The organism is Arthrobacter sp. cf158, assembly GCF_900106835.1.
Lineage (GTDB): Bacteria > Actinomycetota > Actinomycetes > Actinomycetales > Micrococcaceae > Arthrobacter.
Map to the genome: position 1 here is coordinate 1 of NZ_FNNR01000009.1, position 55,093 is coordinate 55,093.

The 55,093-nt window shown below is 64.2% G+C and carries 60 protein-coding genes (1 of these 60 cut by a window edge); 22 read left to right on the forward strand and 38 right to left on the reverse strand.

What is annotated here, in order from left to right:
• The 6 genes from BLW08_RS17300 to BLW08_RS17335 all read right to left on the reverse strand — a co-directional run.
• On the reverse strand, positions 1-1,737 hold a 1,737-nt coding region (locus BLW08_RS17300; protein ID WP_091326963.1), incomplete at its 3' end, for a DUF222 domain-containing protein.
• A gap of 553 nt (positions 1,738-2,290) precedes the next feature.
• Positions 2,291-3,160 carry a class II glutamine amidotransferase gene (locus tag BLW08_RS17310; RefSeq protein ID WP_091326656.1) on the reverse strand — a complete coding sequence of 290 codons (870 nt, stop codon included), beginning with the start codon at positions 3,158-3,160 and terminating at the stop codon, positions 2,291-2,293.
• Between the two features lie 22 nt (positions 3,161-3,182).
• Positions 3,183-4,583, reverse strand: a complete 1,401-nt coding sequence (locus BLW08_RS17315) for a glutamate decarboxylase (protein ID WP_091326658.1) — start codon at positions 4,581-4,583, stop codon at positions 3,183-3,185.
• A gap of 211 nt (positions 4,584-4,794) precedes the next feature.
• The gene (locus BLW08_RS17320; protein ID WP_090824110.1) at positions 4,795-5,142 is read right to left on the reverse strand and encodes a hypothetical protein; all 348 of its coding nucleotides are present in this window, start codon (positions 5,140-5,142) and stop codon (positions 4,795-4,797) included.
• A 429-nt stretch (positions 5,143-5,571) separates the two neighbouring features.
• Positions 5,572-7,434, reverse strand: a complete 1,863-nt coding sequence (locus BLW08_RS17330; protein ID WP_090824114.1) for a glycoside hydrolase family 15 protein — start codon at positions 7,432-7,434, stop codon at positions 5,572-5,574.
• Between the two features lie 55 nt (positions 7,435-7,489).
• Positions 7,490-8,152, reverse strand: coding sequence for a TetR/AcrR family transcriptional regulator (locus BLW08_RS17335; protein WP_091326660.1), 663 nt, complete (start codon positions 8,150-8,152; stop codon positions 7,490-7,492).
• Positions 8,153-8,269: 117 nt separating this feature from the next.
• Here BLW08_RS17335 and BLW08_RS17340 point away from each other — a divergent pair, with 117 nt between their 5' ends.
• Positions 8,270-9,319: an NAD(P)-dependent alcohol dehydrogenase gene (locus BLW08_RS17340; RefSeq protein WP_091326661.1), complete on the forward strand. Its 1,050-nt coding sequence runs from the start codon at positions 8,270-8,272 to the stop codon at positions 9,317-9,319.
• Positions 9,320-9,432: 113 nt separating this feature from the next.
• Here BLW08_RS17340 and BLW08_RS17345 read toward each other — a convergent pair whose 3' ends face one another.
• Positions 9,433-10,359, reverse strand: a complete 927-nt coding sequence (locus tag BLW08_RS17345) for an EamA family transporter (RefSeq protein WP_091326663.1) — start codon at positions 10,357-10,359, stop codon at positions 9,433-9,435.
• Positions 10,356-10,976, reverse strand: coding sequence for a helix-turn-helix domain-containing protein (locus BLW08_RS17350; RefSeq protein ID WP_091326665.1), 621 nt, complete (start codon positions 10,974-10,976; stop codon positions 10,356-10,358). Before BLW08_RS17350 ends, BLW08_RS17345 begins: the two co-directional genes overlap by 4 nt.
• A 110-nt stretch (positions 10,977-11,086) precedes the next feature.
• On the opposite strand from BLW08_RS17350, the gene BLW08_RS17355 reads away from it, so the two are divergent.
• Both BLW08_RS17355 and BLW08_RS17360 read left to right on the forward strand, forming a co-directional pair.
• Positions 11,087-11,983, forward strand: a complete 897-nt coding sequence (locus BLW08_RS17355; protein ID WP_091326666.1) for an SDR family oxidoreductase — start codon at positions 11,087-11,089, stop codon at positions 11,981-11,983.
• 97 nt (positions 11,984-12,080) lie between these two features.
• On the forward strand, positions 12,081-12,311 hold the full coding sequence (locus BLW08_RS17360) for a DUF6458 family protein (protein WP_090824126.1): 231 nt from the start codon (positions 12,081-12,083) through the stop codon (positions 12,309-12,311).
• Between the two features lie 79 nt (positions 12,312-12,390).
• Here the strand turns inward: BLW08_RS17360 and BLW08_RS17365 are convergent, their stop codons facing one another.
• The gene (locus tag BLW08_RS17365; RefSeq protein WP_091326668.1) at positions 12,391-13,293 is read right to left on the reverse strand and encodes a carbon-nitrogen hydrolase family protein; all 903 of its coding nucleotides are present in this window, start codon (positions 13,291-13,293) and stop codon (positions 12,391-12,393) included.
• Positions 13,294-14,856, reverse strand: coding sequence for an APC family permease (locus BLW08_RS17370; RefSeq protein ID WP_091326670.1), 1,563 nt, complete (start codon positions 14,854-14,856; stop codon positions 13,294-13,296).
• Positions 14,857-14,969: 113 nt separating this feature from the next.
• Between BLW08_RS17370 and BLW08_RS17375 the strand changes: the two genes are divergently transcribed.
• Entirely contained in the window at positions 14,970-15,614 is a 645-nt protein-coding gene (locus tag BLW08_RS17375; protein WP_091326673.1) for a TetR family transcriptional regulator, read from the forward strand.
• Positions 15,615-15,631: 17 nt separating this feature from the next.
• Positions 15,632-15,916: a hypothetical protein gene (locus BLW08_RS17380; protein WP_091326676.1), complete on the forward strand. Its 285-nt coding sequence runs from the start codon at positions 15,632-15,634 to the stop codon at positions 15,914-15,916.
• 4 nt (positions 15,917-15,920) lie between these two features.
• Here BLW08_RS17380 and BLW08_RS17385 read toward each other — a convergent pair whose 3' ends face one another.
• The 5 genes from BLW08_RS17385 to BLW08_RS17405 form a co-directional block, all read right to left on the reverse strand.
• Positions 15,921-16,514, reverse strand: a complete 594-nt coding sequence (locus tag BLW08_RS17385; RefSeq protein WP_091326679.1) for a histidine phosphatase family protein — start codon at positions 16,512-16,514, stop codon at positions 15,921-15,923.
• 100 nt (positions 16,515-16,614) lie between these two features.
• Complete coding sequence (locus tag BLW08_RS17390; RefSeq protein WP_091326682.1) at positions 16,615-17,520, reverse strand: alpha/beta fold hydrolase; 906 nt, start codon at positions 17,518-17,520, stop codon at positions 16,615-16,617.
• Positions 17,521-17,624: 104 nt separating this feature from the next.
• Positions 17,625-19,235, reverse strand: coding sequence for an amidohydrolase (locus BLW08_RS17395; RefSeq protein WP_091326685.1), 1,611 nt, complete (start codon positions 19,233-19,235; stop codon positions 17,625-17,627).
• Positions 19,232-20,455 carry a serine hydrolase domain-containing protein gene (locus BLW08_RS17400; protein WP_091326687.1) on the reverse strand — a complete coding sequence of 408 codons (1,224 nt, stop codon included), beginning with the start codon at positions 20,453-20,455 and terminating at the stop codon, positions 19,232-19,234. The genes BLW08_RS17395 and BLW08_RS17400 overlap by 4 nt, the downstream gene beginning before the upstream one ends.
• Positions 20,452-21,909, reverse strand: coding sequence for a purine-cytosine permease family protein (locus tag BLW08_RS17405; RefSeq protein WP_091326688.1), 1,458 nt, complete (start codon positions 21,907-21,909; stop codon positions 20,452-20,454). Before BLW08_RS17405 ends, BLW08_RS17400 begins: the two co-directional genes overlap by 4 nt.
• A 112-nt stretch (positions 21,910-22,021) precedes the next feature.
• On the opposite strand from BLW08_RS17405, the gene BLW08_RS17410 reads away from it, so the two are divergent.
• Both BLW08_RS17410 and BLW08_RS17415 read left to right on the forward strand, forming a co-directional pair.
• Complete coding sequence (locus BLW08_RS17410) at positions 22,022-22,663, forward strand: TetR/AcrR family transcriptional regulator (protein ID WP_090824145.1); 642 nt, start codon at positions 22,022-22,024, stop codon at positions 22,661-22,663.
• A gap of 226 nt (positions 22,664-22,889) precedes the next feature.
• Positions 22,890-24,221, forward strand: coding sequence for a serine/threonine-protein kinase (locus BLW08_RS17415; protein WP_091326691.1), 1,332 nt, complete (start codon positions 22,890-22,892; stop codon positions 24,219-24,221).
• A gap of 87 nt (positions 24,222-24,308) precedes the next feature.
• Here BLW08_RS17415 and BLW08_RS17420 read toward each other — a convergent pair whose 3' ends face one another.
• On the reverse strand, positions 24,309-25,538 hold the full coding sequence (locus BLW08_RS17420; protein WP_091326693.1) for a GAF domain-containing sensor histidine kinase: 1,230 nt from the start codon (positions 25,536-25,538) through the stop codon (positions 24,309-24,311).
• Positions 25,539-25,616: 78 nt separating this feature from the next.
• On the opposite strand from BLW08_RS17420, the gene BLW08_RS17425 reads away from it, so the two are divergent.
• Positions 25,617-27,032, forward strand: coding sequence for an MFS transporter (locus BLW08_RS17425; RefSeq protein ID WP_091326696.1), 1,416 nt, complete (start codon positions 25,617-25,619; stop codon positions 27,030-27,032).
• A gap of 118 nt (positions 27,033-27,150) precedes the next feature.
• Positions 27,151-27,546: a DUF7793 family protein gene (locus BLW08_RS17430; protein WP_139244928.1), complete on the forward strand. Its 396-nt coding sequence runs from the start codon at positions 27,151-27,153 to the stop codon at positions 27,544-27,546.
• 57 nt (positions 27,547-27,603) lie between these two features.
• On the opposite strand, the gene BLW08_RS17435 is transcribed toward BLW08_RS17430, so the two are convergent.
• From BLW08_RS17435 to BLW08_RS17500, 14 genes are all read right to left on the reverse strand, one after another.
• A complete protein-coding gene (locus BLW08_RS17435) occupies positions 27,604-28,608 on the reverse strand; it encodes a hydroxyacid dehydrogenase (RefSeq protein WP_091326699.1) in 1,005 nt (334 codons plus the stop codon).
• Positions 28,605-29,519, reverse strand: coding sequence for a carbohydrate ABC transporter permease (locus BLW08_RS17440; RefSeq protein WP_091326700.1), 915 nt, complete (start codon positions 29,517-29,519; stop codon positions 28,605-28,607). The genes BLW08_RS17435 and BLW08_RS17440 overlap by 4 nt, the downstream gene beginning before the upstream one ends.
• Entirely contained in the window at positions 29,516-30,472 is a 957-nt protein-coding gene (locus tag BLW08_RS17445) for a carbohydrate ABC transporter permease (RefSeq protein WP_091326703.1), read from the reverse strand. The genes BLW08_RS17440 and BLW08_RS17445 overlap by 4 nt, the downstream gene beginning before the upstream one ends.
• 61 nt (positions 30,473-30,533) lie before the next feature.
• Positions 30,534-31,847 (reverse strand): ABC transporter substrate-binding protein, encoded by a 1,314-nt coding sequence (locus BLW08_RS17450; RefSeq protein ID WP_091326706.1) that lies wholly within the window; start codon positions 31,845-31,847, stop codon positions 30,534-30,536.
• A 112-nt stretch (positions 31,848-31,959) separates the two neighbouring features.
• Positions 31,960-33,060, reverse strand: a complete 1,101-nt coding sequence (locus BLW08_RS17455) for a substrate-binding domain-containing protein (protein ID WP_090824161.1) — start codon at positions 33,058-33,060, stop codon at positions 31,960-31,962.
• 84 nt (positions 33,061-33,144) lie between these two features.
• On the reverse strand, positions 33,145-33,513 hold the full coding sequence (locus BLW08_RS17460) for a hypothetical protein (protein WP_091326708.1): 369 nt from the start codon (positions 33,511-33,513) through the stop codon (positions 33,145-33,147).
• Positions 33,510-34,118 carry an Asp23/Gls24 family envelope stress response protein gene (locus BLW08_RS17465; protein WP_091326711.1) on the reverse strand — a complete coding sequence of 203 codons (609 nt, stop codon included), beginning with the start codon at positions 34,116-34,118 and terminating at the stop codon, positions 33,510-33,512. Before BLW08_RS17465 ends, BLW08_RS17460 begins: the two co-directional genes overlap by 4 nt.
• Complete coding sequence (locus BLW08_RS17470) at positions 34,115-34,699, reverse strand: RNA polymerase sigma factor (RefSeq protein WP_090824165.1); 585 nt, start codon at positions 34,697-34,699, stop codon at positions 34,115-34,117. Before BLW08_RS17470 ends, BLW08_RS17465 begins: the two co-directional genes overlap by 4 nt.
• Positions 34,700-34,811: 112 nt before the next feature.
• The gene (locus BLW08_RS17475) at positions 34,812-35,042 is read right to left on the reverse strand and encodes a CsbD family protein (protein WP_091326714.1); all 231 of its coding nucleotides are present in this window, start codon (positions 35,040-35,042) and stop codon (positions 34,812-34,814) included.
• Between the two features lie 96 nt (positions 35,043-35,138).
• On the reverse strand, positions 35,139-35,744 hold the full coding sequence (locus tag BLW08_RS17480) for a hypothetical protein (protein WP_091326717.1): 606 nt from the start codon (positions 35,742-35,744) through the stop codon (positions 35,139-35,141).
• Complete coding sequence (locus tag BLW08_RS17485) at positions 35,741-36,322, reverse strand: hypothetical protein (protein WP_091326718.1); 582 nt, start codon at positions 36,320-36,322, stop codon at positions 35,741-35,743. The genes BLW08_RS17480 and BLW08_RS17485 overlap by 4 nt, the downstream gene beginning before the upstream one ends.
• Positions 36,319-36,699, reverse strand: a complete 381-nt coding sequence (locus tag BLW08_RS17490; protein WP_091326721.1) for a hypothetical protein — start codon at positions 36,697-36,699, stop codon at positions 36,319-36,321. The genes BLW08_RS17485 and BLW08_RS17490 overlap by 4 nt, the downstream gene beginning before the upstream one ends.
• Entirely contained in the window at positions 36,696-36,887 is a 192-nt protein-coding gene (locus tag BLW08_RS17495) for a DUF2273 domain-containing protein (RefSeq protein WP_024818603.1), read from the reverse strand. Before BLW08_RS17495 ends, BLW08_RS17490 begins: the two co-directional genes overlap by 4 nt.
• Positions 36,884-37,390 (reverse strand): Asp23/Gls24 family envelope stress response protein, encoded by a 507-nt coding sequence (locus BLW08_RS17500; RefSeq protein ID WP_091326722.1) that lies wholly within the window; start codon positions 37,388-37,390, stop codon positions 36,884-36,886. The genes BLW08_RS17495 and BLW08_RS17500 overlap by 4 nt, the downstream gene beginning before the upstream one ends.
• A gap of 196 nt (positions 37,391-37,586) precedes the next feature.
• On the opposite strand from BLW08_RS17500, the gene BLW08_RS17505 reads away from it, so the two are divergent.
• From BLW08_RS17505 to BLW08_RS17515, 3 genes are all read left to right on the forward strand, one after another.
• On the forward strand, positions 37,587-39,482 hold the full coding sequence (locus BLW08_RS17505; protein ID WP_091326725.1) for a DUF2264 domain-containing protein: 1,896 nt from the start codon (positions 37,587-37,589) through the stop codon (positions 39,480-39,482).
• A gap of 121 nt (positions 39,483-39,603) precedes the next feature.
• The gene (locus tag BLW08_RS17510) at positions 39,604-39,807 is read left to right on the forward strand and encodes a hypothetical protein (protein ID WP_090824181.1); all 204 of its coding nucleotides are present in this window, start codon (positions 39,604-39,606) and stop codon (positions 39,805-39,807) included.
• 110 nt (positions 39,808-39,917) lie between these two features.
• Positions 39,918-40,721: a DUF1206 domain-containing protein gene (locus tag BLW08_RS17515; protein WP_091326966.1), complete on the forward strand. Its 804-nt coding sequence runs from the start codon at positions 39,918-39,920 to the stop codon at positions 40,719-40,721.
• Here the strand turns inward: BLW08_RS17515 and BLW08_RS17520 are convergent.
• From BLW08_RS17520 to BLW08_RS17535, 4 genes are all read right to left on the reverse strand, one after another.
• Positions 40,711-41,580 carry an AraC family transcriptional regulator gene (locus BLW08_RS17520; RefSeq protein ID WP_090824183.1) on the reverse strand — a complete coding sequence of 290 codons (870 nt, stop codon included), beginning with the start codon at positions 41,578-41,580 and terminating at the stop codon, positions 40,711-40,713. The two genes, BLW08_RS17515 and BLW08_RS17520, sit on opposite strands and share 11 nt — an antisense overlap.
• A gap of 176 nt (positions 41,581-41,756) precedes the next feature.
• Positions 41,757-42,017, reverse strand: coding sequence for a hypothetical protein (locus tag BLW08_RS17525; protein ID WP_090824185.1), 261 nt, complete (start codon positions 42,015-42,017; stop codon positions 41,757-41,759).
• Positions 42,010-42,279, reverse strand: coding sequence for a GlsB/YeaQ/YmgE family stress response membrane protein (locus tag BLW08_RS17530; protein ID WP_090824187.1), 270 nt, complete (start codon positions 42,277-42,279; stop codon positions 42,010-42,012). Before BLW08_RS17530 ends, BLW08_RS17525 begins: the two co-directional genes overlap by 8 nt.
• Before the next feature lie 305 nt (positions 42,280-42,584).
• Positions 42,585-42,782, reverse strand: coding sequence for a CsbD family protein (locus tag BLW08_RS17535; protein WP_090824189.1), 198 nt, complete (start codon positions 42,780-42,782; stop codon positions 42,585-42,587).
• A 184-nt stretch (positions 42,783-42,966) separates the two neighbouring features.
• On the opposite strand from BLW08_RS17535, the gene BLW08_RS17540 reads away from it, so the two are divergent.
• A complete protein-coding gene (locus BLW08_RS17540) occupies positions 42,967-43,389 on the forward strand; it encodes a YtxH domain-containing protein (protein ID WP_090824191.1) in 423 nt (140 codons plus the stop codon).
• A 12-nt stretch (positions 43,390-43,401) separates the two neighbouring features.
• Here BLW08_RS17540 and BLW08_RS17545 read toward each other — a convergent pair whose 3' ends face one another.
• On the reverse strand, positions 43,402-44,106 hold the full coding sequence (locus BLW08_RS17545) for an alpha/beta fold hydrolase (protein WP_090824193.1): 705 nt from the start codon (positions 44,104-44,106) through the stop codon (positions 43,402-43,404).
• 127 nt (positions 44,107-44,233) lie between these two features.
• A complete protein-coding gene (locus BLW08_RS17550) occupies positions 44,234-44,803 on the reverse strand; it encodes a YdeI/OmpD-associated family protein (protein ID WP_091326728.1) in 570 nt (189 codons plus the stop codon).
• 201 nt (positions 44,804-45,004) lie between these two features.
• Here BLW08_RS17550 and BLW08_RS17555 point away from each other — a divergent pair, with 201 nt between their 5' ends.
• The 7 genes from BLW08_RS17555 to BLW08_RS17585 are packed head-to-tail and all read left to right on the forward strand — an operon-like array spanning position 45,005 to position 51,958.
• The gene (locus BLW08_RS17555; RefSeq protein ID WP_091326731.1) at positions 45,005-46,516 is read left to right on the forward strand and encodes a fumarylacetoacetate hydrolase family protein; all 1,512 of its coding nucleotides are present in this window, start codon (positions 45,005-45,007) and stop codon (positions 46,514-46,516) included.
• Between the two features lie 40 nt (positions 46,517-46,556).
• Positions 46,557-47,216 (forward strand): GntR family transcriptional regulator, encoded by a 660-nt coding sequence (locus tag BLW08_RS17560; protein ID WP_175538758.1) that lies wholly within the window; start codon positions 46,557-46,559, stop codon positions 47,214-47,216.
• Positions 47,217-47,247: 31 nt separating this feature from the next.
• Positions 47,248-48,759: a 5-carboxymethyl-2-hydroxymuconate semialdehyde dehydrogenase gene (hpaE, locus tag BLW08_RS17565; RefSeq protein WP_062072561.1), complete on the forward strand. Its 1,512-nt coding sequence runs from the start codon at positions 47,248-47,250 to the stop codon at positions 48,757-48,759.
• A gap of 37 nt (positions 48,760-48,796) precedes the next feature.
• Entirely contained in the window at positions 48,797-49,891 is a 1,095-nt protein-coding gene (gene hpaD / locus BLW08_RS17570; protein WP_062072563.1) for a 3,4-dihydroxyphenylacetate 2,3-dioxygenase, read from the forward strand.
• A gap of 3 nt (positions 49,892-49,894) precedes the next feature.
• On the forward strand, positions 49,895-50,680 hold the full coding sequence (gene hpaH / locus BLW08_RS17575; protein ID WP_091326735.1) for a 2-oxo-hept-4-ene-1,7-dioate hydratase: 786 nt from the start codon (positions 49,895-49,897) through the stop codon (positions 50,678-50,680).
• Positions 50,665-51,468, forward strand: a complete 804-nt coding sequence (locus BLW08_RS17580) for an aldolase/citrate lyase family protein (protein WP_091326737.1) — start codon at positions 50,665-50,667, stop codon at positions 51,466-51,468. Before hpaH ends, BLW08_RS17580 begins: the two co-directional genes overlap by 16 nt.
• Positions 51,469-51,520: 52 nt before the next feature.
• Complete coding sequence (locus BLW08_RS17585; RefSeq protein WP_090824204.1) at positions 51,521-51,958, forward strand: cupin domain-containing protein; 438 nt, start codon at positions 51,521-51,523, stop codon at positions 51,956-51,958.
• 12 nt (positions 51,959-51,970) lie between these two features.
• Here the strand turns inward: BLW08_RS17585 and BLW08_RS17590 are convergent, their stop codons facing one another.
• Positions 51,971-52,327, reverse strand: a complete 357-nt coding sequence (locus tag BLW08_RS17590; protein ID WP_091326740.1) for a nuclear transport factor 2 family protein — start codon at positions 52,325-52,327, stop codon at positions 51,971-51,973.
• 53 nt (positions 52,328-52,380) lie between these two features.
• Complete coding sequence (locus tag BLW08_RS24180) at positions 52,381-52,923, reverse strand: hypothetical protein (RefSeq protein ID WP_254779942.1); 543 nt, start codon at positions 52,921-52,923, stop codon at positions 52,381-52,383.
• Between the two features lie 308 nt (positions 52,924-53,231).
• Between BLW08_RS24180 and BLW08_RS17600 the strand changes: the two genes are divergently transcribed.
• Together BLW08_RS17600 and BLW08_RS17605 are read left to right on the forward strand one after the other, a co-directional pair.
• A complete protein-coding gene (locus BLW08_RS17600) occupies positions 53,232-54,440 on the forward strand; it encodes an aspartate transaminase (RefSeq protein ID WP_091326743.1) in 1,209 nt (402 codons plus the stop codon).
• A 13-nt stretch (positions 54,441-54,453) separates the two neighbouring features.
• Positions 54,454-55,093 carry the 5' portion of a 4-carboxy-4-hydroxy-2-oxoadipate aldolase/oxaloacetate decarboxylase gene (locus BLW08_RS17605; protein WP_091326745.1) on the forward strand. Its footprint extends 35 nt past the window's final position, so 640 of the gene's 675 nt are visible here — the first part of the coding sequence; the start codon lies at positions 54,454-54,456; its stop codon lies beyond the right edge, outside the window.

A 55,093-nucleotide genomic window follows, 5' to 3' on the forward strand; every position in this document is an offset into this window, starting at 1 on the left:
TCCGATGTCCAGGACGCGGCCTTGGCTGCCGAGCAGGACGGGGATGATGTCGGCGTCGCAGGCGATTTTGCGGATGGTGTTGGGGTGTAGCGGGCCGGTGAAGGTCGCTGTTCCGGAGCTGAGCGGGTTCGGGCCCGTGCCGGTGTGGCCGGTGTGGTTGGGCTTGTTGTGGTGGGTGAGTTGTTCGAAGAGGTGGCGGTGGTCGATGGTGACGGTGAGTTGGGGTCGGAGTCCGCCGTTGGAGGGTAGTTTCCCGGTGCTCATCGCGAGGGCGCAGGCGCCGACGAGGCCGTTGAGGAGTTTCTGGGCGCGGGTGCGTCGGTCCAGGTCCGGTCCGGTGGGGCCGTGGGCTGCTGCATGCGTGCCCGTTCCTGTGGGGGTGGTTCCGGTGGGGGTTCCGTCGTCCGGGGTGTGACCGGGTTCTGTGGTGTCGCTGGGTTCGGTGGTGTGACTGGGTTCTGGTGTGGTGAGGCGGGGGTTGGTGGCGGTGTTCATGGCGGTGGTGAGGGTTTCGATTTGTTCGTCGGTGGCGAAGATTTCGAGGTGGTGGAGTCCGTGGCGGCGTCGGCGGCGCAGGAACGCGCCTTGGAGTTGGCGGAGGGCTTCTTCTGAGGGTTCCGGGCCGTCTTGGTCGATTCTGTCGGACCAGGCTTTGGCCATTTTGGCGACGAAGTCGGGGTCGGTTTCCTTCGCGGTGGTGGTAAGGGCTTGTTCCATCAGGGTGATGGTGTCGTCGTCGGTGAGGTGGCGGGTTTTGTCCAACGCGGCACTGATGATGGTCGCGGAGCGGGACGGGAGCAGGGCTGAGGAGTGGGCGTCGGCGAGGATCTCGCGGCGGGCGGGGATGTGCTGGCCGGTCATTCCTGTCTGGGGTAGGACGTCGTTGGCGAGGGCGAGCCGGCGGCGGGCTTCGCTGATGCTGATCCTTAGCCGGGCGCGCAGGAATTCGGCGGCGTTCCGGTACCCGTCGTCCAAGGGACTGGCCGGGCTCCCGGCCTTCGCGGCACCGGCACTACCCGCCACCCAGGCGGCTGCGCCCGGTGTGGCTGCACTGTGTGTACCCGTGGCTGCGCCCGGTTGGGCTGCGCTGTATGTACCCATGGCTGCGCCCGGCTGGGCTGCGCCCAACGCCACAGAGTCGACCGGGTTGTCCGCACCCACGGCCGGTTCAGCCCATCCAGTCCGCCACTCCGGCGCTGCAGATGACGACCCTCTCTGCGCGTTCTGCGCCTCGTTCCGGGTCCGTTCGACGGCTTGGGCCGCCACCACCTGCAAGTACTCCAGAACCCGGGCAACCTCCTCGACTTTGCCGGCAAAATCCGCAGCCTCTAAGAAACCAAATGACCGGGCCTCCGGAGCGGCGGATTCGCGGAGCGATGCCAAGGAATTGGCAGCCCGGGCAAGCGGGCCGACGGTGCCTGGAGCAGACTGCGTGCCCGATTCGATCAGACCGGCCATGCGCTTGATGTCGGCCGCCGGAATCACCCGCATGCCAAAACCATCGCCATCCGGGCCGACGTAAGTACGTGCACTCACCTTTGAGGACCCGTTGATGGTGTCCAGACCCCACATCAGCCCTGTTCCCGGCCGCTCGCCCGAAAAGGCGGACATCGTTACGGGGCCGTTGAACGCGGCTCGGAGCGGGGCGGGCATGTCCGCAGATCGTCTGGACAGGCCACGCGTCAGCACGCCGGGCGTCCCTGCCCGCCGTGCCAAAACCTGCCCGTTGCTTCCCATGAATCAACCTTGTCACCAGGGTCTGACATTATTAGCCGCGGCCAGTGCCCACCGCAGAAATGCTTTTGTGGGTGGTCACTGGACACTCTGGAGCTGCCCGGATCCCGCCCGCTTCCTGCTCCGCCGCCACGGCTGCAGAGTATGAACGACGGCGACCTCAGCCGTCGTGGGTGCGCGGGTCGAGGTGCCTGGAATCCATGTCTCCGAGGGAGGCGCGTCTCGTATCGGGTGACCTGTTGCACGATGGCGACCTGTTGAACGATGGCGACCTGTTGAACGACGGCGACGTGCCGTCGTCGTGGGTGCGCGGGTCGAGCTGCCGGGACCTCACGTTACCGAGGGAGGCGCGTCTCGTATCGGGTGACCTGTTGCACGATGGCGACTTTTTGAACGACGGCGACGTGCCGTCGTCGTGGGTGCGCGGGTCGAGCTGCCGGGAATCCATGCCTCCGGGGGAGGCCGGTCTTGTGCGTCGGGTGACCTGTTGAACGACGGCGACGTGTCGTCGTCGTCGGCATATTGGTCCCACTGGGGCGTGCCGCGCGAAGGGTGGTTACGGTTTCTGTGACGCTGCGGCGGCGGGCTCCAGGTCGGCCAGGGCGAGGGGATGTGCGGGGGCGTCAGGGAAGGGCACTGTGGAGGTCACGGCAAGCTCGGCGTCCACATGGACCAGCTGGCCTGCACCCAGAGGCCGCCAGCCCGGGTTGTGGTCCATGGGTTCGGTGGCAAAGAGGACATGCGGGGAACGGGCCAGCTCAGTACTGCGGGTATGGATTCTTTTGCTCCGGGCATCCAGCGGTGCGGGTGGATCAGGCGGGGAAGCGGGGTCCCGTTCCAGCATGAACAACGGGTGGGTGGCTGGGTACCTGAGGGCCCACATGTCCGTTGCCGTGGACAGGATGAAGTTCAGGCTGAAGACGGGGAGCTCGCGGGCAATCCAGGCGATGGCTTGGACGATGCCCGCGCCGACGTCCCCAGTTGCGCGGCGGGTCTCGGCGGTGATGAGCGCAAAGAGCCGCTCGCTGTCGGACTGACCCAGCACCAGGTCCATCACTCCGAGTTCGGTGAGGCGTTGATCGATCTGCTCGAGCCCGTGGAACACTCCGTTATGCGCAAACAAGCGTCCGTCCTGCTCGAACGGATGTGTGTTGACCATGGTGAGGGCGCCGGTGCTGGCGTACCGCACATGGGCCAGGAACGTGGTGCTTCTCAGGTCGCGCGCTTCACGGGCGAAGGCGTGATCCTCCCAGGCGGCCAGCGGCTGTTTGGCCACGTGCGCCTTGCCTGCCGCATCGAAGGTCCCAATGCCGGCCCCGTCCGGCTCCCGGCGGCTCTGGACGGAGAGGCTGTCAGGGGCATTCAACAGCCAGAACGTGGCGCGCACCGGCCGGGGACCGGCATGCAATCCGAAGAGACGGCACATCCGGGGGCCTCCTTTCCGAACGTCAGTGGTGGAATCCTTCGGCCTGCTGATCCACAGGCATGGGTGCTGTGAGGCTATCGAGGTAGTCGACTTCCTTCTTGAGGTCGGCCAGGAAACTTGAGGCGAGGTCGCGCGTAAAGCCGTTGCGGACAACGATCCTTTGGACCGTGACTTCACTGAGCCCGTCGGGCAGTGGATACGACGGAACCAGCCAGCCGTTCATCCGCAGGCGCTCTGACAGGTGGTGGAGGTTCCAGTGTTCCGTGTGGCCATCAGTGAGTTGCCACGCAAACACCGGGATATCCGAGCCGTCGCTCCACAGGGTGAACGCGTCCATGGCTCCGATCTCGTTGGAAAGGTACAGCGCCACGTCGCGTGACGTTGCCTGGACGGACCGGTAGCCGGCGAAGCCAAGGCGAAGGAAGAGGTAGTACTGCAGAAGCACCTGGGCGCCGGGCCGGGAAAAGTTCAGGGCGAAGGTGGGCATGTCCCCGCCCAGGTAGCTGACATGGAAGATCAGGTCCTCGGGGAGTGCCGCCGCATCCCGCCACACCACCCATCCGAGGCCGGGATACACCAGCCCGTATTTATGGCCGGAGGTGTTGATCGACGCGACACGGGGGAGCCGGAAATCCCACACTGTTCCGGGTTGCAGGAACGGGGCTACCATCGCTCCGGAAGCACCGTCCACATGGATGGGAATGTCCAGGCCGCGGCGTGCCTGGATATCGTCCAACGCCTCGGAGATCAGTTCCACGGGTTCGTACCTGCCGGTGTAGGTCACACCCAGGATGGCCACGACGCCGATGGTGTTCTCATCCACGTACTGATCCAGGTCATGGCCGTCCAGCGTGGGGTGCTCGGCTGAAACCGGCACAAAGCGGGGCTCCACGTCCCAGTAGTTGCAGAACTTTTCCCAGCACACCTGCACTGCGGAGCTGAGGACCAGGTTGGGTTTATCCGTGGATTTGGCGGCGGCCTTCCGTGCATGTTGCCAGCGGCGTTTCAAGGCCAACCCGCCCAGCATGCAGGCCTCGGAGGATCCGATGGTGGAGGTGCCGATGCTCTTCTCAGGATCCGGCGCGTTCCACAAATCCGCCAACATCCGCCAACACCGGGTTTCGATGAGCGCCGTTTGGGGGTACTCATCCTTGTCGATCATGTTCTTGTCGAACGTTTCGGCGTAGAGCTTCGACGCTTCAGGCTCCATCCACGTCCCCACGAACGTGGCCAGGTTCAGCCGTGAGTTCCCGTCCAGCATCGCCTCGTCGTGGACCACCTGGTAAGCGGTGGACGGCAGGGACTCGCCTTCGGGGATGGTGAAGCGGGGAAAGATGGTGGATTCTCCCGGCCGGCTGAACAGCGGATTCAGTTCCACGGCGGTGTTGGCTTCATGCTTTGACGTTCGGTGGGATCTGCTCAAGGGGCTGGCTCCTTCGAATCGCCCGCTGGCAGCGGGGGCACGACCTGTCTGGGCCTCACGCTACCCGCCGGGGCAAGCGGACCCAAGCTTCCCGCCGAGCCGGCGGACCCAAGCTTCCCGAGCCGGCGAACGCAAGCTTCCCGCCGGGGCGGCGAACGCAAAGCGCCCGACGGCGGTACTCGCCGTCGGGTGGTTCCTCCGTTTTGCGTGCCTACTTGGGATACGCCTGATCCGGTATTTCCATTTGGAAGCCGCACTCGTCGCAGTGCAGCACCCTGGTGTTGAGGTAGATCTCGAGCTCGGGATCGACCACCCGGTCCGTGATCCCCACGGCAAAGTGGTTCCGCTTCCCCGCCCCGGTGTGCATGGGTGCTCCGCAGTGCAGGAAGTGTTCGCCAGACTGGAGGAGGCCGGGGTGCTTGGCGGAGGTGTTCAGGACATTGGCCACGTCCGCCACGGTTGCTGCATGACTGCGGGAGGAGCCGCATTTCCGGCAGTTGTAGCCCACGTTGATGAGCCCGGCGGAGAGGTCGGAGTGGGCGTCGATGGTATCGACCATGAGGTGCTGGCCGGTTCCGCAGTGTTCACAGCGGGGTTGGGGCGCCGAAGAAGACGCCACGGAAGAGGGGGGAAAAATGGGGTGTGCTGGCTGAGCAGACATTGGTAACCCTGAGGTGATGGAGAGTGGATACCTTGGTCACAAGTATGGTTTCTCCACTCATGAGACTAAGCGTGCCGGCACCCGTGTGGCAAGCGGTGGGTATCCGGACGCGACAACTGCGCCTATCGCAAAAGGGCCGGCGATGGGACGATTCTCATATGGGCGAACAAGAGAACTACCAGCCCGCTGCGCCCTCAAGCGCTGCGTCAGAAGACAGGGGAGACCCCACAACCCAGCAGATGCGGACCATCGGACAGCGCCGGCGTGAGGCCGAACGCAAGCTCGACCTGCACCTGGAGGAGGCACGCCACAGGGACGGAGCGTCTGCTAGCGAAAGCGAGGGTCATTCCGAAGCGTAGAGCTGCTCGCATGCCAAGGGTGCTTGGGATGATCCAGGGGTGTGTCGCTGCTGTGGGCCGCTCCGTGATGCAGTTGCAGGGCGCTGTGAATGAGTGGGAAGTGGCTGAACGCCTGCGGGGTGTTGCCAAGCTGCCGGTGGGTTCTTGGATCCCACTCCTCGCTGAGCAGGCCAACATCGTTGCGCAGGGTGAGCAGCCGCTCAAAAAGTGCGGTTGCTTCGGCTGACCGGCCGATTCCCAGCAGGGCGTCCACCAGCCAGAAGGAGCATGCAAGGAAGACGCCTTCGTCGCCGGGGAGTCCGTCATGGCCGGACTGGGTCCGGTACCGCATGACCATGCCGTCCTCCGTCAGTCCCCGCTGGATGGCATCCACCGTCCCGGCCACGCGTGGATGCCGGTGTGGAAGGAAGCCGACACGGGGAACCAGGAGCAGGCTCGCGTCCAGTTCCTTGCTGCCGTAGGCCTGGACAAAGCTGTTGAGATCCTCGTCGAACCCTTTGGTCATGACGTCGTTGTGGATTTCGCTGCGGAGGGCAGCCCACCTGTCAGCGGGGCCCGGCAGCCCGGAGGTCCGGATGCCTTTGACCATGCGATCAGCAGCCACCCACGCCATTACTTTGGAGTGGGTGAAGTGCTGCCTTGGCCCGCGGACTTCCCACAGCCCATTGTCCGGCTGGTCCCAGGCTCCCTCGAGGTACTCCATCAACGCGACCTGGAGGTCCCAGGAATTGTCCACGGCACCATCCGGTGCTGCCGCCCTGGTGAGCGAGAGTCCGTCCAGGACTTCGCCCCACACATCCAGTTGCAGCTGCGGCGCAGCGGCATTGCCGGTCCGGACCGGTTGTGAGCCTTCGTAACCGGACAACCAGGGGATCTCTGCCTCCGGAAGCCTCCTGGCGCCGTCGAGCCCGTACACAATCTGGAGCTCGGACGGGTCTCCGGCGATAGCCCGCAACAGCCAATCCCGCCACGCCGCGGCCTCTTCCGTGTAGCCGGCGGCGAGGAGGGACTGCAGTGTCAGTGTGGCGTCGCGCAGCCAGCAGTACCGGTAATCCCAGTTGCGCGGTCCGCCGATTTGTTCGGGCAACGACGTGGTGGCTGCGGCCACAATGCCGCCGGTGGGCGCGTACGTCAGTGCTTTGAGGGTGATCAGGGACCTCTCTACAGGCTCCTTGTACTTGCCGGTGATCTCGCTGCGGGCAATCCATTCCAACCAGAACGACTCCGTGGCTTCAAGTGCCCGCAGGGGATCGATCCTTCGCGGTTCAGGCTCGTGGCTTGGAGCCCACCGCAGGACGAACGGGACTTTTTGGCCGGCGCGGACAGTGAAATCGCTGAAGGTTTTCTTGTCGCGGCCTTCCAAGGGGGCGTGCGTGGTGAGATACGCCGAGTCGGGTCCGGCCACGGCGCTGATGCCGTGGCTGCTGTGCCGGACCCAGGGCACCACGCTGCCGTAGTCGAAGCGGAGCACCAACTCCATGTGCATGTCCACTGAGCCGGAGAGTCCTTCGACGATTCGGACAAGGTCCACGGCCTCATCACGGACGGGCATGAAGTCGGTGACGCGGACGGATCCGCCGTCCACTTCCCACTCCGTCTGGAGGACCAGGGTGTCCTCGCGGTAGTAGCGGCGTGTGCAGTCGGCTTGGGCGGCAGCGGCGCCGGCAGGGGCCAGAAGCCAGCGGCCGGCGTCGGGGGTGTGCAGGAGTGCCGCGAAGCAGGATGGAGAGTCGAAACGCGGCAGGCACATCCAGTCGATCGAGCCACTGCGCCCCACCAGTGCTGCCGTGTTTAGATCCCCGATGATCGCGTAGTCCTCAATCCTGGCCATGGATCAGATCCTAGCCGCCGCCCCTGGGCAAACGGCTGAGGGCAAACGGCTGACGTCAATCGGCTGAGGCCAGTCGGCTGAGGCCGTCCAGGATGAGGTTCAGGCCGAACGCGAATTCGTCGCCGAAGTCGTAGCCGGGTTTGAGGACATGTTCGACGGCGATCTCCACCATGTGCGGATACTCGCCGGTGGAGAACCGCTCCATGATGGGGTTGGTGATCTCTGCGGCGGTGTCGCGCCCTTCGAACGGCAGCGCTGCCTCCTGGAGCGCGAATCCGTAAATGTAACTGTCCAGCAGGGCATACGCGTGGGCTGTCAGCTGCACGGAGAATCCGGCGGCCCGGAGTGTGGCGAGCGTTGCTTCGTGGTGGCGGAGGGTGGCCGGGCCGGGGGCGGACCTGCTTTCCAGCAGTCCAACCGCCCAGGGGTGTCGCTTGAGTGCCGAACGAACCGCATGTGCCCTTCGCTGCATCTCCTCCCGCCAGTCTCCATCGGGTAACGGCAACTCGATCTCACTGAAGACCATGTCCACGATGCCGTCCAGGATCTCGTCCTTATTGGCCACGTAGTAGTACAGCGACATGGGCTTGGTTCCCATGCTCTGGGCGAGCGTGCGGATGGTCAGGGCCGCGATTCCGGACTCATCGGCGAGCGCTACGGCGCACTGAAGCACTCTTTCCCGGCTCAGTGGGAGGCGTTGGGATGCTGCGGCAGGCACTGGATCTCCTTGGAATCGGGGGTTGCCCCTAGCGGATTAGTACAGTGTACGGTAACGTCGTTGGTACAGCGTACGAAAAAATCCAGGCAGCAACCGCACTCAATGAAAGGACCGGCCATGATCAATGGTCAGCAAGCCACGGAAGGCGGAGTTCCGGCATCCCAGCCCGCTTCCGGAACCATGCGGGCGATCGTGCAGGAGGCGTACGGTCCGGCCGATGTCCTCCACCAAGCCCGGATTCCCCTCCCCGCCATTGCAGAGGACCAGGTGCTGGTCAGGGTCCGCGCCGCAGGGCTGGATCGCGGCACCTGGCACGTCACCACCGGACGGCCCTATGCCTTGCGCCTGGCCTACGGATTCCGTGCCCCGAAGAACCCGGTCCCCGGAATGGACCTCGCCGGAACGGTGGAGGCCGTTGGGGCAAAGGTGACAAGGTTTGCCGTGGGTGACCAAGTGTTCGGGACCGGAAAGGGCACCTTTGCCGAGTATGCCGCCGCCCGCGAAGACCAGCTTGCCCACAAGCCGGCGAACATCAGCTTCGAACAGGCCGCGGCGGTGCCCGTTTCTGCGTGCACTGCCCTGATCGCAGTGCGGGCCGGCGGCCTGGACGCCCGTCGCGGCATCCCGCAACGGAGGCTCAAGGTCCTTGTCACCGGCGCCTCCGGCGGTGTGGGCGGCTATGCAGTGCAGTGCGCCAAGGCGGCCGGAGCTGAGGTGACGGGTGTGTCCAGCCCGGCCAAGCTGGATCTGGTGCGCGCCCTTGGCGCCGATCATGTGGTGGACTACACGGCTCAGGACTGCGCGGATGGTACCGAAAAGTACGACGTGATCATCGACATCGCAGGCAACCCCTCCGTCTCCCGCCTCCGCCGTGCCCTCACGCCCAGGGGGACGGCGGTCATCACCGGCGGCGAGGAAGGTGGCTCCTGGACGGGAGGCCTGGACCGCCAGTTCCGGGCCCTTGCGCTCTCGCCGTTCATCCGCCAGAAGCTCACCATGATCGTGGGCACTCAAAGCGCGGCGGATCTTGGGTACCTCGCCGGGCTCTTGGAGGCGGGAACCATCTCGCCAGCCATCGATCGCACCTTTCCGCTGGCCAAGGCGCCGGAAGCCATGCGCTATTTCGACGCCGGCAAGGCCCGCGGCAAGGTGGTTATCACCATCTGAGCGACACACGCCGCAAGCCGCGCCCCGCCGCAAGCGACACCCCGCAAGGCGCAGGCACTGCAAGCGGCACCCACCGCAAGCAACGCACGACGGCGACCTGCCGCCGTCGTGCGTCAGGCCTCCTTGGTGGGGCTGGTGCTGGACGCAACCTCCGGCGCGGGTCCCAGTGTGGTGGGTTCGGCGAGCGGTGGCGCGTTCCTGGTTCCGCCACGCTGGGATGCAGCGCCCGCGAATACTACGAGGGCGATTCCGAGGAACTGGACAAGGGATGGTTGCTGATGCAGCACCAGCAGCCCCAGCAGGACACCGAATGCCGGTTCCAGGGACATCAGCGTGCCGAAGGCTGTGGAGGTCATGCGACGCAAGGCCTTCAGCTCCAGCACGAACGGCAGGACCGGCATCAGCACAGCTACCCCCAGAGCGCCCGAAAGAATGCGAAGGTCCAGATGCCCCACGGCCTGCGGAATTCCGACGACGGCAGCCGTCACCGCGGCAATGGGGACAGTCAGTGAGAGGGCTCCAATTCCCGTGAAGCGATCACCGATTTTCTGGGTCAGCAAAATGTAGGCACCCCACCCGGCTGCCGCAATAGCCGCGAACATGACGCCCAACAGGTCCACTTGGCCGTGCCAGGGCTCCGTCAGGAGGACCACGCCCAGCAGTGCCAGCAGGGGCCAGGCCAAGGCGCGCCGGTTATGGCTGCGGACCGCCGCCACGGTCAGCGGGCCCAGGAATTCGATGGCCACCGTGGTTCCGAGCGGAATGCGTTCCACGGCGCCGAGGAACATGATGGTCATCAGTCCGGTGGCAACGCCGAGGCCCAGCAGAGGCAGGACGTCGTGCCTTCGCACCGAACGCAAAGGTGGGCGGGCAATGGCCAGGAAGATGATCGCTCCCATGCTGAGCCGCAACCACGCCGTCCCGGCCGGGCCAACCTCGGCGATCAGGCCTACGGACAAGGCGGAGCTCAACTGGACGGAGATCATGGCGGCAACAGCGAGTCCCCACGGAGGAACCGGGCCACGGTTTGCCGTGCTCATGAGTCCTGTCCCGCGGTGGTGGCGGTGTCCTGGCGATGACCGGAGCCTACGCCGGGTTCAAAGACTGCCAGGATGAACCGGGCTGGCCCGGTACCAAGGTTGGCATAGGAGTGGGGAATGTCGCCCGGGAAGGTCATGGCGTCACCTGCTTCCAAGGTGATCACCTGCTCGCCGGCCTCCACGGTGACCGCGCCTTCCTGAACCTGCAGGAGTTCCTTGGTGCCGGCGGCGTGGGCTTCGCTGCCGTGGTGGTCGCCGGGTCCCAACGTCCAGTCCCACAGTTCCACCACGTCAGGAGATTCGGTGCCGGCCACCAGGAGTCCGCGGCCACCTTGATCGCTGCTCCACAGCTCGGCGCCTTCCCCGCTGCGGGTGACTTTGATGGGTTTCGGGCGGGGAGGCTCCACCAGTGCGGGCAGCCCAACGCCCAGGGCATCGCTGATCCGGAGCAGCGTCCCAACGCTGGGGTTTGCCGCGCCCTGCTCCACGTTGACGATCATCCGGCGGCTGACGCCGGCTGCCTCGGCCAACTGGTCGAGTGTCCAGCCGCGGTGCTGGCGTTCTTGCTTTACCCGCGCGCCAATGGCCAGGGAGAGGGTGGAGGTGCTTTCATCCATGAGTGCAGCATACTGCACTTTGAGTGCACTAGGCGCCCCGGGTGGAGGTCTAGCCGTGGGAACGGGCTCGTGCTACCACTGACTTTAGGAACAACCCCTAAGGAGAAACTGTGGCCGAAGATCTGCCTGTCCTTGTTGTGGGTGCCACGGGTTTCCTGGGCAGCCAAGTTGTGGATGAACTGCTCAAGCGCGGCAAGAGTGTCCGCGCGCTGGTTCGGCCACAATCCAACGCCGCCAAGCTTGAAGCCAAAGGCGTCCGGATTGCACGTGGCGACATGCTGGATGCTGCATCGCTGATTGCGGCCATGACCGGGGTTTCGGCGGTGGTTTCAACCGCGGCCGGGTACACGCGCAACGACAAGAATGCCCACGCGATCGATACCTACGGCAACAGCAACCTCGCCGTGGCCGCCAAGTATGCCGCCGTACCCCGGTTTGTGCTGATCAGCATTGTCACCAGCGACCAGACTCCGCAGATCCCGCATTTTTGGAACAAGAAACTCGCGGAGGACAGATTGGAGGAACTGGGCGTCCCGTTTGTGGCGCTCCGACCGGGCGCCTTCTTCGACCAGGCCGTGGGCATGGGTGGCGATCCGTTCAAGAAGGGCCGCTTCGTGTGGCTCGGCTCCAAGGATGCGAGGCTCACGTTCGTCCTGGCCAGCGACGTCGCCTCCTATCTGGCGCAGGCGGTGGATGCGGACATTGTTGAGGGTGAGCGGATCGATATTGGGTGGACCCGCCCAGTGACCATGCAGGAAGCCGCGGAGCTGGCGGAGCGCCATGCGGGCAAGCCGATCAAGGTGATGGCTGTTCCTTCCGGTGCCATCGCAGGACTGGGCAAGGTCACCTCCAGGATCATGCCGTTGGTCAGCGACATGGCCAGCATGGTGGCGTGGTTCGAGACGGGCAAGTACGTTGCCGACGTCACGCGCCAGGAGCAGGTGTTCGGGCCCCCGCCCACGCCTGAAGAAGCAATCGCCCAGGTGGCGGCCCGCTACGGCCACTAAGGAAGTCAACCCATTTATCCGATTTCATAAGTATCCTGATGGTACAGATTCGGCTGGAGCTACTGACCCTGCGCCGAACAGACTCGAGGAGCACGTTATGAGAATAGGTTCTTCCATTGCCCTGATTGCCGTCGGAGCTATTCTGGCCTTCGCGCTGGCCCCGGGACTTATCCCCTTCCTGGACCAGGTCCTGGTGGGTTACATCCTGATGGTGGTGGGCGTCGTCGGCCTCATCATTTCCATCGCGATGTCCAACAGGACCCGCCGCACGGTGGTAGAGCGGCGCACCGCCCCGGAAACCATTGTTGAGCGGCGCCCCGAGGTCTAGCAGCCGCAATTAACAAAAGAAGCGCACGACGGCGGGCTGCCGCCGTCGTGCGCTTTTCTTTCGTTAAGGGCGGTGCCGCTTATGCGGAGGCAATTCCGCTGCGATGGCCCGCGGTGCTGGAATCACTCCACTCCGGTGACTGGAAGTGGGCGCCACCGAACATCGGGAAGGGTAACAGGCCCTCCTGGTCCCGGAGTTGGGCCCAAGGGCGGTTGATGCCGTGGGTTCCGTAGCGGCGCAGCTGGGTGACCCGGTCCAGATCCAGCACGGCGAAGAGCACCTCTTCCCCGCCCTGTGCGTGCTGCATGATGGTGCCCTCGGGGTCCACGATCACGCTTTCGCCCACGCCGGCTGGGGCAGCACCGTTCACATTCACCACATACACCTGGTTGGCAAAGGCATTGGCCTGGGACATGACGATCTCCATGGCCCTGTCGCGGGTGGTGGTGAGCGTGGGTTGGATAATGACTTCGGCTCCCAGCCATGCCAACTGCCTGGCAACCTCGGGGAAGCTGCCGTCGAAGCAGATGGCCAGGCCAATGCGTCCGCAGCCGGGGATATCGAACGTGACGAACGAATCCCCGGGGGTGGTGGTTTCGAAAGGACGCCACGGGAAGAGCTTCCTGTAGCGGGCCACAATCTCGCCTTGCGGTGAGACTGCGATGGCCGTGTTGTAGGTGTTGCCGTTGTCTGTTTCCAGCAATGAGCCGGGCACGAGCCACACGTTCAACCTGCGGGCCAGGGCGGAAATCCGGTCGGTGAGCGGGCTGGGGATGGGCGCGGCAGAGCGTGTTTCCCCTTCCGGGTCCGGTATCAGGAACTCGCCGGGTGCGGACAGCAGCAGTTCCGGAACCACGATGACGTCAACGTCGGGCCCGAGCTTCTTGGCCGACTCGGCTTGGGCCTCGAACCGTGCCCAGGTTGCTTCAAGATCGCCGGGGACGGGGTTGGTCTGGATTGCTGCGATGGACAGGATGCGCATTTATGCCTCGGTTTCGTTGCTGAGAATTGCTGGAAGATGGTGGCGGGTGGTGACGTTTCCCCGGGGAATGGCTTCGCCGGAGAAGAAGCGGCGGAGCCTGGGCTTCAGGATCGCGGTGACCATCAGCCCAAGGGCCAGGGCGCCGACGCCAATCCAGAACACGGAGCCGATGCCCAACCAGGAAAGGCCGGCGTAGTCAGGGGAGAGCATGTCCACGGCGCTGTACGCGAACGCTCCGATCATCAGGAGTGCGCCGAGGCCGGGAAGGATGCCCTTCAGGACCAGGGTTGATGCGGAACCGCGCATCTGCGGTGCGAAGTACACCACCGAGGCCAGGGCGGTGGCTGCGTAGTAGGCCGCGATCATCAGTCCTACGGACAGGATGGCCAGCCCGATGAAGTCGGCGCTGACGGCCGTCAGTCCCAGGGTTATTGCCATGGTGATAACCGCCCACCAGGCAATGGACGTGGTGGGAGTTCCGCGTTTGGGGTGCATGGTGGTGGTGGCCCGGTGAAGGGCGCCGTATGTACCCATGCTGAGCCAGGTCCGTGGGGTGCTGACGGCCACGGTCATCAGGGCTGCCAGTGCGGAGAGGCCCACTGCCAGCATGATGACCTGACCAAACACCTCGCCGGTCGCTTGGGGGCCCAGGACGGAGAGGACGTCCGAGACGGTGTCCGGATTGGTGATCCCTGCGGTTCCGGCGAATCCGACGGCCGCTGTGGCTGTGACGACATAGAAGAACAGCAGGATGACCGTTGTGATGACCACAGCCTTCCCGGGGGTTCCTTTGCGGTCTGTGGTTTCCTCATTGACGGCTATCAGGGCATCCCAGCCCCAGTAGATGAACAGGCAAAGGATGACGCCTGACACGAGTCCGGACATGTCGCCCGACGCGAAGGGATTGAACCAGTCCAGGCTTGGTTGTTCTGCGCCACCTTCTGCCGTTCCTGCAGAGGTGCCAGTGGCCATCGCGGTGAACGCCGCCACGCAGAAGCCTCCCAGAGCCACCAACTGCAAGGCAATCAGCGCGTACTGGACCCAGGCTGACAGCTCGATGCCCCTCGCTGCGATCCACGCACTGAGGACAATCAGCCCGCACGCTATCGCGGCCACGGCGATTGGCTCTGCTGCGATCCACGCCAAGCCCAGGAAGTTGAGCAGATAAGTGGTGGCCACTTGGGCCAGTGCAGCGCTGGCTATGAACGTTGCCATCTGGGGGACCCAGCCGCCGAGGAACCAGCCGGCTGCCGGCCCGAAAACGCGGGTGATCCAGACGAAAACACCGCCGCAGTCCGGCATTTCCTTGTTGAGGTCCCGGAAAGCCAGGGCGGTGAACAGGATCGGAACGAATCCCAGGAGAAAGGCCGCCGGAGTGCTTGCGCCAACAGCCAGGACCACAAAGCCCAGCGTGACGGCCAAGCTGTAGGCGGGGGCGACGGCGGCCAGGCCCAGGGCAACGGTGGGTCCGATTCCGATGGAACCGGCCTTGAGGCCTTTGGAGGTTGGGTCCTTGGGTGTTGGATCTTTGGCGAGCATGGGCGGGGATGGGGGTTGTGACATGGAGACTCCTCGTTGAATCAGTAATTTGAATCACATTCAAATTTGAATGCCATTCAATACCCGTCTAGAGTCAATGTCAACAGAAATCTTCAGGAGTTCACGGGGGAGCCGCAGTGGTCAGGGTCGACAAGAAGGAAATCCGGCGCCAGGAAATTGTGGCCGCCGCCCAGGCTGTGGCCGCACGCGACGGCGCTGAGGGAGCCACCCTCCGGGCCATCGCCGCAGAGGCAGGCATGGCCGCCAACGCTGTGCTCTACTACTTCGGCAGCCATGCAGAGATCATCGCCGCAGCCGTGCACGCATCTTCGAACAGGTTCCTGGAAAAGCTCGCCGAGGCTGTTGAACCAGACATGGGTCCCACAGCACGGCTCGCCGCGGTGATCAGCGCCGGAACCACCGCCGGACTGGACGACGACGTCTCCCGCATTCTCTACGAGTACTGGCCCCACATGCTGCGTGACGCCGGGCAGCGCCGGATCCAGGAGGAACTTACCCACGCCCAGGAACGCGTGTACCGGGAAATCATCGACGCCGGAACACTCTCCGGCGAGTTTTCGCCCGTTCTGGACCCCGCCAAGATTGCCCGAACCCTGGTTGCGCAGGAGGACGGGCTGGTGATGGATGTGCTGGCCGGCAGTGCCGCCAGCGGGTACGTGCTGGATTTGATGGGCAGCCTGGCGGCCACACTCCTGGGTATCAAAGAGCAGACCTTGCTGGAGCTGATCAGCGCCCGGAACGAGTCATCACCGGTCTGCTGACGGCGTAGGCTGCTGCCATGGAGAAGTCATTCGACATTGAACTGGTTAATCAGAACGAGTACTTGGTGCGCTGGGCATCCGAAGGGCAGACCGGCGAATCCCTGGTCCACACCAACCCCGAATTTCTTGCCGAGGTTGGGCTGGGCGGCATCGACGAGCAACGCATCGTGGAGGAAACCACCACCTACTTGGCGGAACACCAGCCCGTCATCGACTTCCCGCAGACGGTGGATCTTGAAGAGATTGCCGCAGCCTACGGCGACTACGCGGAGCAGCTGAAGGCGCGCCTGGACGCCAAGTAGCTGGCTAAACCCCGGCGTCGGCGGTGACGCGCTCGCCGTTGAAGTACTCAAGCTGCCAACCGTCCGAAGCGTCGTGGTGGGCCAAGTTGAGGGCCGCGTTCTGGACGCTGTCCAGGGTGCGTCCGATTGCGCGGTTGAGTGTCAGGCGAATCAGCGTGCCGTGCGCGACCACCAGTACGCGCTTGCCAGCGAACTCCTGGGCGAGCTCTTCGAGCGCGCCCAGGCCGCGGCTGGCGGCGTCGTCATCGCTCTCGCCTCCGCGGAACCCACCCGGAATGCGGAGTGCTTCCAACTCGGGGCCGGCCTGCAACCCCTCGGCCGGTCCAAAGCTGCGTTCGGTGAGCGCGGGGACCAACCGGGACACCGTGAGGCCCAGCCCTTCCGCGATGATCTGGGCCGTCTCCGCTGCACGGCCCAGCGGCGAGGACACCACAGCATCCCACTGGCGGTCCGCGAGCACGGCGACGGCGTCGCGCGCCTGGCCGCGACCGACGTCGTTCAGCGGAATATCCGTGGACCCCTGCAACCGGCGCTCCGCGTTCCAATCGGTTTGGCCATGGCGGACGAGGGCAAAGGTTGTAAGGGTCATGCCTTCCATTCTGCCCTGAGGCCGTGCCGGACCGCAGTTCCGTGCGTCACGTAGGACCCTTGCGTTACGCAGCCACACCGCCCGACGGCGGGAGGTCGCCGTCGGGCGTTCAGCGTTGCCGCAGGTCGGTCAACAATCGCTGGACGGTGTCAGGCTGCTCCACTGTTGCGAAATGCCCGCACCGCGGCACCGTGACCGTGCGGACATGCGGGCAAAGCGCCGCCAGCTGCTCAAGGTCGGACTGCGGTGTGAAAACGTCCTGGTCGCCGCGGATCGCCAGCACCGGGCAGCAAATGCTGCGCCACTGGCCGGCGTTGTACAGTGCGGCAGCCCGCGCGGCGGCGCCGAAGCTTGCGGGGCGGGCCTCTTGCGCCAGCCTGCGGATCACCCTCTCCGGTATGGCCGCCGGGTTCGCGAACAGCGGCCCCAGGAGCAGCCGCATGATGGGCGTTTTCCCTACTCCACGGATCAGTGCCGTTCCGGCGCTTCCGAACCGTGCCGTGGAGCGCATGAGCAGCAGTATGAACACGAAAAACGGGAGCAGGAACAGCCCGCGCCACGGGTGCCGGATCGAGTCCGTCACTCCAAAGGTGGTGGCCGAAATCGTGGCAACACTGGCTGTTTGCGCAGGCCACGCCGCCGCAATATGCAGCGCCAGAAAGCCGCCCATGGAGTGGCCCACGATGTTCCAACGGCGGTGCCCGAGGACCGTCAAAACCTCGACGACGGCACTCGCCATGGCCTCGATGGTGGCACCTTCCAAGCGGGCGGCCTGGGTGGAATCTCCCCAACCCGGCAGGTCGATCAGGATGCGATCGTTCTCCGGAGCGCGCGACATCAACGGCAGGAAGGTGGTCCAGGACCCGGCCGCTCCATGGAGGTACACGTCTGCGGTTCCTGACTCCGGACCTGCGCCGTCCTGGATCCGGACGGTGCACGGGCCCAGCTCCGTTGGCACGGTGATGCGCCAGGTGTCCGTTACCCGTACCGGTCCTGTTTGCTGCTGAACGTCCATGATGACCTGCTGCTCCTCACCTCTGACGGTGATTCGGAGCAGCGGGTGCGCTGGATCGGCCCGCGGCAGGTCCTTTCCGTGCCCGTTACTTCTTCGTGTGCCCGTTACTTCTTCGTATGCACCGTCCGCCCGCCCACCACGGTCCGGACAACCTTTGCCTCCAGCAGGGCGTCCGCGCTGCCGGCGAAAACGTCCGTGTCTAAAACCACGAAGTCCGCAAACAAACCAGCGGCCAGGCGGCCGATGTCATGCTCAGCGCCGCAGGTCCACGCCGAATCGCGCGTCGCGTGCTCAATGGATGCGGCCAGGGGCAGGGCGAAGTCCGGGACGTTGGTTCCGGCAGCAGCATCCAGGGCAGAAGCGCGCGTGGTGGCCACGTACATGTTGGGCAGCGGAGCGTGCGGGGACGTGGGGGAGTCCGTGCCAAACGCAAGGCAAGCGCCCGCCTCCCGGATCCACGGCCAAGCGAATCCACGCTCCACTCGGTGGTCCCCCAATTTGGCCGCCCAATTTTCACTGATTGCGGGATCTGCGTGGACGGGCTGCATGCTCGCGGTGATCCCCAGCGCGGCGAGGCGATCGACGTCGGCCCTGTCCACCAACTCAAGGTGTTCAATCCGGTGACGGCGTTCGCGGGGGCCGTTCACCGCCACAGCGTGTTCCACGGCGGCGATCGCGATCCGCACGGACTCATCGCCGATGGCGTGCATCGCCACCTTCAACCCGGCAGCATCAGCCGCAGCCACAACAGGCGCGAGCTCTTCGAGACTCCAGATCGGTTCTGCATTCGAGCCATCGGCATACGGCATCCCCAAGGTGGCCGTGCACCCGTCGATGGTGCCATCAATGATGATCTTGATGCCCACCACGCGCAGGAACGGCGACTGATGCTCGACGGCCAGCTCGGCTGCCCGCTGGACCTGGGCAATGTTGTTCTCCGCGGAGCCGGTGCTGTTCACCCGCCAGTAAGCGATGAGCCGGCTCGTTAGCGACCCGTCCTTATCAGCCCGCTTGAAGGCCTCAAGATCGGTCTCGTTGAAGCCCATGTCGCATGCAGTGGTGACTCCGGTTTCGCGGTAGGCCTGCTGGACTGCGGCGATGCTGGCCCCGTGCTGGTTCCCGTCCACCTGGGAATCGAGGAAAGGGAGCACCAGATCGTAGAACGCATTCTCGTCAATGTAGCCCGTGGCGTGACCCTGGGAATCGCGCTTGATGGTGCCGCCGTGCGGATTGAGGGTGTGGTCATCGATCCCGAGCTCAGCCAGTGCGGCGGTGTTGACCCACACGGAGTGGAAATCATAGGCGAAGGCATAAACGGGTTTGCCGGGCACCACGGCGTCGAGCATCGCAGCTTCCGGGACGCCGCCGGGAATGACTCCATGCAGCCACCCTGTGGCCAGGATCCTGTCGGTGCCAGGATCCTCGGTGTCGCGGGTCTTGATGCGCTGCTGGATCTCCTCCACGGACTTGGCACCCCACAGGCTGACCTGTCCCAGCGCTTCGCCGGTGCCGATCACATGCGCGTGACCGTCCACGAATCCGGGCAGTACCAGCCGGCCCCCGAGGTCCGTGACTGGCGCGTCCGGGCTCAGCCGCGCCGCAGTGTGCGCATCACCGACGTAAAGGATCCGTTCATCCTGCACCAGCAGGGCTTCTGCCCAGCGGCGGGTATCGGAGGTGAAGATGCGGCCATTGGTGTAGAGCTGGGTGGTCACGCTGCGTTTTCCTTTGATTCCATGGTGTTTGGCGCTTTCAGTGAGTCGCTGTCCAGAGAGTGGCTGTCCAGGGCGCGGCTGACGTCTACGAGCAACTGGTTTTGAAGTGCGTGGAGGTGACCGCTGTCCGGTCCTGGCCACGTGGAGAGCTTCACGATCACAGTCTCCGTCAGGGGGTCGAGCCAGAGGTACTGGCCGTAGATTCCGACGCCCGTCACGTTGCCGCGCTCGTTTCCCGTGCACCACCACTGCCGGGTGTAGGACCCGCCCGGGTGGAGATCGGTGAAGGAGGAATCCTTCATGGCGTCCTGGCTGCCACCGGCGAGGATGCTGCTGACCCACCCCTCGGACACCACCCTGCCGCCTGGACCTTTGCCGCCGTCGAGCATTAACTGGCCCACGCGAGCGAGGTCGCGGGCGGTGCAGGAGACACCGCCGTTCGCGAAGCCGAAGCCCGCGGCGTCCACTGTGATGGTGGCGTCCCGGTCCGCGTCGAGCTTTGACCACAGGTATTTGGACAGCGCATCCGAGTAGCGCAGGCCCGTAACCCGCTCAATGATCCATGCCAGGACGTCGGTGTTGGCGGAGCAGTACTGGAACGTGCCCACTGTGCCGTTGCCCGTGAGCGTGGTGAGGAAGGCATACGTGTCCCCGGGGTCGCCGTCCTTGCGGGTGCGCCAACCGGCAGAGCGGTCGTGCGTTTGAACCTCGGAAGCGGGATCCACGTAGTCTTCGCTGTAGTCAAGGTGGACGGCCATGTCCAGCACGTGCTGCACCGTTGCTCCGCCATACGCCGATCCTGCGAGCTCCGGCACGTAGTCAACCACGCGGGCAGACGTGACGATGTGGCCGGAGTCCACCAGAGCCCCCACCACCAGGCCGCACATGGACTTGGAAATGCTCATGACCAAATGGCGGTCATCCGGAGCGAATCCGGGCCGGTAATACTCCGCGATGACCTTGTTGTGATGCAGGACCAGGAATGCATCGGTATACGTGTCCTCCAGGCGCTGCATCAGATCCGGCAGTTCCACGGCCGCCAGCTGCTCGGTAGCCCCAGCCGGGGCGGCCGGGAAGCGGCGGTTGATGGTGGCCGTCGGAACCACTTCGCCCAGGTGCGCGAAGGTCCAGCGGTTATGCGGGCCATCCTGCCAGGTGTCCAGTGTTGGCTGGCCCACGGCACCGGGGTAGCGGGAAGGATGGTTTCCAGTGGTGGTCATGCGTTGGCTCCTACGTGGTTGGATGTGGTGTTGCGTCGGGCCGGGGACCACCGTGTCAGCGCCACATACACGGAGGCGGTGACCACCATGGAGACCGGCACGGAAAGATCCAGTAAGCCCATGGCCGCCGCGATGGGTCCGGTAAAGGCGCTGTTGCTGAGGAACAGCGATGCCACGGCTGCGCCGAGAATGACGGCCAGCAATCCGGGAAGATGCCAGCCGCCGGAGTACCAGAAAGGGCTGCCGGGCCGCTCATCAAAAAGTTCGCGTCCGTTGTAGCGGTTGCGGCGAATGATGACGTCGGTGGCGAAGATGGCCATGGTGGGGCCGGAGATAAGAACCAGCAGTTGCAGCATCAGGTTCACGGCGTCCAGCAGGCTGGTGGACATCACCAGGTAGATGGTGAGCGCGGTTCCGATTGCGCCAACCACCACGGCGGAAGGGATGCGGCGGATGGGCACGCCGATGGACTGGAACGCCATGCTGGCGGTGTAGGTGGTCATGCCGTTGAGCGAGATGGTGTTGATGATGACGCCCACCACGAAGATGGGGCCGAGCCATGCGGGGAGCAGGGCCAGCAGCGCCGACTCGATGCCAAGGTCCATGGCGGCTGCGTCAATTCCGGTGGCCAGCAATGCTCCCACAGATGTGAAGAGCATGCAGGGCAGGGCGCCGCCCAAGGCCGTGGCCGCAACGATGCGGGAGGACTTGGTGTACTCCGGGAGGTAGCGGGCCAGGTCCGGGCTGTTGGTGTAGGACAGGGGTGTCGAGGCGAGGATGGCGAAACCGATGGTTATGGCTGACCACAACGGCGCACCGTCCAGGGGTGCCGGGGCCGCATAGCCCCACTGGACGTGGGGCAGGATGAACGCGGTGACAAGCAGGAAGATCACCAGCAGCACCGAGGCCACCACCGGGTAGCTTCGCAGGATCAGGCTGTGGCCGAACACTGCCACGAGCACGGTGATGGCAGCCACGACGATTGTGACCAGCACTGGCGCCAGGACGGGATCCGTGAAGCCGAGCTGTGCCAGGAGTTCGGCGCCCATGAAGGAGGAGGCCAGCCAGTTGAGGGCCAGGAAAACAGCGGAGATGAACCAGCCGAAGAACGCCACAATCACCCTGTTGCCTCGGATTCCGTAGATTGCCCGGGTGATCACGGAGCCGGACGTTCCCGCCGCCGGGCCGCTGGTGGCCACAATGCCGGTCAGGATCCACGGCAGGCTTCCGGCGATGATCACCAGGAAGGCCTGCCACAGTTCCAGGCCCAGCAGGATCAGGGAGGCGCCCACAGTGAAGTTCAGGACGCTGACGTTCGGGGCTGCCCAGACGGGGAAAAGGTCGCGGGCGCGGCCGTGCCGTTCAGAGGCGCCGATGAGTTCGATGCCCCGTTTTTCGGGGTGGGCAAGTGGTTCTGGATAACTGACCGCATCGGTCGTATGGGGCTGGGACAACGCTGTTCCTCTCGGGCAAGGCCAGCTCCGCAACGTTGGGAAACCGACCTGTGGGCACTATTGGTCATGCGACCAACGTGCTATTGGTCACTAATCCAATAGACTGATGGGCATGGTGTCAAGCCCCGCATCCCAACGCGTCCGAAAATTACCTGACGAGCGCCGGGCCGAGATCCTGGCGGAGGCCGCGTCCATCGCGCTGACCGAGGGTCTTGAGCGGATCACGCTCCGGGCCGTCGCTGACCGCCTTGGCGTGCGCCCAGGGTTGATCAGCCACTACTACCCGGCGGCGGAGGACCTGGTGATCGCGGCGTTCATCCGCGCCGTTTCGGAGGAGCGGGAAGAACTGTTTCCCGACGCCGGGACGCCGCTGGAGCGCATGGCCCACCTGATTTCGCGCATTGAAGGGAGGGGAGCCTTTGAGCTGACGCGGCTCTGGCTCAACGCCCGGCATCTCTGCCGGTTCACCCCGGCCTTGGCGGAGGCGCTGCTGGCGCAGGAGCACCTGGACCGGACCCGGCTTACGGCCCTCATCGAGGACGGCGTGGCCTCGGGTGACTTTGCTGTGGACGACCCCTTCGCGGCCTGCATCCGGATCTGGGTGGCGATCGACGGCGTGGGCTCCTACGTCAACAACCTGGGTTCCTTCGATTTCGAGGCTTTCCAGCGGTTCGTCACCGACGTAGCAGAGTGGGCACTTGGCCTTCCGGGGGGCGGGCTGCGCGCAGCCGTGGACCGGCAGGGAGCCGGATAGCCTGCGGGGTCACCGACTCCCCGCATTGTCCTTCCGCCGCTTTAATAAGTATCCTGATGAGTATCTGGTGAAACCGGATGATGCTGTTTGGGCAGGGTTGCCCAAGCCGTGAGGGCTGAAGCAGGCGGTCACGCGGCTATCGTGAAAGTTAGATTGACGGCATTGCCTGGTATCCGCGGACAGCGGTTGCGTGACACCCAGGTGGGCCTGAAGGACGTGACAATTCGTGGGCAACAATGACGAAGCTGTGGACTCCCGTGTCCCGGATTCCATCGACGACACACTGGACGGCCGCTACCACTTGGGAGCCATCCTGGGCAGGGGCGCCATGTCCGCTGTGTACCAGGCTACCGACCTTCTGCTGGGCCGTGAGGTGGCCATAAAAATCTTCCTCCCCGGCTCGGGTGATGACTCCTTCCGGGCTCGCCAGGAAACCGAAATGAGGCTTCTGGCCGCGTTTGACCACCCCGGGCTGGTGGCGGCCTTTGACGCCGGGGTGGATACCCGGAACGATGAAGAGCGCGCCTATCTGGTGATGGAACGCGCTGACGGACGCGATCTGCGCGCAGTGCTCGCAGAGGGGCCGCTCACTGTGCCCGAGGTGGCAAGGATCGGCGTTGCTGTTGCCGGTGCGTTGTCCCAGGTGCACGGGCACGGAGTCATCCACCGCGACATCAAGCCTGCCAACATTCTTGTCTCCGACGACGACGGCCTGGCCCAGTCCGTGAAGCTGGCTGACTTCGGTGTTGCCCTGGTCATGAAGGACAGCCGCCTCACCGCAACAGGCTTCACCGTGGGAACCGCCCAATACCTTAGTCCTGAGCAAGCCCAAGGCCTCAGCCTGACTCCCGCCAGTGATATCTACTCGCTGGGACTGGTGCTCCTGGAGTGCCTCACCGGCAGGGCCGAGTATCCGGGAACGCCCATGGAAACGGCGTCTGCCCGACTGCACCGGGCACCGCAGGTTCCCTTGGAACTGCCCGCTCCGCTGCGTTCGCTCCTGGAAGCCATGACGGACATGGATCCCGCAAAGCGACCGAAAGCGCAGGAGGTAGAGGAAGCGCTCACCCAGGAAGGAATCCAGTCGGGACGAAGGACCGCGGTGCTCCCTCCCGTGCCGTCACGGCTGCCGCTCCGCACCCCCACCAGAAAGCAGGCGGCGGTTTCGGGACTGGTGGACTTTGGCAAGCGACGGCCCAAAACAGTTCGGGGTCTTGCCGCTGCTGCCGTGACCATACCCATCGCAGCGCTGATCGCTTTCCAAGGGTTCGCTCCTGCTGGCAACACCACGGATACATCCCTGCCCGCCGATTCCGGTGTCTCGCAGGCTGAGCCGCAGCCCATCCCGGCAGTGCCCAGTGACCCTGCGGTACCGGTACCCACGGAAGCAGTGCCCGCCGAGGCAGTCATTGTGCAGGAGCCCGGGCCCGCCACCGTGGTTCAGGAGCCGGCTCCAGTTCCGGCGGCGGAAACAGGCATGGAAAACGCAGTCAAAAAGAGCGCCGGCAAGAGCGGCAAAGGGGACGAAAAGAGCCACGGAAAGGGCTCCGACAAGTAGGCCGGACCATCTCAAGCAACGCACGACATGCAGTAACGCACGACGGCGGGCTGCCGGCGTCGTGCGTTACCTCTCCCGCCGCTGAGGCTAGGAGCCGGCGGGAAAACTAATCGCAACCGTGGTTCCGCCGCCGGGCGTTTCAGCCAGCGTGAGATCGCCGCCGTGGGCCTTGGCGATGTTGCTGCACGTGGCCAGGCCAAGTCCGGTGCCCGGACCGTCACCTTCCCGGCGCAGACGGACCAGGGGTTCCAGGCACTTGGCGCGGTCCTCTGGCTTAATGCCCTTGCCGTTGTCCTCGACGTAGACCGTTGCGCCGTGATAGTTGGAGATGCCCCTGATCCTGACGTGCAGGGTTCGCTCACGGCTCCGGTAATTCATGGCGTTGGACACCAGGTTCTGCAAGAGGATGCGCAACTGCCCGCGGTCCGCGTGGACCGTCAGATCCTCAACCTCAACGATGCCCTGGTCCTCAATGCCGAGGTCGCGGATAACCTCTTCTGCAACACTGCGCAGTGAGACCTGCCCGGCCTGGATCCCGCCTCCCACGCGCGAGTAGCTGAGGACATCTTCCAGCATGCCAAGCATCCGCCGTCCGCTGGTCCCGATGCGGTCCAGATACCGCGCAGCCGTGCTCTGGGGCTCCATGTCCGGATCGTCTTCCACCAGTTCCACATAGCCAAGGATGGTGGTCAGGGGAATCCGCAGATCATGGCTGACGCGTCCGGCGAACCCGGCGAGTTTGGCGTTGGAATCCTTCAGCTCGGCATAGGTGCGGTCCAGTTGGACGGTCCGGTGCTGCAGTTCCAGCAACTCCACCACTTGCTTGGCCAGGACCTCCAGCATGCTGACTTGTTCGGGGCGCAGTTCCTTTGTCTGGTCGGAGAAAACGCACAAGGTCCCCGGGACAAAGCCGGATTCTGTTTGCAACGGCACGGAGGCATAAAAGCGGACGTTGCCTATTTCGCCCGTGACAAAGGGGTTATCCGCAAAACGGGGATCCTGGGATGCATCTGCCACCACTGTCCGCTCGCGGGACAGGAACACCTTGGCGCACATTGAATCCTCGCGCGAGCAGATGCCGGGGTCTACACCCCAGGCCCCGATCTGGTGCTGGTATTCCGCGCTGATGATGTTGACCACGCCAAAGGGGGCACCGCAGAGCTCCGTGGCCAGCCGCACCAGGTTCTGCAGCGCGCTCATCACCGCCGCATTGGGCAGGAGGGTGGAATCCGCTGCCGGGTCCAGGCCGTACTCCTGCAGTTCCAGGTCCCGGCTCACGTCGTCGGTAAAAGCGAGCTGCCCTTGTGCACGCGTCATTGAACAATTCCCCCAAGCGTCTTTAGGATTCCCTGCCGATACTACCGGGAGCTTGGGAGCGGTGGTTTACTGGGACCCATGACCGAGCAGGAACCGGCCATGGCCGCGGCTTCCGACGCAATCGACATGTCTGTGCGCACTCCGGCGCAGCGATCCCGCACCTTTGCCGGGATCCTGGTGAATACCGCCCTGGCCAACATCACCACCAGCTATTTATGGTTCGCCTTGACTTTCTGGGTGTACCTGGAGACCCGCAATGTCATTGCCACCGGGGTGATCGGTGGAGCGTACATGCTCTTGATCGCCCTTTCCAGCATCAGCTTCGGCACCTTCGTGGACCGCTACCGCAAACTGGCCGTGATGCGCTTTGCGGCCTGTTTCACCCTGGTGATGTTCATCCTGTCCGGCGTCATGTTTCTGCTGACGCCGGAAGAGGCTTTACTCGACCTGACCCAGCCATGGTTTTGGATTTTCACCATGATCATCCTGATCGGTGCAGTGGTGGAGAACATGCGGAACATCGCCCTGTCCACCACGGTCACCATCCTGATCGAGCCTGACAAGCGGGCCAACGCCAACGGACTGGTGGGGATGGTGCAGGGGCTCATGTTCATTGTCACCTCGGTCCTGTCCGGCTTGTCTGTGGGCCTGCTGGGCATGGGATGGACAGTGGTAGTGGCCTTGGTTCTTACCGCCTTGGCCTTCGCGCACCTGCTCACGCTTCGCCTGCCGGAGGAAGTGCGGGCTGCCGCCTCCGACGCGCAGGGTGGCTTCGACCTGCGCGGCTCCTGGGCCGCCGTCATGGCGATTTCCGGACTGTTCGCCCTGATCCTGTTCTCGACGTTCAATAACTTCATCGGCGGCGTCTACATGGCGTTGATGGACCCTTACGGGCTGGAAATGTTCTCGGTGGAAATCTGGGGAACGGTGTTTGCCGTGGGCGCAACGGGATTCATCCTGGGCGGCGCACTGATCGGCAAATTCGGACTGGGTTCCAACCCGCTGCGGACCATGCTGATCGCCGTCGGGTTCATGGGTCTCATCGGCGCGGTCTTCACGCTGCGCGAATGGGCGTGGCTGTACATCGTGGGCATCTGGATCTATATGGCCCTGGTGCCCGTGGTGGAAGCAGCCGAGCAAACCGTCATCCAAAAAGTGGTCCCGTTGCCCCGGCAAGGGCGGGTGTTTGGCTTCGCCATGGCATTCGAATCCGCGGCAGCGCCCATCACAGCGTTCCTCATTGCACCGATCGCGCAGTTCTGGATCATTCCCTATGCACGCTCTTCCGAAGGCGCTGCACAGCTTGAGCCCCTGCTGGGTGAGGGAATCTCCCGCGGTATTGCCCTGGTGTTCCTGGTGGCGGGCCTCATGATGATCGCCGTGGCCCTGATCGCCTTCCTCACCCCGGTGTACCGCAGGGTTTCGGCATCCTATGCGCAGACGGCCGCGGAAGAAAAGGACAACGAAAGCGCAGACTCCCCTTCCGCGGGATGACCGGACAGCAAAAATCACTCGTTTCGGATGAGACCGTATGATCGTCGGCAGGTGCAGGGTGGAGTCAGTTCGAGGCGCACGGGCAATCGGGCGATCCACCGGAAAGGGAGATGGTTCCATGGCTCAGACGGACGCCGGCGATTACGACATCCGGTTCCAGTCCTCCGGCGTCATGTGGTTGGCCTGGAAACCCGGAGTCCGCATCGAAGCCCACAATGCCCGGGCCGCGGTGGACGCTGTGAACAACATCGCCGACGGCCGCCGCTACCCCCTGCTGGTGACGATGGCCGATGCCGGCCACCTCAGCCACGCAGCCCGCGAAGTCTTCCTGGAGCCCTGCGCGGCGTCCAGGATCGCGTTGCTGGGAAACAACCCCGTGGACCGCATGCTCGCGCAGTACCAGCTGGCCGTTCAGGAGCCGCCGTGCCCCACCCGTTTCTTCGTCTCCGAGGACGAAGCCATGGCCTGGCTTCAGGACGCGGATGAAGCCGAGCCTGCACGCACCGGACCGTGACAAACGCACGACGGCGGGAGGTCGCCGTCGTGCGTCCTCAAGGCCGCAACCGGCTGCCTAAGCCGTGAACGCCAGGTCTTCAACCGTCACCGGGAACCGCAACCCTTCCCCCCGGGACAGCCGGCGGGCCTCCTCCACGGCGCTGGCTGCCATACGCTCCAGTTCGTTGCCCAGGGACCCTGCCACATGCGGCGTGAGCAGCACGTTGGGGTGGGTGTAGAAACGGGATTCGGCGGGCAGCACCCAGGGCGTTGTCACGTCCAGGATGGCGTAAAGATCGCCCTGTTCCACCCGTGCCAGGAGGGCATCCTGGTCCACCAGCTCACCGCGGGCCGTGTTGATGAAGGTGGCGCCCGGCTGCATCCGTTCGATCAGCCCGGCGTCGATGAGGTTCTTGGTGGAAGGCAACGACGGCGCGTGGAGGCTGACGATGTGGCTGCTTGCCACCAGTTGGTCCAGGGACGTTAGCCCGACGCCCAGGGCCCGGGCTTCCCCGGGGGACAGGTACGGGTCCGAGACCACGACGTCCAGATCATATGGAGCGAGCAGCCGGATAACGTGCCGGCCGATCTTTGACGCCCCGATGATGCCTACGCGCTTGCGGTAATTGCCCATGTCCGGGAAGAGCTGCTCAGCGAGGACGTCGGTGCGGGTGGTGTGCAGCGCACGGGCGATCTGGAGGACACGCTTGTTCGCCAGGACGATCATGGCCACCGTGTACTCGGCCACGGGGATGGCGTTGGCGTCCGCGGCTGAGCTGACCTGGATGCCGCGTTCCCAACAGGCGTCCCCGATGTGGTGCTTCACGCTGCCTGCTGCATGCAGGACGTATCGCAGGCGGGGGGCAGCGTCCAGGACGGCATCGTCGATCATCGGGCAGCCCCAACCGGTGAGGAGGACGTCTGCCTGTTCAAGGATTGCCCGGCTTTCCGGGGCGTGAAAGTCCTGGATGGGTTCCCGGCTCAGGAGCCTCAACGCGGGCTCCAACGGATCGAGGCTCCGCGGAGGAAACACGGCCCGCGCCGTGTGGGCCGGCATGGCCAACGCAACGTTCAACCTCATTTGACGCTCCCTGCCGTGAGGCCTGATTTCCAGAAGCGCTGCAGCATGATGAAGGCCACCAGCAACGGAATGATGGACAGTAGCGAGCCTGTGATGACCATGGGGGTGAATTCGGGCTGCGGAACCGAGTAGCCCTGCCAGATGGAGATGCCGACGCTGACGGGGAGCAACTTCTGGTCCTGGAGCATCACCAGCGGGAGCATGAAGTTGTTCCATACTCCTACGAACTGGAACAGGGCGATGGTGATGTAGCCGGGCATCATCATGGGCAAGCCCAGGGAGAAGAAGGACCGGATGGGTCCTGCACCGTCCACGCGGGCTGCCTCCAGGGTCTCGGCGGGAACGTAAGCGGCCGAGTAAACCCTGGCCAGGTAGACGCCGAAGGGATTGCACAGGACCGGGATGAGCACGGCCCAGATGGTGTTGGTGATGCCGAACACCGAGGCCAACAAGTACATCGGAAGGACCGTGGCCGTGTTGGGAATCAGGACGCCCACCAGGACGATGCCAAAGAAGGAATCCTTGCCGCGGAACTGGAATTTGTCGAACGCGTAGCCGGCCATGACGGAGATCAGCCCTCCCAGCACCGCGCCGAATGCCGCGTAGAACATGGAGTTTGCCATCCACTGGAGGAACACTCCACCGTCCTGGTTAAGGACCGCCATGACGTTGTCCAAGAACGCAGGCTCTCCTAAGGCATAGGCGGGTGTTCCGTAGAGGTCCGCGGTGTTCTTGGTGGAGGCAAAGAACAGCCACACCACGGGAAGGACCATGTAAGCGCAGCCCAGGATCAGCAGGGCGTTCACCGTGAAGGTGCTGCCAAAGCCGCCGGCACGGGCAGCGGAGCGGCGACGCCTGGGCGGCAGTGCCGGGGCCGAAGTACTTGCGCGGGACATCGTGGAGGTGCTCATGCTTTGTTCCTTGAGCTGAAGCGGGTCACGGCCCAGGACAGTACTGCGGCCATGAGCGCGATGATGATGGAGGCAGCTGCGGCCTGGTTGAGGTTATGCCGGTTGAACGCGGCGTCATAGGCCCACATGTTGGGCACCCAGGTGCTGGTGACGGACGCGGTGGCTTTGGAGATGATGGACGGTTCGGTGAACAGCTGCAGGGTGCCAATCACCGTGAAGAGCATGATCACGCTCAACGCCGGAAGGATCAGCGGGAGCTTGATGCTGACGGCGGCCCGGATTTCGCCCGCGCCGTCCACTCGGGCGGCCTCCAGGACGTCCCGGGGTACGGCCTGCAGTGCTGTGAAGAGCACAATCACGTTGTAGCCGGTCCACTCCCATACGGCGATGTTGACGATGGATGGCAGGATCATCTGGTTGTCCAGGAAGTTCAGCGAGATCCCGCCGGTCTGCAGGACTGAGACGATCGGGCTGACCCCCGGGGTGTAGAGGTAGGCCCAGATCAGCGCCGCGATCACGCCGGGCACAGCGTGGGGAAGGAAGACCAGGAGTTGGAAGAGTTTCCGTGCACGGGTCACGGCGGCATCCAGCAACAGGGCAAACGCCAGGGCACCGCCCACCATGCAGGGGATGTAGAGCAGGCAGTACAACGCCAGGCGGCCGATACCGCCTACGAAGGTCTCGGACTGGAGGACCTGCAGGTAGTTCTCCAAGCCCACAAACGACGTCTTGGCTTCGCCGAAGCCCAATCCGGACTTTTGCTGCGCGAAGAAGCTCAGCACCATCGCATAGACGACGGGCGCAACCATGGCGAGGGCGAAAATTGTGAAGAACGGGGTGAGGAACAGTGCGGCGGTGCGGCCACCGGTTCCGGACATTGCGCGGGGTCTACGAGGGGCCCGGGTGGCGGACTGGACGGCGGTGGACGGCTTTGTGGATGCCTGGGTGAGCATGATTAATCTCCTCGCTGGCAGGGCGGCTCCGCAGTCGCGATAGCCGCCCCACCGTGCGGGCCTACTCCTTGACGGAGAGGCCGTTCTGCTTGAGTCCGGCCACCGTGGCGCTCTGGGCCGTGTCAACAGCTTCCAGGACCTTGCCGCCGCTGGTCAGCTTGCCGTAGGCGTCCTTGAGCGCAGTGTTGGTGATGTCCCAGTTGGGACCCCACTGCCAGCCCGGGGTGATCGAGGCGTAGGCCTTATCAAAGACGGAATAGATGTCGTTGCCGAAGTAGCTGGAATCGAACGCCTTCTGTGCCACCGGCGTCAGGCCCGGGAAGGCCAGGAAGGCAGAACCGGTGTTGCCTCGGGCCTTGATGGCATCCTGGCTGGTGGCGAGGAACTCGATGAACTTGGCAGCGGCGGCAGGGTTCTTGCTGCTCTTGGTGATGTTGAAGCTGGAGCCGCCGTAGAAAGCGTCGGCGGGTGAGCCCCAGTTGGGAACCTCGGCTGCAATCCACTGGCCCTTCTGGCCGCTGGCTTCCGTACGCTTCTGGATACCGGTTGCGCTCCAGTTGGCACCAAGAACACCCACGACGGCGCCACTGGCCAGGTCCGCGGACCACTCGTCGCTGAAGGATTGCTGGACCTTGACGATCTTCTGGTCAATCAGCTTCTGCCAGTAGTTGGCCACCTTCTGCGTAGCGTCGTCATTGACGCCCACCTTCCAGCTGTCGCCTTCTGTGCCGAACCACGTGGCGCCGGCCTGCCAGGACAGGGCTGCAGTCAGTGCGGCTTCATTTGGGTTGAAGCTTGCAAGGTGAGCCTCCGGGGCAACGGCCTTCAGCTTCTTGCCGGCCTCCTCGAAGTCCTGCCAGGTCTTGGGAACTCCTACGCCGGCTTTGTCCAGCATGTCCTTGCGGTACCACATGATCATGGGGGCAGCATCGTAGGGGAGTGCGTAGGTTGCATCGCCGAACTGCACCAAGGCTTTGGTCTGGTCCGTGAGCTTGTCCACGGTCTCTGCCTTGTTGATGTAGCCATCCAGGGGCTGGAGTTGTCCGTTGGAGACGAACTGGGGCAACTGCGGGTACTCGATGGTGGCAACATCCGGGCCATTGCCTGCCGTGATGGCGGTGGAGAGCTTGGCATAGCCGCCTGCGCCGCCGTTGGGGATGGTTTCGAAGGTGACCTTGATCTTGCTCTGGCTGGCGTTGAACGCCTCGGCCACCTTGTCCATGCCTGCCATGGATGACCAGAAGGTGATGGTGCCGGAGGGGTCTTCGGCGGGGGTGGGATTTGGTGCGGCAGCCTGGGTGCTGCCACAGCCGGTGATGAGGGCAGCACTGGCCATGAGGCTGACTGCTCCAAGCAGAAGCTGGCGACGCTTCATTCTGTTCTCCTTTGAAGTTCACGATGCGAAGTTCGTGGTGTGGGCTAGGCACCATGAAATCCACAAAAATGAACATCATCAACAAAGTGAACAGAAGTAAACAAGTTTGGAGCTATACCTGCGTCGATTCCCTGATCACCAGCGCGGGGGACAGGTTGACCCGCTGCAGCGCTGAGGTGCTCCCGCGCCTTCCCCCGATCCGGTTCAGACACATCACCAAAGCCTGATGTCCGACGTCGTATTTTGGCGGTGCCACTGCGGTGAGCGGAACGGCCCCCAGGGCCGCGATCTCGTCGTCATAGGAGACGATCGCGAAATCCTCAGGCACGCGGAGCCGCCGCTCCTGGCAGGCACTCACAAATTGGAGCGCGTCCTCATCGGTGTGGACAATGGCGGCTGTCACCTGCGACTCTGCGCACCAGTCCAGGATTGCATCCACCAGCACGCGGTGAGCCTGGGGATCGTTCTGTGCCCGGGACATGGCGCGGACCATCGAGTCGTCGCGGGAATGCCCGGCGCGCTGCATGGCCAGATGGAAACCATCGATGAGTTGCGGCGCGGTGGGGCTGTTCTCCCGCAGGCAGATGGCGATCCTTTGGTGCCCCAGGGCCAGGAGATGGTTCACCGCGATCTCGGAGCCGCGCACGTGGTCGCTGCGCACAGATTCCAACCGGCCGCGGTCCAGGGCGTCGTCGATTGACCGTTCCACCACCACCACGGGCACATCGGCTTCGGCGAGCAGGTCCAGCGTCTCCGTACCGGCCAATGATTGCTCGCTGGGCGTGATGAGGATGCCGTCCACGCCGTGTTCGTACAGCCGCCGCACCTGACGCCGCTCTTCAGCTCCCGAGTAGTTGGAAACGCCCAGGACCAAGCGCACGCCTGCTTCCTGGGCGGCGGCCTCCGCGCCGCGGATCACGCCCGGAAAATAGTACGACGCCGACGGTACGATCATCCCGATCGTCGCCAGCGGCCGCCTCCCGCCTGGACGCCAGGACGTGGACTGTTGAGCGGCAGGACCCGCGGGTTTGCCTCCCGAGGACACGGCGCCACCATGCACACGCTCCAGCAAACCCTGCTCAGCGAGCACGGCGAGATCACGCCGGATGGTCATTCCCGACGTCCCCAGCTTGGCCGCGAACTCACCGGCATTGAGTGAGCCATGCAGGGCAAGCTCCCTCAGGATGAGCTGTTGTCGATCCTCGGACAGCATGCAGGTCTCCGCCTATCAAGTTCACTTATGTTCAGTTTGTTCATTATGAACCAGAACAGCGTGCCTCTGCGCTCCAGCGGTGTCCTACACGCCTACCTTTACAACCGAAACGTCGACGGCGGCCGGCCGGGGGAGCAGGTGCCGCCGCACCGCTTCGGCTACTTCACGCGCCACGGCTGGAGCCGGACGGGACGTGCCCACCGCGATCCTGGTCTTCACGGCCAGCACTCCTGCCTCGTCCGTGAGGGTGATCAGGGCGGGAGTGTCTCCGGTGACCACGGACAACACAGCACCTGCGATGGACTGCCACAGCGGCTGGGCGGGGTAGACGGAACTGACACCCTCCACGGACTGGACTACGCCGAGCAGCTGCTCGGCCAGGATGCCCAAGTCTGCCGAGGCGGCGGAAGCACTTGCGGGGGCTGCAGCCCCAACGTCCATCGGCTCGGTCATGGCTGCTCCTCGGTAGTGGCATCTGCGGGGCTTGCTGGGTGTGGTGGCTCCAGCACATCGGTGACAGTGATGTTGATGGCTTGAATGGTCAGTTCAGTTTGGACGGCCAGGGTCTCTGCCAGCTCCTGGCGGAGCGCGGCGGCACGTTCCTCCATGGGGTGTCCATACACCACTGCTATCTCCACTTCCACGGTGATGTCGGCGCCGGGGGTGGTGACATCGCCGTGCAGGCGGCACTTGCCGGCGGCTGTTCCCGGCAGGGCATCGGCCACGGAACGGATGAGTGCGGAGATGGAGCCCTCGGTTTCCCAGAGGGTGTCCTGAGGGTTGCCGGACTGCAAGGGAATGCTGCGTCCCGGCCGCAACTCCAGCCGGAGGTTGTCCAAGATTGACTGCATCCAGTCGTCAGTGCCGGAGCCTGCCTCCGCCACGTCTGAGCTGAGCAATTCTCTCCCCAGCTCTGAGAGGTGGCGCAGCGAGGCCAACCCTGCCTGGCATTCGGGGCATGTTTCCACGTGGACGGGATCGGCAATCTGTCCGGTGTCCAGGTAGGCGCTTAGCTCTGCGAGGCTGTGGCCGCATTCGAGGGTGTCGCTGGTGTTCATCGCCATTCCTCCATGGTGCGCGCAAGAGTGATCCGTGCCCGGGCCAGGCGGCCGCGGACACTGGCTGGGCTGATGTTCAGTGTCAGCGCAATTTCCTCGTAGCTTTGGTCATTGAACTCCTTGAGCACCCAACAGCGCCGTTGTTCCTCCGGAAGCTTGGCGAGCGCCGCCTTCAGGGCCTCAATCCGGGAGCTGTTGACGGCGTTGGTTTCCGGGTCCTTGTTCTTGGGCCGGGAGTCGGGGTCCACTGCGTTTTCAACGGTGCCAAGGTCCGCGTGGTGGCGGCGTTTCCGGAGATGGTCGATGCTGCGGCTGCCAACGATGCGAAGCAACCAACCCTTCACCGCGGCCGGGTCCCGCAAGCCGTCCAGTTGTTTCCAGGCCTGGACGAGTGTCTCCTGGACGACGTCGTCGGCGTCGGCCAGTGAGCCGGTCAACCGACGGGCCGTGGCCCGCATCAGGGGGCCGTGGCGTCTGGCCAAGGCCTCGAAAGCGGCAGTGTCACCATCTGCGGCCCTGCCAGCCAGCAGGGCATCGGGAACCAGGTCCAGTTGGTGCTGCGCCGCGGGTGAACCAGTCACGTTTCCTGCCTTCCCAGTGCACAGTCGATACGAGTCAGAATCTTGGGTCTTGAATCGTGGCGGTATCCCCGGGACGGTTCCTGGTTTCGGTGGAACCGTCCCGGCCCAAGGACTACTTGTTGGTGAAGCCGTCTTTGAGCTTCTGGGCGGCATCCTTGATGTTTTCGCTGATGTCCGCTGCAGCATCCTTGACCTTTTCGCCGGCCTGCTGGAGCTTGGCCTGGGCTTGGTCCTGCTGGCCTTCGCGCTCCAGGGACTGATCGCCGGTGAGCTTGCCTGCGCCTTCCTTGGCAGCGCCCAGGTGTTCGGTGGCTGCGTTGTTGATCTTGTCGTTGATACCCATGGTGTTCCCTTTTCTTGTCATGCGCGGTCATTGAGGGCCGCGCCGGTTTTATTCGGTAAAGAAGCTGTTCTTACTGCGGTGACTGATAAAAGGCGGTCACCGGGCACGACGGGAACCGGACACCCTGCTCCGGGCGCCGCTGGTAATTCGGACCAGGACCGGTAGTGGATGGCCCAGCCACGCGTCGATTCCCTGGACGAGTTCTTCGGCGGTATCGGCAAGCTCGCGGGGTGAGGTTCCCTTGCGGGCTTGCATGCGGAGCCGCAGCGCCGTCCCGCTCCGTGATTCCCAAGCGGAGACTGAGGCGGACAGAACGTCCTTGTTGCCCTTCAGAGCCTCGTGTACTGCTGCGGAGATGAGTCCCACATCCACCACGGTCCGGCCGTGGGTCCCGTCGGATTCCTCTGCCAGACGGGGTGTTCGTCCGCCACCCTGGGACGCCAGCCAGGCGGCGCTCAGTGCGGCGGCCAGCAGCAGGACTGCTATGCCGGCGGCCAGCCACCAGCTCCGCACCGGGCCAGGCCCGGGTGCATTGCCGGCAAGGCTGCGGGCTTGATCCGTCAGGTTGGAGCCAATTGCCCACCATGTGTCCGATGCTCCCGGCAGGGTTCCGGCCGCGATGAGTGCGGCTCCGGCGCCCAGAATTGCAAGGCCCACGATGGTGAGCAGGATGCGGTTCACAGCACGGTTGGTCCTTCTCATTGCCCCACGGCTCCTTCGTTCAGTACCCGTACGTTGCGCTTGACCGGCCGGTTCAGCCCATAGGCGGCCAGTTCGGCGTCGAGCGCTGTTGTGATGGACTCAAGGTGCAGCGGAACGCCCGACGTCGGACGCACCTGGACCCGTACGGACTGTCCACCCACCGTGGTGGTCACCTGCCCTGGCGCCAGGCCAGCTGCTAGGCGGGTTTTGCTGGATACGGCGGCGGCGATGACGTCGTCATCCACCACCGTTGCCATGCGGTGGCTGGCCAGGGCGCGCCTGGGCCGGCGTCCCTTGCCTACCGCCGTGCCGATCACCAGCAGCCCCAGAATCCCCAGGCCAACACCAGCGGCGGTCATGCCCGCCGGGATGGTGTTGGCAGGAAGGTCAAGCAGCCACTGCCGCAGTTGGGCCGGGCTTGCAAGCAGGGGCTGTTCCTTGAGGAGCCACAGCACGGATTCCAACGCCAGCCAGAGGAACGTGACCAGGAGGATGGAGGCGGCCACGATGGACGGGACTGACCTGGAAGAGTGCGTCTCCCGCCGGATCATGCGCCGGATACGTCGATCCTGCTTCACTGCACCCTCCTTTCCTTGGACTGGTTTTCCTTAAGCTGTGCCGGCTTTGCGCCGGTGAGCCGGATGTCTACCCGGCCGAGCTCCATGCCGGTGAGTTCCATGCTGCGGGCCACGAGTTCTGCCCGCGCAGCCTGTGCCTGGTCAAAAACGGTGGCTGCACCTTTCCGCGGCGCCAGGAGCGGCGGGAGCGCCAACTGGACCGAAAGCCGGACTCCCAGCTTTCCGGAGTCGTCTTCCAGGTCAGCGGTGACGTTGCTCCCACCCACTCCGAAAGCGCGTGCCGTCATGGTTTCCACCGTTTTGCGGAGCGCGGTGCGGGCAATCCGGGTGTGCCCGGCCCTTTTTTCGGATGCCGGGCCGCCGGCCTGGCTGGTCATGAGGAGGAGCGCTTGCCCCGCAGGGCATCCAGCACCCCGCCCAGGTCAAGCTTTCCCTCGGCGGAGCGGCCCAGCACAGCCCCGATTCCTACGAACAGCGCTGTCAGCAGCAGTCCCCAAAATCCGAAGGCCAGTCCGGCCAGTGCCAGGACCGCTCCTACGGCCATGCCGGTAACTGTGGGGCTCATGCGACCCTCGGCTCACGGGTGGCGTCATCGGCCTCGGAGTCCTCGGACGGCACGTGGATGTCCGTGATGGTGATGTTCACTTCGGTGACTTCCATGCCCACCAGGTCTTCGATGGCGGTGTACACGGCGTCGCGGGCGTTGTCTGCCACTTCCTGGAGCGGGTGCGGGTATTCAACAACCAGGGTGACGTCCACCGCCACCTGGGTCTGCCCAACTTCCACGCTGACGCCCTGCGTGAGGTCCTTGTGTCCAACCTTTTCGCGGAGGTTTCCGATTGCGCGGGCCGCGCCGCCGCCCAGGGCGTGGACGCCGGGGATTTCCTGGATGGCGATGCCGGCGATCTTGGCTACGACGCCGTCAGCCACAGTGGTTGCTCCCCGGCCGTCCTTGCCCTTGTCCTGGGCTGTCAGGTCCCGTGCCGTCTTATCCTGTGCCGACGCCGGGGTGGCGGCCGGGGTGTTCTTTGCGGGGACGTCTGCGGGGGTGTGGGTCTGGATCGTCATGGCAATCACTCCTGTCCGTTGTGTGCGGCGTTCTTTTGCGCCGTCATGAATAGGACGTAGCCCGGCAGGGATTCCTCACGGTGAAATTTATGTGAGCTGCATCACGTAGAGTGCGTTCACTATTGTTCAGTTCACCCCGCGCCAAGCCGGGGCAACTTACTGTAATGAAGCTGGAACTACAGCCCGCAGGAGACTCATGGCCATCGGCTTCACCATGCCCGCCCCGGATGATGACCTCAGCCCCATCACCGGATGGACGCGGGAACACTGGGTTGCCTTCGCAGACCAGCAGTTGCTCGCGGTGCGTCCTTACTTTTCGCCCCGGAAGGCGACCATTCGCCTGGGCGGCAGGCCGTCGTCGTCGGGCGTTATGTCCGATGGTCTGGAAGGATTCGCCCGCACGTTCCTGATGGCAGCCTTTCGCGTGGCAGGCGAGCGCGGCAGCGATCCCCAGGGCCACATGGAGTTCTACCGCGAAGGCCTGCTGGAGGGAACGCGGGCGGGCGGTCCTGAAGAGTGGCCACCCATCCGTGACCGCTCGCAGCCCATGGTGGAAGCTGCGTCCCTTGTCCTGGGTCTTCAACTGACCAAAACCTGGCTGTGGGATACATTGACCACCCAACAGCAATCCCAGGTGGCCGCTTGGCTGCAGGGTTCCTCCACCAGCATCTGCGTGGACAACAACTGGGTGCTGTTCCAGGTGATGATTGCCGAATTCCTGGCCGGTGCCGGATTGGAACACAACGCTGCACAGATTGACCACGGCCTGAAGAGGCTGGAGGACTGGTATGCGGGCGGGGGCTGGTACCGCGACGGCGATAACAATGGCACCGGGGACTTCTTCGACTACTACTGCGGTTGGGCCATGCACCTCTACCCCATCCTCTGGGCAGAGTTTGCCGCGAACCGTCACCCGGAGGCGGCGCCGCGCATGGAGGTCTACCGGACCCGGCTCGCGGCATTCCTGGAGGACCACGTCAGGTTTTTCGGCTCCAACGGGGCCCCGGTCTTCCATGGCCGTTCCCTGATCTACCGCTTCGCGGCCGTGGCGCCACTGTTCATGGGCGAGGCCGTCTCCGCAACGCCACTGACCCCTGGCCAGACCCGGCGGATCGCCAGCGGCGCGGCCAAGTACTTCCTGGACAACGGAGCTTACGACCGCGGGCTGCCGTCCCTTGGGTGGCTTGGCGCTTTTGAACCCATGACCCAGGAGTACTCCGGCCCCGCCTCGCCGTACTGGACATCCAAAGCCTTCGTCGGGCTGCTCCTTCCCCCGGACCACCCCGTGTGGACCGCTGTGGAGGAGCCTTCGCCGTCGGAAGCAGCGGACGGACTCAAGCACGCGGAGGCACCCAACTACTTGCTCCACTCCACAGCCGGCGATGGCATAGCGCGGCTGCTCAACCACGGCAGCGACAAGTATTACGCGCCGGGCCCTGATGATCTCCTGTACCGCCGCCTCGCCTACTCCAGCCACACGGCACCGATGTTCACCCGCGATCCGGTCGATAACCACTTCGCCATCCTCAACCAGTCCGGCACTCCCAGTCGCCGCGCCAGGATCCACCGCCTCGGGGCATCGAACAATCAAGCGGCCAGTTGGCACGCCCCCGTGTGGAACGGAGATGACCCTGCCCTGTCACCATGGCGGGTGGCGACGGGCACCGCAGCGGCCGGCGGCTATGAGCTGCGGGTGCATGTTGTGGAAGCCGATTCCGGGCTGACGGTCCGCGATGGCGGCTACGCGCTCGCCGGAGCCTCGCCGGTGGAGGACAGTCAGGGCATACTCAGCAACGGTCACCTGCAGGCAGCCGTCTGGCCCCTTCACGGCTACACGGGCGGCGGCATCTACCGGGCGGAGGGCGTCTCACCACTCGGTGGGCACGCCGCATGCGGCTACCTGGAAGGACAGCTGACCGGCAGCCGCAACTGTTTCGCCTCGCTGATGTACCTCGGGGGTGAGGCGCCCACGTGGGTGCCTCCCGCCGTCGTGCCTCCTGGGACTTTCACCCTGCACGACGACGACCATCGCGTCAGCGCCCGCCTCACCTTGGGCTCAGGGCAGGTACTGGAAGTGTCGTTCGCCAGCTGAGGGTGGCGGCTGGATTCTTGAGCCAATCTTGAGATGACCCGGCGTGGTTCTTGAGGACCCCATCCGATGGTTGAAACATCAGCCAATCCGCTGATGGGAGCTTCCAGGAAGGACCACCGAAATGACTGACCAGATCACCGCCACGTCCTCACGCACCGGCGCTGCCCACGTGAAGTCCGACGCCTTTGCCGGCACCGCGGAGGCTGTCCGCCACGCAGGTGAAGTTCTGGGCCAGGCCCGGGCAGTGGTGGCCGTCCGTGAACAGTTCAACCCGCTCGGCGTAGGCCTCCGGAGCATTTGGCCGCAATCGGTCTGCGGATTCTAGGACCCGAAAAATTTGAGTCGGGCAGGCACCCAGGGTGCCTGCCCGACGTCGTTTTAAGGGACGATGGAGACCAGAACCAAAAAATAAGGAGGCTTGCCATCAAAGAAGAGATCCGCAAGGCCGCTGATGTGGCTGAGGATGCTGCGAACTCGCGATCCTTCGAGATTGTTGCCCGGGCAGGCTACGCCGTCAGTGGGTTGCTGCATGTCCTCATCGGCGCAATCGCCCTGCAACTGGCCTTCGGGCGCGTTGGCGAGGCCGATGTCTCGGGAGCCGTGGCGTCGCTGGCCAGCCAACCCGCAGGACCCTTCCTGCTCTGGGCCTGTTTTGCCGCCTGCGCGGCGCTCGCCGTGTGGCAGTTGAGCAACGCACTTCTTGGGTACAAAAGAGATTCGGACAACAAGCTTGGCAAAAGGCTCTCCGCCGTGGGGCAGGCGATCGTTTTCGCCGCCCTTGCCACCACCATCACTTCCTTCATCGTCGGCAAGGGGCAGAACAGCCGCGAGTCCACCACCGATGTGACCGTGACCCTCATGAAGGCGCCGTTCGGGGTGTTCCTGCTGGTCGCCATCGGGGCGGGTATTGCCATCACGGGCATCGTGTTCGCGGTGCGGGGTTTCCGGCAGACCTTCAAGAAGGACATTTCACTGTCATCCGCCCGGACGGTCCGCAAGTTCCAGCTGGGCGTAGGGGTTGTGGGCTATATCGCCAAGGGGATTGCCCTCTTCCTGGTGGGCCTCCTGGTGGTCATTGCCGCCGTGCGCGCCCAACCCGAGCAGTCCACCGGGCTGGACGGCAGCTTGAAGGCGTTGAAGGAGCAGCCATATGGTCCGTACCTGCTGGCCGCGGTGGCCGTAGGGCTCATCGCCTACGGACTGTTCCTCATGGTCAAAGCGAAAACACTCAAGACGTAGCGCCTTCTTCCCGTTCGATGGGAATCCAGAGCTGTCCGCTGCCATGCGTTCCCCCGGGCTCCACCTGGACGCTGAGCATCTCAGGACCGGGCACCCACCTGTACGGGTTGGCCGGGAACCATTCTGTGGCGGCGTCGGCCCACATCCGCTGCAGAACCTCGGGGAACTTCCCTTCTGCCTCGAACACCACCCACAGCCCGGCCGGGACTTCCAACGTGTCAAAGCCTTCCTGCGGCGGCCGGCTGGAGGCGACGGCGTGCCAGTAGTCCAGCTCGCTGCCTTCGCTCCGCCGCTCGTCGATGTTGTCAGTCACCGACACCGGGCCGGACGGTTGTATATCCGCAAAATCGAGCATGTGCTGGGTGACGGCCGGATCCAGGCTCCTCTGAAAGTCGATGATGGCCTGGTTGGGTCCTTTGTGGACCAGGGGGACGCGTGCTTTCAGTCCTATGAGGCGGAAAGCAGGTTTGTCTTCGATGCGGTGCTTCATGTCGGTATTCCCTTCGACTCGGAGGTGGAACCTCAGCTGAGGTTGGGAATGGAGAACGGCGCCGGGTTGCCGTGCCTCGGACGGCGTGAGCCCATGCATGGCCTTGAACGCCCGCGCGAACGCTTCCGCCGAGCCATATCCGTAGCGGACCGCGACGTCCAGGACTGTTCCGCCCTCAAGGATTTCCGCAGTGGCTGCCGTGAGCCTCCTCCTGCGGATGTACTCCGAGATGGGAAGACCCGCCAAGGAGGAGAACATCCGCCGGAAGTGATACTCGGACGTCAAGGCGGTCCGGGCCAGGGTGCTCACCTCCACGTTGGCCGTCAGATCATGCTCGATCAATTCCACGGCCCGGTTCCATTCCTGCACAGTTGCCTCCATTCCTTGCACCGACGCTACGCGGGCCACTGCTCTGATGGCCCAACAATCCTTGCCCGAAAGTATCAGGCCGGACAACGCAAGAGCCCGGACAACGCAAGAGCCCGGGGGCTGCAGCTGCAGCCTCCGGGCTCTTGGACTTGTCCAGTAAATACGGTGTTCAGGTATTACGGCCTGCTGGAACCAGAAGCTTCGTCATCCGGTTCGGATGAGAATGGCCGGTCCTTGGGGGTGTCTTCCGTGTTGTGTTCGTCCAACTCGGCGTCAGCCGAAGGAACCGTCTTCTCGGCATAATCACCTTCGGTGTAGTCACCGCCGGCGTCATCCTTCAGCGTTTCCGGAGAGACGCCGGCATCGCCGTAGTCCCCCTCGGAGTATTGGCCCTCAAGGTCATCGTCCTTGGCATTGTGGTTCTGGTGATCAGCCATGAGAAGCCTTGCGGCCAGTAACCAGGCCGTAGATCAGCAGCACGATGATGGAGCCGCCGATGGCCAGGAGCCACGTGGTGAGGGAGAAGAACTCCTGCAGTCCGGTGCCGAAGATCAGCCCGCCGATCCAGCCGCCCAGAAGAGCGCCGACGACGCCCAACAGAAGTGTTACGAACCAGCCGCCACCTTGGCGGCCGGGAAGAATAAGTTTTGCGATAGCGCCGGCCAGGAGGCCCAGCAGAAGAAAACCAAAGAAACCCATTTTTGCTCCTACTTTCTTGTCAATGGAAATTCCATGAACGTGATGAAGCGAGTAATTTCACCGGGTGCCTGTTCCAAGTTGTAGGCACCGTAATGGGGCCCTTGCAGGCCCTATGGAATGTGGGGGAGTGGAACTCTTTATGCAACCCCGATGAATTTGTGAAATGCAGCCAATAAAGCACTCCTGCCGATTGGGTCAGACTCGGTACTACACCAGTAACGCTAGCGGCTCGAGAGACTAGTAGCAAGTAACCTGTCTATTAGGGTGACCTTGCCTCAAGGGCCCGCGTCGCGCGAATTGGCGGCCTAGTGGCCACCCAGTGAGTCCTTGATGTCCTTGGCGGCGTCCTTGACTTTCTCGCCGGCCTGCTTGAGATTCGCTGCCGATTGCTCGGCCTGCCCCTCGGCTTGAAGATCCGGGTTGCCTGACGTTTCGCCGGCCTTTTCCTTGACCTTGCCTACCGCTTCTTCGGCAGCGTTCTTGATTTTGTCGCCCAGTCCCATGGCTTTCACTCCTCGGGTTGAGATGCGGGATGCCTGCGATTGTTCGCTGGATGGCATAACAGTTTAGTCGGGCTTTTTATTTCAGCAAATCCCCTTTTGCCGGACCCTGGGCTTGGCGCAGGTGACATGGTGCCGCCCGCCGGACTACTGTCATTGGATAAACACCTCGGAAGGAGTGATTGCTGTGAAAGGCAAAGCATTGTTCGCCGTTGGCGTGGCTGTGGGCTACGTGTGGGGATCGAAGTCCTGGCCGGAGGTGTACCGGCGGATCCGCGGAGGCACGGAAAAGGTCTGGAAGAACCCGGACGTCCAAGAGAACGTCCATCAAGCCACCGAAGCCGTCCAGGAGTCGGTTCCGGACATCCTGGACAACCTGTATGAGGCAGGTAAGAAGCTGATGGAGAAGGCGGAGACCATGTTCCCGGGTATTGCCACCCCAAAATCCGGCCAGCACACCGACTCATCCTCCGGAGCCAGGACCGTGCCCACCATCAAGTCGGATGTTGTGTCTGATCCAGCCCTGGATGACACCACAGGCAGTGACTGGACGGGCGAGGGCGGCGCGGCCCCGGAAGGACCGGCGACCAACACACCGCCCCGCCCGTAGCGGCGCGGCTCCCTAGCTAATGCTGTTTACGGCCGTCAGGATGGCTTCGCCCAGTTCCTTCGGCTTGGTGAACTGTGGCCAGTGGCCCGTGGGCAGGTCGATGTAGTCCACTTCCCGGATCCTGGCGAGCTCGGCCGTGAACGGGTGCCCGGCGTCCATCCACTCCTTGAGGAGCGACGACGGGAACTGGCACGCGATGATCGTGGCTGGGACGTCGTAGCGTCGGACGTCGCTGAGGTGCTGCTGATCGAAGGCGACGCCTTTGGGTTCCGGGATGGCCCGTGCACGGAAGGCAGCTTTGAGGTCTTCGGTCATGTCGATGAGGTCTTCGTCCTCGAACAGCTCCCACGGCGGCAGGGGAAGGTCGTCGCCGTCGTCGGGCAGTTCATCATTGATGACGCCGCCCTCGCCGAGCGGTCCGCTGTCCACGTAAATGGCCCGGGCTACCCGGTCAGGGCGGGCATCCGCCACGCCGTGAATGATGGCACCGCCGCCCGAGTGGCCCACCAGCACCACCTTCCCGTCCAGGGAGTCCACCTTCTCCACCACGGCATCGATGTGTGTCCGGAGCCCAATGCCGGCGCGGTCGGAATCCGCGGACTCCAGCCCGGGCAGTGTGAGCGGATGAACCGTGTGCCCTGCCGCCTCCAGCGGCGGGGTCACCTCCTCCCATGACGATGCGTCCAACCAGAAACCGGGTACAAGGATGATGTCCATGCCGGTACCCTACGGGAGGCCACCGACAGGATGCACTCATTTTTTGCTGGATCATTCGGCCCCTCATGTGGCCGGACCCGCGTCACGGCGCGGAACGGCTCCAGCCGGGGTGGGATGATCCAGCAAATTAGTCGCGCTCCGCCAGGCGATCCAAAGCTTTCGTCAGCGCTTTTCCGCGGAGCTGGGGAGTGCGGGCTTTGAGGATCTGCAGGATGATGAGGTAACGCTCAGTCTTGCCGAGCCGATCGAAGGCTTTGTTGGCGGCGTCGTCGCTGGCGAGGGCTGCCCGCAGATCGTCCGGAACCTGGGCGTTGGCCTGCGAAACGTACGCCGCCTCCCAGCGGCCGTCAGCCTTCGCGGCGTCTATCTCGGCGAAGCCCGCCGGCTGCATGCGGCCCGCCTGGATCAGGGCTTCCACCTTGCCCACATTCACCTGCGACCACGAACTTCGGGCCCGGCGCCGCGAGTACCGCTGCAGGAAAGTCTCCTCGTCGTGTCCGCGCCGTTGGCCATCGATCCAGCCGAAGCAGAGGGCTCCGTCAAGGGCGTCCTGGATCTCAATGAGGCCTGCGCCTGAGTTCTTCTTGCCGATCACCAGCCAGGCCTCGGCTTCAGTGGCATGGTTCGCGGAGAGCCAGTTTTCCCATTCCGGGCCATCGGCAAACGTCAACAGCTCCGGATCGTCCCTGCGCTCCATGGTTTCCCTTCCCCGCTCCTCCACACCTACGTACCCAGCATCCCCCAACTAAGTATCAGTTCGGGGCGTTGTGGACGCTCACAACGGTTCGAGCTGTTATCTGCTTGGGTGCGAAGAGGGGGTTGACGCGGATCACGTTTCCGGTTCATAGTTATCGTATACGATTTCGTACTTGATGCAGCTCTACCAAGAGGAGGCGCCGTGACACTGGAGTTCCGGACCCAGGAACTGAGCCAGGACATGCTGGCCCGGACGCGCAAAGTGATTGCCGTCCACATCAACTACCCCAGCCGTGCGGCCCAGCGCGGGCGTACTCCCGAGCAGCCGTCGTACTTCCTGAAGCCGTCCTCGTCTCTGGCGCTCGGCTCCGCGGATGCTCCCGGAACTGTTGAGCGTCCGGCCGGTTGCGAACTGCTCGGTTACGAGGGCGAGATCGCCCTGGTGATCGGCAAGTCAGCCCGCCGGGTTGGCCTCGAGGATGCGTGGAGCCACGTCGAAGGGGTCACCGCGTCCAACGACCTCGGCGTCTACGATCTCCGCTACGCGGACAAGGGCTCCAACGTCCGGTCCAAGGGCGGCGACGGCTTCACGCCGGTGGGTCCCACGCTGATTCCGGCCGACGCCGTGGACCCCACCCAGCTGCGGATCCGTACCTGGCACAACGGGGACCTCGTGCAGGATGACACCACCGAGGACCTGCTCTTCCCGTTCGCGCAGCTCGTCGCGGACCTTTCCCAACTGCTCACGCTCGAAGAGGGCGACATCATCCTCACCGGCACCCCGGCCGGCGCTTCGGTTGCCAAGCCGGGTGACGTCGTCGAAATTGAGGTCACCGGCGGCGAGTTCAGCAGCGGCCGTTTGGCCACCCAAGTAACGGAAGGCACGACGCCGTTCGCGGACTTTGGCGCCCGGCCCAAGTCCGATGACACCCAGCGGGAGGAAGCGTACGGATCGCGCGAAGCCGCCGGACTGCCTGCTCCCGACAATGCTTCCGTGCTGACTCCGGATCTCAAGAAGAAGCTGGAATCCGTCGCCACCGCCACATTGTCCTCCCAGCTGCGCAAGCGCGGACTGAACAATGTGAGCATCGACGGACTGCGGGCCACCCGCCCGGACCGCAAAGTAGTGGGCCTGGCCCGGACCCTGCGTTATGTGCCCAACCGCGAGGATCTCTTCAAGACCCATGGCGGCGGTTTCAATGCCCAAAAGCGCGCCATCGACTCCGTGAATGAGGGCGAAATCCTGGTGATGGAAGCCCGCGGCGAGAAGGGCACCGGCACTGTGGGGGACATCCTCGCACTGCGTGCCCAGGTCCGCGGCGCAGCTGCCATCATTACCGACGGCGGCGTCCGCGACTACTCGGCCGTGGCTGACCTGGAGATGCCCACGTACTTCGCGAACCCGCACCCCGCAGTGCTGGGCCGACGCCACATTCCGTGGGATACGGACATCACCATCGCCTGCGGGGGAGCCACCGTCCAGCCGGGCGACATCATCGTGGCCGATTCGGACGGCATCCTGGTGATCCCGCCCGCCATCGCCGAGGAACTGGTGGATGACTGCATCGCCCAGGAAAAGGAAGAGACGTTCATCTTCCAGATGGTCCAGGAAGGCAACAGCGTTGATGGGCTTTACCCCATGAACAAGGAATGGCAGGCGCGGTACGCGGAGTGGTCCGCCCGGCAAAGCCCGGAAGGAGCCCACGGTGACTGAGACCGCCGTCGGAAGTTCCGCCGTCGAGAGCGCCGCCGCCCTGAAGGCTCATCCTGAGAGCAAGTCCCAGCAGGCCTATGCGGCCGTGAAGGCGCGGATCGTGGAGGGCGCCTATACGCCGGGTTACCGGCTGGTGCTCGCCAAGATCGCCGAGGACCTGGGCTTCAGCGTGGTCCCCGTGCGGGAAGCGATCCGCCGGCTGGAAGCTGAAGGGCTGGTGAAGTTCGAGCGGAACGTGGGCGCCACGGTGTCCGGGATCGACCCCACCGAGTACCTCTATACGATGCAGACCCTGAGCATCGTGGAAGGTGCGGCCACGGCGCTGTCCGCTCCCTTGATCGACTCGGTAGCCATAGCCCGGGCGCGGGCGGTGAACCAGGAGATGCGGGAGTGCTTGGAGCACTTTGACCCCGTCCGATTTACCGCGCTGAACCAGGACTTCCACAGCGTCCTGTTTGAGCACTGCCCCAATCCGCACATCCTGGACCTGGTCCACCGGGGCTGGAACAGGCTGGCCTCGCTGAGGTCCTCGACGTTCCGTTTTGTCCCCGGCCGCGCTCAGGAATCGGTGCGCGAACACGAGGCCCTGCTGCAGCTCATTGAGGGCGCGGCAGACGCCGACACCATTGAAAAAGCAGCCCGCCAACACCGCGCCGCCACCCTGGACGCTTACCTCGCACAAGCAAACCCTGATCACTAGCAAACCCTGATCACTAGTTAGGACTTCAACGATGACGACCTCCGTAGAGACCACCAAGCATTACATCCCCGAGAACCTCCCGTCCCACATCCAGCACTTCATCAACGGCGAGTTTGTTGACTCCGTTTCCGGTAAGACCTTCGACGTCCTGGACCCGGTATCCAACGGCAACTACGCCACCGCTGCTGCAGGCCAGAAGGAAGACATCGACCTCGCCGTTGCAGCCGCACGCGAAGCGTTCGTCAACGGCCCGTGGCCGAAGATGAAGCCGCGTGAGCGTGCCCGGGTGCTGAACAAGATCGCCGATGCCGTGGAGGCGCAGGAAGCCCGGCTCGCCGAGCTCGAAACGTTCGATACCGGCCTGCCGATCACCCAGGCCAAGGGCCAGGCACTGCGCGCTGCCGAGAACTTCCGTTTCTTCGCGGACCTGATCGTGGCCCAGTTCGACGACGCCATGAAGGTCCCGGGCTCGCAGATCAACTACGTGAACCGCAAGCCGATCGGCGTCGCGGGCCTGATTACGCCGTGGAACACCCCGTTCATGCTGGAGTCCTGGAAGCTCGCCCCGGCCCTGGCCACCGGCAACACCGTGGTCCTCAAGCCCGCCGAGTTCACGCCATTGTCCGCCTCCCTGTGGGCACAGATCTTCAAGGACGCAGGCTTGCCTGATGGCGTGTTCAACCTGGTCAACGGCTTGGGCGAGGAAGCCGGCGACGCCCTGGTGAAGCACCCCGACGTACCGCTGATCTCCTTCACCGGCGAGACCACCACGGGCCAGACCATCTTCCGCAACGCCGCAGCCAACCTCAAGGGCCTGTCCATGGAGCTCGGCGGCAAGTCCCCGTGCGTCGTGTTCGCCGATGCGGACCTGGACGCCGCGATCGATTCGGCCCTGTTCGGGGTGTTCTCCCTCAACGGCGAACGCTGCACCGCCGGCTCCCGCATCCTGGTGGAACGCGCCATCTACGACGAATTCTGCGAAAAGTACGCCGCCCGGGCCAAGAACATCGTGGTGGGCGACCCCCACGATCCCAAGACGCAGGTTGGTGCCCTGGTTCACCCGGAGCACTACAACAAGGTGGCGTCGTACGTGGAGATCGGCAAGTCCGAAGGCAGGCTCCTGGCCGGCGGCGGCAGGCCCGACCACCTGCCCGAAGGCAACTACATCGCACCCACGGTGTTTGCCGACGTCGCGCCTGACGCGCGGATCTTCCAGGAAGAAATCTTCGGTCCCGTCGTGGCCATCACGCCCTTCGAGAACGACGACGAAGCCCTCGCCTTGGCCAACAACACCAAGTACGGCCTGGCGGCCTACATCTGGACCCAGAACCTGACCCGGGCCCACAACTTCTCCCAGAACGTGGAGGCCGGCATGGTGTGGCTCAACAGCCACAACGTCCGCGACCTTCGTACCCCGTTCGGCGGCGTCAAGGCGTCCGGCCTGGGCCACGAGGGCGGCTACCGCTCCATCGATTTCTACACGGACCAGCAGGCCGTGCACATCACGCTCGGCTCAGTGCACACGCCCAAATTCGGCGCCTAAAACGTCCCACCTACCCTTTCAACGAAGAGAGAATCCCATGAGCAACTTCACCGGCCCCATCCCCACGCCCACAGTCCCGGCACCGGACATTGTTCGCTGCGCCTACCTGGAACTCGTGGTCACGGACCTCGCCAAGTCCCGCGCGTTCTACGTGGACCTCCTGGGCCTGCATGTCACCGAAGAGGACGAGAACACCATTTACCTGCGCTCCTTCGAGGAGTTCATCCACCACAACCTGGTCCTCCGTAAGGGACCCGTTGCCGCAGCCGCAGCCTTCGCGTACCGGGTGAAGTCCCCGGCCGAGGTGGACGCCGCCGAGGCGTACTACCGCGAGCTCGGTTGCCGCGTGGAGCGCCGCAAGGAAGGCTTCACCAAGGGCGTGGGCGACTCCGTCCGCGTGGAGGACCCGCTGGGCTTCCCCTACGAGTTCTTCTACGACGTGGAGCACGTGGAACGCCTCACCCAGCGCTATGACCTCTACTCCGCCGGTGAGCTGGTCCGCCTGGACCACTTCAACCAGGTCACCCCGGACGTCCCGCGCGGCCGCAAGTACTTGGAAGACCTCGGCTTCCGCGTCTCCGAAGACATCAAAGACTCCGACGGCGTCACGTACGCCGCGTGGATGCACCGCAAGCAGACCGTGCACGATACCGCCCTGACCGGTGGCAACGGCCCCCGCCTGCACCACATCGCGTTCTCCACCCATGAGAAGCACAACATCATCCAGATCTGCGACAAGATGGGTGCCCTGCGCATCTCCGACAGGATCGAACGCGGCCCCGGACGCCACGGCGTATCCAACGCGTTCTACCTCTACATCCTGGACCCGGACGGCCACCGCGTGGAGATCTACACCCAGGACTACTACACCGGCGATCCGGACAACCCCACCGTCACCTGGGACGTCCACGACAACCAGCGCCGCGACTGGTGGGGCAACCCCGTGGTCCCGTCCTGGTACACCGAGGCCTCCCTGGTCCTGGACCTCGACGGCAACCCCCAACCCATCATCGAACGCGAGGACAAGTCCGAAATGGCTGTCACCGTGGGCGCCGACGGCTTCTCCTACACCCGCCCGGAAGGTGCGTCCGGCGAAGCGGCCGAGGGCTTCAAACTGGGAGCGCAGGTCTAACAGATGCTGGACGCGAAGACGATCGAAGCTATTGCCGACGAGCTGCTTGAGGCCGGCAGGAACCGCACGCCGGTTCCTCGGTTGACTGCCCGCTACCCGGAGATGACGGTGGAGGATTCCTACGCCGTGCAGCAGTTGTGGAGGCGGCGGAACGAGGAAGCCGGGCGCACGTTGGTGGGGCGGAAGATCGGCCTGACGTCCAAGGCCATGCAGGCCGCTACGGGCATCACGGAACCGGATTACGGTGCCATTTTTGATGACATGGTCCTGGATACCGGGTGCTCCGTGCAGTGGGACAAGTACACGCACCCACGGGTGGAGGTGGAGCTGGCCTTCGTGCTGCAGTCGGGGCTGAAAGGCCCCGGCTGCACCATCTTCGATGTCCTCAACGCGACCGATTACGTGGTTCCGGCCCTCGAAATCCTGGACTCCAGGATTGAGATGGAGGGCCGGACCATCGTGGACACCATCTCGGACAACGCCGCGATGGGCGCCATGGTGGTGGGTGGCCGCCCGGTGCGGCCCGATGCCGTCGACCTCCGCTGGGTGTCCGCCATCCTGTACAAAAACCAGACAGTGGAGGAGACCGGCGTGGCAGCCGGTGTACTCGACCACCCAGCAAATGGAGTCCACTGGCTGGCCAATAAGATCGCCGCGCACGGGGACTCGATGAAGGCCGGAGATATCATCCTGGCGGGCTCGTTTACCCGCCCGATGTGGGTGTACAAAGGGGATACCGTGCACGCGGATTACGGACCGTTGGGAGTGGTGACATGCCAGTTCGACTAAGCCCCACCTTCTATTCGGCACTCTCCGAGGCAGGAAGGCCGCTGGCCGGCATGTGGGTCTGCTCCGGCAGCCCACTGGTGGCGGAGATCTGCGCTGGGTCCGGTCTGGACTGGGTGCTGATCGACGCCGAGCACAGTCCCAACGGCCTCGAATCCATCCTCGCCCAACTCCATGCCGTGAGCGGTTACCCCGTGCAAGCCATGGTCCGTCCACCGGTCAACGACACCGTGGTCATCAAGCAGTACCTGGACCTCGGTGTGCAGAACCTGATGATCCCCATGGTGAACTCGGCCTTTGACGCCGCAACTGCGGTTGCCGCTGTGCGCTACCCGCCGCACGGTGTTCGCGGCGTCGGATCCGCACTGGCCCGGTCCGCCCGCTGGAACCGCGTCCCGGACTACCTGGCTACCGCCTCGGAGACCATCAGCCTCACGGTCCAGATCGAATCCGAAGCTGCGGCGTCGGCGGTGGAGGAGATCCTGGCCGTCGACGGCGTGGACGGCATTTTCCTGGGCCCCTCGGACCTCGCAGCCTCCATGGGCTTGCTGGGACAGCAGGAAAATCCCTTGGTGAGGGCCGTCGTCGAGCATTGTCTTGAAGCCGCGAAAGCGGCAGGTAAGCCCGCCGGCGTGAACGCCTTCAACGAATCAACCGCCCGTGCCTATCTCGACTCCTGTGCCTCCTTTGTGCTGGTCGGCGCCGATGTTGCGGTGCTGGCCCGTGCGTCCGAGGGCTTCGCGTCAACCTTCATCCCCGTGTCCGAGACCGCGGAGCGTGACAGCTACTGACCCGCCGGGGTGGACTAGGCTCTACGAAACGAGAGCCTGAGGGGGCAGAGCGATGCGTGGTGGTGGGTTAGCTGTAGTTGCCGTTATTGCTGTGCTGGGACTGGCCGGTTGTTCGTCGCCGGCAAGCCCGAAAGTCCTGGCGCGGGAAGCGACGGCGGAGGACCAGCTTCCGGAGTCCGTGAGCCTTGGCGGCGTGGATATGGACATTACGGCCGGGACGGCGCGGTTGCTGGCAACCCACGAGGACGTGAAGTACTTCGCCGCCAAGAGTTCCACTGGCGGGTCCGCATGTTTGATTGTTGTGCCGGTCGGAGTCCCGGAGCAGTGGGTAGCGGGCTGCGCAGCGGCATCAACAGGTGAGGAGATCGTCACCCTGACCGGCGTGGACGGTTCGATGACCAAGCTGATCAACGACCGCGTCGACGCCAGCCAGCCGAAATACCAAGGGTGGACCAAGATCCACGAGAATGTGCTGGTCGGCTCCCGCTGATCCCTGCAACGCCTACTTGCGCGCCATGTACCACTCGGTGAACTCGCGGGCTCGTCCGTCCTCGGCGAAGCGGATGACCCACAGGTTGTCGTAGGTGGGCTCTCCGTTGAGGTAGGTGGTCAGGCCTTGCACGAAAGCGGTGTCACCGTCCTGGCCAAGGAGTGTCCACTCGAACGTCCAGTCCTCCGGCTTGTCGCCGGCGTCCGCCCACGCTTTGACGATCTCTTCGTGGCCGTTCCATTGTTTTTCAGTGTTCGGGCGGTCGTTATAAACGGCGTCCTCCGTGAAGAGGGCCCTGATGTCGTCGGGCTCATTCGACGTCCACGCGCGTTCGTAATTGTCCATCCAGGAGTTCACGTCGTTGGTCATCTACCCGTTCTACCAACCGTGATGGCAGGGTTCAACGGTGAGGGCAAGGGAACTCAGGCCGGCCGGGCAATTCCCCGCGTTGATCGGCGGATGTGGTCCGGAGTGAGTCCGGTCAGCGAGGCAAGCTCCAGGTCATCGCATACCTGGTTGCGGAGGGCCATCACGATCAAGGCCTCGCGGCGTTCAGTGATCCGGTGGCGATGCTGTTCGGCGGCCCTGAGTTCCTCACTCTTCTGCTTTAAAGCCGCCACATGTGCGCTGCGTGGGACTCCGCCCGGATGGAGATCGTCATAAGCCAAAGCGATGGTCCTGACGGATTTCATGTTCTCACCAGTGACCGCCGAAACAGTGGCAATGGTGAGTCCGTCCTCGATCGCCTGGGCAATCAGCTCGTTTCTGGCAGCAGTCAGGGTACGGATGGCACTCTGTGCGTGGGAGAGGAGTTGCCGATGCACTCCCAGGGCGTACGCCAGCTTGGCGTGTTCCGCGTAATCCGATGCCTCCGGCCGGGGTGCTTTCGCCCGGTAGGCATACCGTCCGGTGGCTGCGCGGCCTTGCAATGAAACGGCGGGGGCTGACCCGGTGTGGGGTGGCATTGACTCCCTTTCGGATGCGGAACAGGCACTTCTGACTCTTCGAATCTAGGCAGTGTTCACCGAAGCAAGGAAATACCAATACCGCGTGAACCCATAAGCAAACTACATGGAAGAAACGCCTCAGAGTGCGTTAACGCGGGTTCTGTATGGGGGATGAGCGCTGATAGCGCACAAAGAGATCCGGGTCATAAGACCCTCTTATAGATCCACGCACATTAGGTCTTATCCACAGCGCTCACGGATCCCTAGTCTCGAAAAAGGGGATACGCGAATCCGCGCGTCCCGAGTTCCACATTCCTGGAGGAGACATGCCGCACTACCTGCCGGCGTCGAGGGTCACCCGCATCAAGTCCTCAGCGAGCGTCGCCGCGGCCGCCCGCGTCCGCGAACTCAAAGCCGAAGGCATCCCGATCATCGACCTGACGGTCGGCGAGCCGGACTTCGATACCCCGGACCACATCAAGGCAGCCGCAATAGAGGCGATCAACAACGGAGAGACCAAGTACACCTCGGTGACAGGCACGCCGGAGCTGCAGACCGCCATTCTGCGCAAGGTCGAAAGCCACACCGGTCACCACTATGAGCGGAACCAGCTGACCATTGGCGGCGGGGCCAAGCAGGTCCTGTACGTGGCGCTGATGGCGTCGCTCAACGCGGGCGACGAAGTGATTGTCCCCGCGCCGTACTGGGTTTCCTATCCGGACATGGTCCTGGCCAACGACGGAACTCCTGTGATCGTTGCTTGCGGCGAAGAGACAGGCTTCAAGCTCACCCCTGATGCCCTGGCGAAGGCCATCACCCCCAAGACCAAATGGCTCATCCTCAACGCCCCGTCCAACCCCACGGGCGCCGTGTACACGCGTGAGGAACTGCAGGCACTCGGCGCAGTGCTTGAGGAACACCCGCACGTCTTCGTCCTCACCGACGAGATCTACGACGAAATCCACTTTGGTGACGGGCGTGTGACCAGCCTGGTCACAGCCGTACCGGCGCTGAAGGACCGCATCCTGCTGGTGAACGGCGTCTCCAAGGCCTACGCCATGACGGGTTGGCGGCTCGGCTATGGAGTGGGTCCCGCACCGCTGATTGCGGCCATGAACAAACTGCAGTCCCAGACGTCGTCGTGCCCATCGTCCATCAGTCAAGCCGCCGCGGTGGCGGCGCTGAACGGAGATCAGTCCTTCGTCCGCGACAGCGTGGAGGTGTACCGCAAGCGCCGGGACGCCGCCGTCGAGGGCCTTAACGCCATCAATGGACTCTCCGTCGCGCCAGCGGAAGGGGCGTTTTATGCCTACGTGAACTGCAGCGGCGTGATCGGCAAGACCACCCGGTCCGGGTCCGTCATCGAGAACGACCAGGACTTCACGCTCTACCTGCTGGACGCCGCCCGCGTGGCCGTCATCCAGGGTTCGGCCTACGGCCTGGGCCCGTACTTCCGGATCTCCTTCGCCACCTCGCTGGAGACCATCAACGCCGGCGTGGACTCCATCCGCGATGCCGTCAACGCCCTCACCTAGAAAGATTCAGACCATGATCCACGTCAAGACCAAGTTCCAGCGCCCTGATGCCGACGTCGTCAGCCGCCTCGCCGCCTTTTCTTCCGCCACGATCCACGAGGCACAGGGCCGCCGCGGCGCGTTGAGCTCCAGGATCAAACCGATCGACCGCTCCATGTCCTTCTGCGGCCCGGCCGTGACTGTCGCTTGCGCTCCGCAGGACAACCTCATGCTTCAAGTGGCCATCCACTACGCACAGGCCGGCGACGTGGTCCTGGTGGGTGCGCAGGAAATGGCCGAGGCCGGCACGTTCGGTGACGTCCTGGGCAACGCCATGAAGGCCAAGGGCATCGCTGCGATGGTTACCGATTCCGGTGTGCGCGATACCCAGGACCTGATCGAACTCGGCCTGCCTGTTTTCTCCGGCAGTGTCAGCATCAAGGGCACGGTCAAGGAAACGCTCGGGCCCATCAACCACCCCATCGTCTTTGGCGACGAGATCATTTACCCCGGCGACATCCTCCGCGGCGACGCTGACGGTGTTGTGGTGGTCCGCCGCGAAGAAGCCGAGGAAGTCATCGCACTGTCCCAGGCCCGCGATGACCACGAGCGCGAACTCATCAAGCTTTACCACGACGGCGGCAACACCATTGAGCTCTGTGGCCTCACGGAGA

Excerpts from the sequence above, each read along its gene's own strand:
- BLW08_RS17545 (WP_090824193.1), bottom strand. The coding sequence starts at position 44,106 with ATGGACATCATCCTTGTACCCGGTTTCTGGTTGGACGCATCGTCATGG.
- BLW08_RS17350 (WP_091326665.1), bottom strand. The coding sequence starts at position 10,976 with ATGGATGAAAGCACCTCCACCCTCTCCCTGGCCATTGGCGCGCGGGTA.
- BLW08_RS17495 (WP_024818603.1), bottom strand. The coding sequence starts at position 36,887 with ATGAGCCCCACAGTTACCGGCATGGCCGTAGGAGCGGTCCTGGCACTG.
- BLW08_RS17480 (WP_091326717.1), bottom strand. The coding sequence starts at position 35,744 with ATGAGAAGGACCAACCGTGCTGTGAACCGCATCCTGCTCACCATCGTG.
- BLW08_RS17340 (WP_091326661.1), top strand. The coding sequence starts at position 8,270 with ATGATCAATGGTCAGCAAGCCACGGAAGGCGGAGTTCCGGCATCCCAG.
- BLW08_RS17310 (WP_091326656.1), bottom strand. The coding sequence starts at position 3,160 with ATGTGCCGTCTCTTCGGATTGCATGCCGGTCCCCGGCCGGTGCGCGCC.
- BLW08_RS17460 (WP_091326708.1), bottom strand. The coding sequence starts at position 33,513 with ATGACCGAGCCGATGGACGTTGGGGCTGCAGCCCCCGCAAGTGCTTCC.
- BLW08_RS17475 (WP_091326714.1), bottom strand. The coding sequence starts at position 35,042 with ATGGGTATCAACGACAAGATCAACAACGCAGCCACCGAACACCTGGGC.
- BLW08_RS17530 (WP_090824187.1), bottom strand. The coding sequence starts at position 42,279 with ATGGGTTTCTTTGGTTTTCTTCTGCTGGGCCTCCTGGCCGGCGCTATC.
- BLW08_RS17505 (WP_091326725.1), top strand. The coding sequence starts at position 37,587 with ATGGCCATCGGCTTCACCATGCCCGCCCCGGATGATGACCTCAGCCCC.
- BLW08_RS24180 (WP_254779942.1), bottom strand. The coding sequence starts at position 52,923 with ATGCCACCCCACACCGGGTCAGCCCCCGCCGTTTCATTGCAAGGCCGC.
- hpaH (WP_091326735.1), top strand. The coding sequence starts at position 49,895 with ATGCTGGACGCGAAGACGATCGAAGCTATTGCCGACGAGCTGCTTGAG.
- BLW08_RS17600 (WP_091326743.1), top strand. The coding sequence starts at position 53,232 with ATGCCGCACTACCTGCCGGCGTCGAGGGTCACCCGCATCAAGTCCTCA.
- BLW08_RS17420 (WP_091326693.1), bottom strand. The coding sequence starts at position 25,538 with ATGACGCGTGCACAAGGGCAGCTCGCTTTTACCGACGACGTGAGCCGG.
- BLW08_RS17330 (WP_090824114.1), bottom strand. The coding sequence starts at position 7,434 with ATGGCCAGGATTGAGGACTACGCGATCATCGGGGATCTAAACACGGCA.
- BLW08_RS17390 (WP_091326682.1), bottom strand. The coding sequence starts at position 17,520 with ATGGACGTTCAGCAGCAAACAGGACCGGTACGGGTAACGGACACCTGG.
- BLW08_RS17400 (WP_091326687.1), bottom strand. The coding sequence starts at position 20,455 with ATGACCACCACTGGAAACCATCCTTCCCGCTACCCCGGTGCCGTGGGC.
- BLW08_RS17450 (WP_091326706.1), bottom strand. The coding sequence starts at position 31,847 with ATGAAGCGTCGCCAGCTTCTGCTTGGAGCAGTCAGCCTCATGGCCAGT.
- hpaD (WP_062072563.1), top strand. The coding sequence starts at position 48,797 with ATGAGCAACTTCACCGGCCCCATCCCCACGCCCACAGTCCCGGCACCG.
- BLW08_RS17445 (WP_091326703.1), bottom strand. The coding sequence starts at position 30,472 with ATGCTCACCCAGGCATCCACAAAGCCGTCCACCGCCGTCCAGTCCGCC.
- BLW08_RS17380 (WP_091326676.1), top strand. The coding sequence starts at position 15,632 with ATGGAGAAGTCATTCGACATTGAACTGGTTAATCAGAACGAGTACTTG.
- hpaE (WP_062072561.1), top strand. The coding sequence starts at position 47,248 with ATGACGACCTCCGTAGAGACCACCAAGCATTACATCCCCGAGAACCTC.
- BLW08_RS17455 (WP_090824161.1), bottom strand. The coding sequence starts at position 33,060 with ATGCTGTCCGAGGATCGACAACAGCTCATCCTGAGGGAGCTTGCCCTG.
- BLW08_RS17440 (WP_091326700.1), bottom strand. The coding sequence starts at position 29,519 with ATGAGCACCTCCACGATGTCCCGCGCAAGTACTTCGGCCCCGGCACTG.
- BLW08_RS17580 (WP_091326737.1), top strand. The coding sequence starts at position 50,665 with ATGCCAGTTCGACTAAGCCCCACCTTCTATTCGGCACTCTCCGAGGCA.
- BLW08_RS17425 (WP_091326696.1), top strand. The coding sequence starts at position 25,617 with ATGACCGAGCAGGAACCGGCCATGGCCGCGGCTTCCGACGCAATCGAC.
- BLW08_RS17430 (WP_139244928.1), top strand. The coding sequence starts at position 27,151 with ATGGCTCAGACGGACGCCGGCGATTACGACATCCGGTTCCAGTCCTCC.
- BLW08_RS17585 (WP_090824204.1), top strand. The coding sequence starts at position 51,521 with ATGCGTGGTGGTGGGTTAGCTGTAGTTGCCGTTATTGCTGTGCTGGGA.
- BLW08_RS17590 (WP_091326740.1), bottom strand. The coding sequence starts at position 52,327 with ATGACCAACGACGTGAACTCCTGGATGGACAATTACGAACGCGCGTGG.
- BLW08_RS17365 (WP_091326668.1), bottom strand. The coding sequence starts at position 13,293 with ATGCGCATCCTGTCCATCGCAGCAATCCAGACCAACCCCGTCCCCGGC.
- BLW08_RS17410 (WP_090824145.1), top strand. The coding sequence starts at position 22,022 with ATGGTGTCAAGCCCCGCATCCCAACGCGTCCGAAAATTACCTGACGAG.
- BLW08_RS17510 (WP_090824181.1), top strand. The coding sequence starts at position 39,604 with ATGACTGACCAGATCACCGCCACGTCCTCACGCACCGGCGCTGCCCAC.
- BLW08_RS17345 (WP_091326663.1), bottom strand. The coding sequence starts at position 10,359 with ATGAGCACGGCAAACCGTGGCCCGGTTCCTCCGTGGGGACTCGCTGTT.
- BLW08_RS17385 (WP_091326679.1), bottom strand. The coding sequence starts at position 16,514 with ATGGAAGGCATGACCCTTACAACCTTTGCCCTCGTCCGCCATGGCCAA.
- BLW08_RS17490 (WP_091326721.1), bottom strand. The coding sequence starts at position 36,699 with ATGACCAGCCAGGCCGGCGGCCCGGCATCCGAAAAAAGGGCCGGGCAC.
- BLW08_RS17500 (WP_091326722.1), bottom strand. The coding sequence starts at position 37,390 with ATGACGATCCAGACCCACACCCCCGCAGACGTCCCCGCAAAGAACACC.
- BLW08_RS17535 (WP_090824189.1), bottom strand. The coding sequence starts at position 42,782 with ATGGGACTGGGCGACAAAATCAAGAACGCTGCCGAAGAAGCGGTAGGC.
- BLW08_RS17360 (WP_090824126.1), top strand. The coding sequence starts at position 12,081 with ATGAGAATAGGTTCTTCCATTGCCCTGATTGCCGTCGGAGCTATTCTG.
- BLW08_RS17525 (WP_090824185.1), bottom strand. The coding sequence starts at position 42,017 with ATGGCTGATCACCAGAACCACAATGCCAAGGACGATGACCTTGAGGGC.
- BLW08_RS17320 (WP_090824110.1), bottom strand. The coding sequence starts at position 5,142 with ATGGTCGATACCATCGACGCCCACTCCGACCTCTCCGCCGGGCTCATC.
- BLW08_RS17370 (WP_091326670.1), bottom strand. The coding sequence starts at position 14,856 with ATGTCACAACCCCCATCCCCGCCCATGCTCGCCAAAGATCCAACACCC.
- BLW08_RS17465 (WP_091326711.1), bottom strand. The coding sequence starts at position 34,118 with ATGAACACCAGCGACACCCTCGAATGCGGCCACAGCCTCGCAGAGCTA.
- BLW08_RS17550 (WP_091326728.1), bottom strand. The coding sequence starts at position 44,803 with ATGGAGCGCAGGGACGATCCGGAGCTGTTGACGTTTGCCGATGGCCCG.
- BLW08_RS17435 (WP_091326699.1), bottom strand. The coding sequence starts at position 28,608 with ATGAGGTTGAACGTTGCGTTGGCCATGCCGGCCCACACGGCGCGGGCC.